Annotated in this window: 46 protein-coding genes (1 of these 46 only partly in view); 25 read left to right on the top strand and 21 right to left on the bottom strand. The window is 69.9% G+C overall.

The window, feature by feature from the left end; genetic code table 11:
- The 3 genes from WMF19_RS39500 to WMF19_RS39490 all read left to right on the top strand — a co-directional run.
- A protein-coding gene (locus WMF19_RS39500; RefSeq protein ID WP_272102881.1) for a Fur family transcriptional regulator crosses the window boundary here: on the top strand, positions 1–399 show its 3' portion. Its footprint begins 54 nt before the window's first position; only the last 399 of its 453 coding nucleotides appear in the window; its start codon lies off the left edge, out of view; it ends in the stop codon at positions 397–399.
- 164 nt (positions 400–563) lie between these two features.
- Positions 564–2,420 (top strand): permease, encoded by a 1,857-nt coding sequence (locus tag WMF19_RS39495; RefSeq protein ID WP_437895064.1) that lies wholly within the window; start codon positions 564–566, stop codon positions 2,418–2,420.
- Between the two features lie 158 nt (positions 2,421–2,578).
- Positions 2,579–2,962 (top strand): hypothetical protein, encoded by a 384-nt coding sequence (locus WMF19_RS39490; protein WP_437895063.1) that lies wholly within the window; start codon positions 2,579–2,581, stop codon positions 2,960–2,962.
- 101 nt (positions 2,963–3,063) lie between these two features.
- Here WMF19_RS39490 and WMF19_RS39485 read toward each other — a convergent pair whose 3' ends face one another.
- The 3 genes from WMF19_RS39485 to WMF19_RS39475 all read right to left on the bottom strand — a co-directional run bounded on the left by WMF19_RS39485 (position 3,064) and on the right by WMF19_RS39475 (position 6,459).
- Positions 3,064–4,146: a serine/threonine-protein kinase gene (locus WMF19_RS39485; RefSeq protein WP_437895062.1), complete on the bottom strand. Its 1,083-nt coding sequence runs from the start codon at positions 4,144–4,146 to the stop codon at positions 3,064–3,066.
- A gap of 405 nt (positions 4,147–4,551) precedes the next feature.
- A complete protein-coding gene (gene glnA, locus WMF19_RS39480; RefSeq protein WP_437276926.1) occupies positions 4,552–5,964 on the bottom strand; it encodes a type I glutamate--ammonia ligase in 1,413 nt (470 codons plus the stop codon).
- A gap of 156 nt (positions 5,965–6,120) precedes the next feature.
- Positions 6,121–6,459: a P-II family nitrogen regulator gene (locus WMF19_RS39475; RefSeq protein WP_012239819.1), complete on the bottom strand. Its 339-nt coding sequence runs from the start codon at positions 6,457–6,459 to the stop codon at positions 6,121–6,123.
- A 659-nt stretch (positions 6,460–7,118) separates the two neighbouring features.
- Here WMF19_RS39475 and WMF19_RS39470 point away from each other — a divergent pair.
- The 7 genes from WMF19_RS39470 to WMF19_RS39440 all read left to right on the top strand — a co-directional run bounded on the left by WMF19_RS39470 (position 7,119) and on the right by WMF19_RS39440 (position 18,436).
- Entirely contained in the window at positions 7,119–9,842 is a 2,724-nt protein-coding gene (locus WMF19_RS39470; RefSeq protein ID WP_437895061.1) for a protein kinase domain-containing protein, read from the top strand.
- Positions 9,843–9,846: 4 nt separating this feature from the next.
- Positions 9,847–10,422, top strand: coding sequence for a GNAT family N-acetyltransferase (locus WMF19_RS39465; RefSeq protein ID WP_437276928.1), 576 nt, complete (start codon positions 9,847–9,849; stop codon positions 10,420–10,422).
- A 94-nt stretch (positions 10,423–10,516) separates the two neighbouring features.
- A complete protein-coding gene (locus WMF19_RS39460; protein ID WP_437895060.1) occupies positions 10,517–12,079 on the top strand; it encodes a sensor histidine kinase in 1,563 nt (520 codons plus the stop codon).
- On the top strand, positions 12,076–13,995 hold the full coding sequence (locus tag WMF19_RS39455) for a sensor histidine kinase (RefSeq protein ID WP_437895059.1): 1,920 nt from the start codon (positions 12,076–12,078) through the stop codon (positions 13,993–13,995). Before WMF19_RS39460 ends, WMF19_RS39455 begins: the two co-directional genes overlap by 4 nt.
- A gap of 82 nt (positions 13,996–14,077) precedes the next feature.
- On the top strand, positions 14,078–15,100 hold the full coding sequence (gene ruvB, locus WMF19_RS39450; RefSeq protein ID WP_437895058.1) for a Holliday junction branch migration DNA helicase RuvB: 1,023 nt from the start codon (positions 14,078–14,080) through the stop codon (positions 15,098–15,100).
- A 118-nt stretch (positions 15,101–15,218) separates the two neighbouring features.
- The gene (locus WMF19_RS39445; protein WP_272102871.1) at positions 15,219–17,240 is read left to right on the top strand and encodes a PAS domain S-box protein; all 2,022 of its coding nucleotides are present in this window, start codon (positions 15,219–15,221) and stop codon (positions 17,238–17,240) included.
- Positions 17,237–18,436: a sensor histidine kinase gene (locus WMF19_RS39440; RefSeq protein WP_437895057.1), complete on the top strand. Its 1,200-nt coding sequence runs from the start codon at positions 17,237–17,239 to the stop codon at positions 18,434–18,436. The genes WMF19_RS39445 and WMF19_RS39440 overlap by 4 nt, the downstream gene beginning before the upstream one ends.
- 21 nt (positions 18,437–18,457) lie before the next feature.
- Here the strand turns inward: WMF19_RS39440 and WMF19_RS39435 are convergent, their stop codons facing one another.
- The 7 genes from WMF19_RS39435 to WMF19_RS39405 form a co-directional block, all read right to left on the bottom strand.
- Entirely contained in the window at positions 18,458–18,976 is a 519-nt protein-coding gene (locus WMF19_RS39435; protein WP_437895056.1) for a hypothetical protein, read from the bottom strand.
- Positions 18,976–19,701 (bottom strand): anti-sigma factor family protein, encoded by a 726-nt coding sequence (locus WMF19_RS39430; RefSeq protein ID WP_437895055.1) that lies wholly within the window; start codon positions 19,699–19,701, stop codon positions 18,976–18,978. Before WMF19_RS39430 ends, WMF19_RS39435 begins: the two co-directional genes overlap by 1 nt.
- A complete protein-coding gene (locus WMF19_RS39425; protein ID WP_437895054.1) occupies positions 19,698–20,498 on the bottom strand; it encodes a sigma-70 family RNA polymerase sigma factor in 801 nt (266 codons plus the stop codon). Before WMF19_RS39425 ends, WMF19_RS39430 begins: the two co-directional genes overlap by 4 nt.
- A 113-nt stretch (positions 20,499–20,611) precedes the next feature.
- Positions 20,612–21,763, bottom strand: coding sequence for a S1C family serine protease (locus WMF19_RS39420; RefSeq protein ID WP_437895053.1), 1,152 nt, complete (start codon positions 21,761–21,763; stop codon positions 20,612–20,614).
- The gene (locus WMF19_RS39415; RefSeq protein WP_272102865.1) at positions 21,760–22,062 is read right to left on the bottom strand and encodes a DUF1844 domain-containing protein; all 303 of its coding nucleotides are present in this window, start codon (positions 22,060–22,062) and stop codon (positions 21,760–21,762) included. Before WMF19_RS39415 ends, WMF19_RS39420 begins: the two co-directional genes overlap by 4 nt.
- Positions 22,059–22,289, bottom strand: coding sequence for a hypothetical protein (locus WMF19_RS39410; RefSeq protein ID WP_437895051.1), 231 nt, complete (start codon positions 22,287–22,289; stop codon positions 22,059–22,061). Before WMF19_RS39410 ends, WMF19_RS39415 begins: the two co-directional genes overlap by 4 nt.
- A 40-nt stretch (positions 22,290–22,329) precedes the next feature.
- On the bottom strand, positions 22,330–22,938 hold the full coding sequence (locus WMF19_RS39405) for an FKBP-type peptidyl-prolyl cis-trans isomerase (protein WP_437895050.1): 609 nt from the start codon (positions 22,936–22,938) through the stop codon (positions 22,330–22,332).
- 316 nt (positions 22,939–23,254) lie between these two features.
- Here WMF19_RS39405 and WMF19_RS39400 point away from each other — a divergent pair, with 316 nt between their 5' ends.
- Genes WMF19_RS39400 through WMF19_RS39385 form a run of 4 tightly spaced genes read left to right on the top strand, consistent with a single transcriptional unit; the run spans position 23,255 to position 27,725 of the window.
- Positions 23,255–24,475, top strand: a complete 1,221-nt coding sequence (locus WMF19_RS39400; protein ID WP_437895049.1) for an efflux RND transporter periplasmic adaptor subunit — start codon at positions 23,255–23,257, stop codon at positions 24,473–24,475.
- A gap of 6 nt (positions 24,476–24,481) precedes the next feature.
- Positions 24,482–25,279, top strand: a complete 798-nt coding sequence (locus WMF19_RS39395) for an ABC transporter ATP-binding protein (RefSeq protein WP_272102861.1) — start codon at positions 24,482–24,484, stop codon at positions 25,277–25,279.
- Positions 25,276–26,496: an ABC transporter permease gene (locus tag WMF19_RS39390; RefSeq protein ID WP_437325066.1), complete on the top strand. Its 1,221-nt coding sequence runs from the start codon at positions 25,276–25,278 to the stop codon at positions 26,494–26,496. Before WMF19_RS39395 ends, WMF19_RS39390 begins: the two co-directional genes overlap by 4 nt.
- A complete protein-coding gene (locus WMF19_RS39385; RefSeq protein WP_437895048.1) occupies positions 26,493–27,725 on the top strand; it encodes an ABC transporter permease in 1,233 nt (410 codons plus the stop codon). The genes WMF19_RS39390 and WMF19_RS39385 overlap by 4 nt, the downstream gene beginning before the upstream one ends.
- Positions 27,726–27,809: 84 nt before the next feature.
- On the opposite strand, the gene WMF19_RS39380 is transcribed toward WMF19_RS39385, so the two are convergent.
- The 3 genes from WMF19_RS39380 to WMF19_RS39370 form a co-directional block, all read right to left on the bottom strand.
- Positions 27,810–29,849 carry a S1 RNA-binding domain-containing protein gene (locus tag WMF19_RS39380; RefSeq protein ID WP_437895047.1) on the bottom strand — a complete coding sequence of 680 codons (2,040 nt, stop codon included), beginning with the start codon at positions 29,847–29,849 and terminating at the stop codon, positions 27,810–27,812.
- 126 nt (positions 29,850–29,975) lie between these two features.
- Positions 29,976–31,076 (bottom strand): Mrp/NBP35 family ATP-binding protein, encoded by a 1,101-nt coding sequence (locus WMF19_RS39375; protein WP_437794799.1) that lies wholly within the window; start codon positions 31,074–31,076, stop codon positions 29,976–29,978.
- Between the two features lie 128 nt (positions 31,077–31,204).
- Entirely contained in the window at positions 31,205–32,434 is a 1,230-nt protein-coding gene (locus WMF19_RS39370) for a hypothetical protein (RefSeq protein ID WP_437895046.1), read from the bottom strand.
- A 407-nt stretch (positions 32,435–32,841) separates the two neighbouring features.
- Here WMF19_RS39370 and WMF19_RS39365 point away from each other — a divergent pair, with 407 nt between their 5' ends.
- The 3 genes from WMF19_RS39365 (at position 32,842) to WMF19_RS39355 (ending at position 36,139) form a co-directional block, all read left to right on the top strand.
- The gene (locus WMF19_RS39365) at positions 32,842–33,369 is read left to right on the top strand and encodes a TlpA disulfide reductase family protein (RefSeq protein ID WP_437325071.1); all 528 of its coding nucleotides are present in this window, start codon (positions 32,842–32,844) and stop codon (positions 33,367–33,369) included.
- Positions 33,370–33,514: 145 nt separating this feature from the next.
- Positions 33,515–34,039 (top strand): peroxiredoxin family protein, encoded by a 525-nt coding sequence (locus WMF19_RS39360; RefSeq protein WP_437325072.1) that lies wholly within the window; start codon positions 33,515–33,517, stop codon positions 34,037–34,039.
- Between the two features lie 87 nt (positions 34,040–34,126).
- A complete protein-coding gene (locus WMF19_RS39355) occupies positions 34,127–36,139 on the top strand; it encodes a DUF6029 family protein (RefSeq protein ID WP_437895044.1) in 2,013 nt (670 codons plus the stop codon).
- 36 nt (positions 36,140–36,175) lie between these two features.
- On the opposite strand, the gene WMF19_RS39350 is transcribed toward WMF19_RS39355, so the two are convergent.
- Positions 36,176–37,498 (bottom strand): hypothetical protein, encoded by a 1,323-nt coding sequence (locus WMF19_RS39350; RefSeq protein ID WP_437895042.1) that lies wholly within the window; start codon positions 37,496–37,498, stop codon positions 36,176–36,178.
- 95 nt (positions 37,499–37,593) lie between these two features.
- On the opposite strand from WMF19_RS39350, the gene WMF19_RS39345 reads away from it, so the two are divergent.
- Together WMF19_RS39345 and WMF19_RS39340 are read left to right on the top strand one after the other, a co-directional pair.
- Positions 37,594–38,583, top strand: coding sequence for a diacylglycerol kinase family protein (locus tag WMF19_RS39345; protein ID WP_437895041.1), 990 nt, complete (start codon positions 37,594–37,596; stop codon positions 38,581–38,583).
- Positions 38,584–38,791: 208 nt separating this feature from the next.
- Positions 38,792–39,676, top strand: a complete 885-nt coding sequence (locus WMF19_RS39340) for an acyl-CoA desaturase (protein ID WP_437895040.1) — start codon at positions 38,792–38,794, stop codon at positions 39,674–39,676.
- A gap of 271 nt (positions 39,677–39,947) precedes the next feature.
- Here the strand turns inward: WMF19_RS39340 and WMF19_RS39335 are convergent, their stop codons facing one another.
- Complete coding sequence (locus tag WMF19_RS39335) at positions 39,948–41,633, bottom strand: CTP synthase (protein ID WP_272102849.1); 1,686 nt, start codon at positions 41,631–41,633, stop codon at positions 39,948–39,950.
- Between the two features lie 459 nt (positions 41,634–42,092).
- On the opposite strand from WMF19_RS39335, the gene WMF19_RS39330 reads away from it, so the two are divergent.
- The gene (locus WMF19_RS39330) at positions 42,093–42,992 is read left to right on the top strand and encodes a fumarylacetoacetate hydrolase family protein (RefSeq protein WP_437895039.1); all 900 of its coding nucleotides are present in this window, start codon (positions 42,093–42,095) and stop codon (positions 42,990–42,992) included.
- A gap of 46 nt (positions 42,993–43,038) precedes the next feature.
- On the opposite strand, the gene WMF19_RS39325 is transcribed toward WMF19_RS39330, so the two are convergent.
- Together WMF19_RS39325 and WMF19_RS39320 are read right to left on the bottom strand one after the other, a co-directional pair.
- Complete coding sequence (locus WMF19_RS39325; RefSeq protein ID WP_437895038.1) at positions 43,039–43,521, bottom strand: hypothetical protein; 483 nt, start codon at positions 43,519–43,521, stop codon at positions 43,039–43,041.
- Complete coding sequence (locus tag WMF19_RS39320; protein ID WP_272102846.1) at positions 43,518–44,051, bottom strand: hypothetical protein; 534 nt, start codon at positions 44,049–44,051, stop codon at positions 43,518–43,520. Before WMF19_RS39320 ends, WMF19_RS39325 begins: the two co-directional genes overlap by 4 nt.
- A 178-nt stretch (positions 44,052–44,229) precedes the next feature.
- Between WMF19_RS39320 and dacB the strand changes: the two genes are divergently transcribed.
- Positions 44,230–45,804, top strand: coding sequence for a D-alanyl-D-alanine carboxypeptidase/D-alanyl-D-alanine endopeptidase (gene dacB / locus WMF19_RS39315; protein ID WP_437895037.1), 1,575 nt, complete (start codon positions 44,230–44,232; stop codon positions 45,802–45,804).
- Between the two features lie 163 nt (positions 45,805–45,967).
- Here dacB and WMF19_RS39310 read toward each other — a convergent pair whose 3' ends face one another.
- The 4 genes from WMF19_RS39310 to WMF19_RS39295 all read right to left on the bottom strand — a co-directional run bounded on the left by WMF19_RS39310 (position 45,968) and on the right by WMF19_RS39295 (position 53,453).
- Positions 45,968–47,452: a sigma-70 family RNA polymerase sigma factor gene (locus WMF19_RS39310; RefSeq protein WP_437895036.1), complete on the bottom strand. Its 1,485-nt coding sequence runs from the start codon at positions 47,450–47,452 to the stop codon at positions 45,968–45,970.
- A 1,422-nt stretch (positions 47,453–48,874) separates the two neighbouring features.
- Entirely contained in the window at positions 48,875–49,234 is a 360-nt protein-coding gene (rplT, locus tag WMF19_RS39305) for a 50S ribosomal protein L20 (protein ID WP_272102843.1), read from the bottom strand.
- A 26-nt stretch (positions 49,235–49,260) separates the two neighbouring features.
- A complete protein-coding gene (gene rpmI / locus WMF19_RS39300) occupies positions 49,261–49,458 on the bottom strand; it encodes a 50S ribosomal protein L35 (RefSeq protein ID WP_012239854.1) in 198 nt (65 codons plus the stop codon).
- 185 nt (positions 49,459–49,643) lie between these two features.
- Positions 49,644–53,453, bottom strand: coding sequence for a DUF3857 domain-containing protein (locus tag WMF19_RS39295; RefSeq protein ID WP_437895035.1), 3,810 nt, complete (start codon positions 53,451–53,453; stop codon positions 49,644–49,646).
- A 768-nt stretch (positions 53,454–54,221) separates the two neighbouring features.
- Here WMF19_RS39295 and WMF19_RS39290 point away from each other — a divergent pair.
- From WMF19_RS39290 to alr, 4 genes are all read left to right on the top strand, one after another.
- Positions 54,222–54,704, top strand: a complete 483-nt coding sequence (locus WMF19_RS39290; RefSeq protein ID WP_012239856.1) for a roadblock/LC7 domain-containing protein — start codon at positions 54,222–54,224, stop codon at positions 54,702–54,704.
- 11 nt (positions 54,705–54,715) lie between these two features.
- On the top strand, positions 54,716–55,306 hold the full coding sequence (locus tag WMF19_RS39285; protein ID WP_012239857.1) for a GTP-binding protein: 591 nt from the start codon (positions 54,716–54,718) through the stop codon (positions 55,304–55,306).
- 386 nt (positions 55,307–55,692) lie between these two features.
- Complete coding sequence (locus tag WMF19_RS39280) at positions 55,693–56,277, top strand: hypothetical protein (RefSeq protein ID WP_437895034.1); 585 nt, start codon at positions 55,693–55,695, stop codon at positions 56,275–56,277.
- Between the two features lie 99 nt (positions 56,278–56,376).
- Positions 56,377–57,657, top strand: coding sequence for an alanine racemase (alr, locus tag WMF19_RS39275; protein ID WP_437895033.1), 1,281 nt, complete (start codon positions 56,377–56,379; stop codon positions 57,655–57,657).
- Positions 57,658–57,671: the final 14 nt, after the last annotated feature.

Here is a 57,671-nt window from a genome sequence, read left to right as displayed (position 1 = left end):
GCGGCCGGCTTGCGAGCCACCTCGCCGCGCATCGCGGTGCTCCAGAGCCTCGGCCGCTCGCGGACGCCCGTCAGCCATGCGGAGCTCGCTGCTGAGCTCGCCCCGAAAGGGTGGGATCGCGCCACCATCTACCGGAACCTGATCGATTTGACCAACGCCGGGCTCGTGCGCCGCACCGACATGGGCGACCACCTCTGGCGGTTCGAGTTGCGGGAGGCCACCGGCGCCCACGCGGCGGACGAGCACCCGCACTTCATGTGCGACACGTGCGGCGATGTGCTCTGCCTCCCTGACGAGAGCATCGAAATCAAGGCGGCGCGCGGCGCGCCGCGCGCGTTGCGGCGCAAGGGACTCCAGATCCAGATCAAGGGTCGCTGCGATCGGTGCGTGCAGGCCTGAGCGGCGGAGCAGCCCCCGGGCATCGGCGACCCCGGGCCACCGGCGGCCCCGGGCCGCGTGAATGACGCGGCGCTCAGCGGCCGCAGACGGCTGTCCGCATCTTGGTTGCAACACCAATTTGATATTGATTAGGCCACGTGGCTCGGGCATAGCCCACCGCGCCCATGCTCGCGCTCGCCGTCGCCCTGTCGATCGCCGGCCTCGCCGCGGGGCCGCTCCTCGTGGCGCTCGGCCGGCGCCAGGCGCTGCCGACGTCGGCGCTCGACGGGCTGACGCTCGGCCTCGTGCCCGCGCTCGTGCTCACGCGCCACCTGCCGCACGTGGTCGAGGAGATCGGGGCGCAGGCGGTCCTCTGGGCGGCGCTCGGGTACGCGGCGCTCGGGCTCACGGAGCACAGGAGGCGTGACACCGGCGAGGTGCTGGGGCGAGAGATCGCGTTCTCGGCGCTCGCCGTGCACGGGTTGCTCGACGGCGCCGGGCTCGCGCTCGCCGTGGCCGCGGCCGACAGCGGCGCGGACGGGGTGCTCTTCGCGAGCGCCGTCCTCGTGCACCGGCTGCCCGAGGGGCTGTCGCTCGCGGCGCGCTTTCTGCCCGCCTGGGGGTGGCGGCAGCTCGCCGCGCGCCTCGGGCTCCTCGGGCTGCTCACGGTGCTCGGCGCCCTCCTCGGCCAGCGCGCCGTGGCGAGCCTCCCTCACGAGTCGTTCGAGGTGTTCATCGCGTTCGGCCTCGGTGTCCTCCTGCGGCTCGTGGTCCACACGCACGAGGCGCCGCCTCGGAGCGCGCGCGCGCGGACCACGAGCGCGATCGCCTTCACCTCGGGGCTCTGCGTCGCGCTCGCGCTCCCCAGCCCGGAGAGCTCCTTCACGAGCGCGCACGCGTCCGAGCTGTCGATCGCGGAGTCGCTCGGCTCGCTGTTCGTCGAGACGGCGCCCGCCATGCTCGCCGGGCTCGCCATGGCGGGGCTCCTGCGCGCGTTCTCTCCGAGCGTCCTGCGTCGCTCGACCGGCTGGCTGCGCGGCGGTGCGGCGCTGCCCCGGGCCGCCCGCAGCCTGGCGTCTGAGCTGCCGCTGCCCCTCTGCGCCTGTGGCGTTGCGCCGCGCATGCAGCGGCTCCCGCGCGCGAGCGCGCCGGTCGCCGCGGTCGTCGCCGTCGTCCTCTGCGCCCCGGCGCTCGACCCCGCCGGCGCGCTGCTCTCGCTGCGGGTGCTCGGCCTGCCGTTCACCGCGGCGCGCGTCGCGGGCGGCGCGCTCCTCGCCGTGCTGGTCGCGCTCCTCGTCGCCAGGGTGGCCGGGACGAAAGGCTCGACCGCTGCGCCTCCCTGCGGCGCGCCGCCCGTCATGGCAGGGGCCGTGGCGTCGCCGGGCGCGCGGCTCCGCGCCGCCGTCGCCGAAGCCGTAGGTCCAGCGCTCGATCACGTGGCCGCCTGGTACGTCGTGGGCCTGGCGCTCGCCGCCGTCCTCGAGGCGTCCATCGCGCCGGCCGCAGCGCGCGTGCTCGACGCGCCGGCCGACGTCCTCGTGAGCGCGCTCCTCGCGGTGCCCGCTCACGTGTGCGCGCAAGGCGCGGCGCCGCTCGCCGCGGCGATGATCCACAAGGGGCTCCCGGTCGGCGCGGCGCTCGCGTTCCTCGTGGCGGGGCCCGCGACCCACATCGCGGCGCTCGGCGCGCTGCATCGGGCGTTCGGAGCGCGCGCCGCCGCCGTCTCCGCTCTCTTCAGCGTCGCCTTCGCCGTCGCGCTCGGCCTCGTCGCGAACGCCTTCGTCCCCCTCTCGGCGGTCCCGGACCTCCACGATCTCGCGCCCCAGGAGCACTCCACCATCGCGTGGGTCTGCGCGGCCGCGCTCGGCGCGCTCCTGCTCTCGAGCTTCATGAGGCTCGGCCCTCGCGCATGGTTCGGCGGCATGCGCGGCGCCGGCGACGCCGGTGCGCCCGGGTCAGAGGAACCGCATGCGCCCTGCGCACACGCGCATCGCTGCAGCGCGAGCGGCGCACCGGACGACCAGGGCGCGCCGCCCGCCTGACGCCGGGCTCCCCGAAACGTCGTTCCAGGAGATCCCCTCGCCGGTCTCCCTCATGCGCCGCTCGCCGGTCTCCTTCGCGTGTCGTCCCGCGGCCTCCACCTAGCGCGCCCGAGCTCCGGCGCGGGGCGGCGCGGCGATCACCCTAGCTGGACCGCGCCGTGGTGATCGCAGTGATCGCCGTGCGGATGGTGCAGGTGCGCGCCGACGAGGTAATCGAAATGATCGCCGTGGGGCACGGCCTGATGGCCGCAGCCTGCCCCGTGCGTGTGCGCCTTCTCGTGGTCGGCGCATGCATGGCCCGACGTGCACGCGTCAGGGTTCTCCTTGCCGACCGAGAGCACGTGCTCATCGAAGTGATCGCCGTGCGGATGATGCAGGTGTCCATCGTGCAGGTAATCGACGTGGTCCTCATGACGCAACGCCTGATGTCCACATCCCTGCCCATGAACATGGGCGTGCGCTTCATGTGTCTGGTGGTCGTCCATCGACTTGCATCCTTTCCATCAATGCTCGCTTCGAGCTCAGGTGACGGCTCGAAGTGAGGGCAACATGGGGCCCCGACGCGCACTGCCGCAAGGAGCAACCTGACGCGCATGCCGTGGACGAGCGGGCCGCGCTCGCTCGCCCTGCGGCGCCGCGACGCTCAGCGGATCCAGTACCTGCCGATGAGCACGAGCGCCATCGCCCAGAGCACCACCCCGATGCCCGCCGCGACGAGCATGGCCTTTGGCAGGCGCCTGCCGTGCTGCACGAGCCGTCCCAGCGTCCCGGCGGAGCCGCCGCCGCGCGCCGCGCTCTCCGGCGCGAGGCCGACGTCGCCGCCGAGGCCGATGTCCGAGGCGCGCCGCCCCTTCTGTCCCCGGAAGCGCTCGGCGCGCAGCTCGCGGAGGACGGCCTCGAGCTCCTTCGCGAGCGCGCCCGCCGAGGCGATCCGTTCGTCGCGCTCGCGGCGGAGGCACGCTTCGACGAGCTGGCAGAGGCGTGGCGGGAGCCCTGGCCTGCGCGCGGCGATCGGATCGCAATCCTTGCTCAGGATCCGGACCATCAGCGCGTTGTAGTTCGGCGCCTGATGCGGGGTCGTCCCGGTCAACGCCTCGTACATGACGACGCCCAGCGACCAGATGTCGGCGCGGGCGTCCACGTCCTCGCGCCCCGCGGCCTGCTCGGGCGACATGTAGGCCGGCGAGCCGACGACGCAACCCGTGCGGGTCAGCGAGAAGTTGTGCTCCTTCTCCAGCACCTTGCTGATCCCGAAGTCAAGGATCTTCCCCACGAGCTCGCCCAGGTGGTTGCGGTGCACATAGATGTTCGCGGGCTTCAGATCGCGGTGGATGATCCCTTGCTGATGGGCCATGTCGAGCGCCCGCGCGAGGCCGAGGAAGAGCTCGACCAGCACCTCCGGAGCGATCGTGCTCTCGCGCCGCAGCCACTCGTCGAGCCCCTCGCCGACGAGCAGCTCGAACACGAGGAACGGAGAGCCGTCCTCGGCCTGACCGAGGTCGAGGATCTCGACGATGCTCGGGCTCCGCAGGCGTCCGCTCGCCTTCGCCTCGTTGAAGAAGCGCTGGAGCGCGACGGCATCCCCGGCCACCTCGGGGCTCATCACCTTGAGCGCCACGTCGCGGTCGATGAGCACGTTCTTCGCGGCCCACACCGACCCGCTGGCGCCTTGGCCCAGGAGCTTCACGAGCCGATAGCGAGACTGGATGAGATCGCCGGGGTTCACTGCTGCGCCGAGGTGTCGCTGGGGAGCTGAGGGAACTGAAGGAACCGAGGAAACAGACGAACCGGAGGACCGGAGGATCGCGGGACCGGCGGCCGAGGAGGAGCTGGCTTGACGCCGCCCCCACCGGAGCCGGACCGGAGGATAACCCGAGCCATGGACGAGCGGTACCGCGGTGCGGCGCGCTCCAGCAGGAAGCAAAAGTTCGCGGTGCGAGGGGGCGATAGCCCACCTCGTCGCCTCCGCGGGCGCAGAGATCCGTGGATTTTGCGATACCGCGACGCTTCGACTCGACGTCACCGGCGCGCGCCGAACACGACGGCGAGCGATGAAGAGTCCGGACAGCGAGGGGCACAGCGCAATTTTCTTGTGCGCCGGCCCCTGCTCTGTCCTCGGAGGTGGGGGCGATCAGACGTCGTAGTAGAGGAAGAACTCGTGCGGGACCGGGCGGAGCCGGACCGCGTCGACCTCGCGCTCGCGCTTGTAATCGAGCCAGGTCTTGAGGATGTCGCGGGTGAAGACGTCGCCGCGGAGCAGGAACTCGTGGTCGCGCTCGAGGGCGCCGAGGGCCTCGTCGAGCGAGCCCGGCATGTGCGGCACTTCCTTGAGCTCCTCGGGCGAGAGCGCGTAGATGTCCTTGTCGAGCGGGTCGCCCGGATCGATCCGGTTCTGGACGCCGTCGAGGCCGGCCATCATCATGGCGGCGAAGGCGAGGTACGGATTGCAGCTCGCGTCCGGGAAGCGGACCTCGATGCGGCGGCCCTTCGGGCTGTTGCCGGGGGCCAGCGGGATGCGGATTGACGCCGAGCGGTTGCGGCTCGAGTACGCGAGGTTCACGGGAGCCTCGTAGCCCGGGACGAGCCGGCGGTAGCTGTTCGTCGTCGGGTTGGTGAGCGCCGCGAGCGCCTTTGCGTGCTTCAGGATGCCGCCGATGTACCAGAGGCCCGTGTCGGACATCCCGGCGTAGCCGTCGCCGGCGAAGAGCGGCTTGCCCTCCTTCCAGAGCGACTGGTGGCAGTGCATGCCGCTGCCGTTGTCGCCGTAGAGCGGCTTCGGCATGAACGTCACCGACTTGCCGTTCTTGCGGCCGACGTTCTTGATGACGTACTTGAACCACATGAGGTTGTCGGCCATCGCCGTCAGCGTCGAGAACTTGATGCCGATCTCGCACTGGCCGGCCGACGCCACCTCGTGGTGGCCGACCTCGACCGCGATGCCGGTCTCGATCAGCGTGGACATCATCTCCCCGCGCAGATCGCCGAGCGTGTCGGTCGGCGCGACGGGGAAGTAGCCCTCCTTCGACCGGATCTTGTGCCCGAGGTTCGGGCCGGCCTTGCCGGCGTTCCAGACCGCTTCGTCGCTGTCGATCTCGTAGAAGGCGCCGCGCTGCGAGCTCTCGTAACGGACCGAGTCGAAGACGAAGAACTCGGCCTCGGGTCCGAAGTAGGACGTGTCGGCGATGCCGCTCGCGCGGAGGTGGTTCTCGGCCTTCTGGGCGATGTAGCGCGGGTCGCGGCCGTAGGGCTGGCCGGTCACCGGATCGCTGATCTTACAGATCATGCTCAGCGTCTTCTGGGCATGGAACGGGTCGAGCTTCGCCGTCGACGGGTCGGGCGTCATCAGCATGTCGCTCGCGTTGATCGGCTGCCATCCGCGCACCGACGAGCCGTCGAAGCCGATCCCCTCCTCGAAGAGATCCTCGTTCAGGCGGGACGCCGGGATGGTCGTGTGCTGCCAGATGCCGGGCAGATCGATGAACTTGAGATCGACAAATTTTACGTCGTTTTCCTTCGCAAACGCGACGACATCTTTCGCCTTCATGATCTTCTCTACCTCGCTGACTCGCTGCTCTCGCTGTATGTGACTCGACGGTGCGCGGGCTCGTGCTCGCTGTTCGCTTCTCGGTTGTCGGTCGTCGATCCTCGAGCCTGTGACCCGCCGCGAATGCCCTGTGACGCTCTGCCGGCGGCGCGCCTCCTAGATGGCGTCCTCGCCGCGCTCCCCCGTGCGGATCCGCACGGCCTCCTCGACGGGGACGACGAAGATCTTGCCGTCGCCGATCCGACCCGTCTTGGCGCTCTTCTCGATCGCGTCGATCACGTCGCTGACCATGCTGTCCGGCACGACGATGTCGACCTTCACCTTCGGCACGAAGTCGACGACATACGCCGACCCTCGATAGACCTCTTTCTTGCCGCCGGTCCGACCGAAGCCCTTTACCTCGGTCACCGTCATGCCCTGAATCCCGACCTCGGCGAGGGCGTCCTTGACCTCGTCGAGCTTGAACGGCTTGATGATCGCCTCGACCTTTTTCATTGCGCACGCCTGTGGTGACCGGGTGCCCGCCAGGGTGGAAGACCCGGGCGCTCACCCGAAAGGCCCCGCCGGAGCAGAGCTGGTAAAGGGGGGACACCTCCGCCGGCGGCCTCCCATCGATGTGCCGGGCGCCGCCCGGCTTCCGATCCGTGACGGGGGCGGCCCGGTCCACCGAGCCTTGCCCGACACTGTCAACGACTCAGGGACCCATCCAGCGGAGCCGGATCGGCGCCCCTTCACCCCGGACGCTGGCGCGCGACCGAAGGTCCAGGCTGGTGTACCCAAGCTCATGTTTCCGGAATGTTTCGCGCACCCTGCGAGCGTGAGAAAAGTGCATCGGACGTCAGAAAATCGGAGCCCGCTTACTTTTTTCACAGCTCCACCTGAGCAAGGCAGAGCCCGCTTGCGCGGCGGCGGCGCCGGGGGTGAGAATCCGCTTACGCACCGCTGCGCCGGAGGTGGGCACCGCGTTGTTCCATGGCCAGCCCGGCATGGAATCCGCTTTCACGGCGCCGTCCTGGAACCGCTGAGCTCGCTCGTGCGGCGCCCGGGAAGGGATCGGCCCCTCCCTGACGGGTCATGCTGCGCTCGCCATTGTTCTTGCGACGCGGCTCGAATAGGCTGCGCTGGCGAATCCAGTCGCGGGACAGCCCTGCCTGATGGCTTTGCCGAACAAAGCGAAGATCCCGGTAGGCACGGTCCTCGCCGGAAAATACCGCATCACACGCGAGATCGGGCGCGGTGGCATGGCTGCCGTGTACGAGGCCGAGCACATCGACATCGGCAAACGCGTGGCGATCAAGGTGCTCGCCCAGGAGCTGACGACCTCAGCCGTCGTGGTCGAGCGCTTTCTCCGAGAGGCCCGGGCCGCCGCGTCGATCCGCAGCCCCTTCATCTGCGACGTCTACGACTCCGGCAAGCTCGAGGACGGGCGGCCCTTCCTGGTGCTCGAGCTCCTCGAAGGCGAGTCGCTGTACGAGCGGATGACCGTCATCAGGTACCTCGACCCCGAGACCACCGTGACGGTGGTCTCCCAGGTGTGTCGAGGCCTCACCAAGGCGCACGCCGCCTCCATCGTCCACCGCGACCTCAAGCCGGAGAACATCTTCCTCACGAAGGATGAGGAGGGCCGGCTCTGCGCGAAGATCCTCGATTTCGGCCTCGCGAAGTTCTACGCGCCGGTCGACGGAGGCGACGCGCAGGCGCGCCTCACCCGCGAGGGCGCGGTCTTCGGAACACCGGCTTACATGAGCCCGGAGCAGGTGCGCGGCCAGGGAGCGGTCGACCACCGCGCGGATCTCTGGGCGCTCGGCTGCATCACCTACGAGTGCCTCACCGGCCGCACCGTCTGGCAGACCGAGCAGGGCGTCGCGATGACGTTCGCGCAGATCGCCAACGCGCCCCTGCCGCAGCCCGCGGCGCTCCGCCCCGACCTCCCGGCGAGCTTCACCACGTGGTTCGAGAAGGCGCTCGACCGCTCGATCGATCGCCGGTTCCAGACCGCGAGGGAGTTCGCCGACGAGCTGTCGGTCGCGCTCGGCGTCGCGCAGCCGACGCCGCCGCGCGGCGCGGAGCCGTCGCAGGCGGGGCTCGTCATGCCGGGCGGCGACGCGCCGGCCGACCTGTCGTTCGATCCGCCGGGGGTCGTCCGTGTGACCCCCAACGAATCGCGGCGGACCGTACCGTCGGGTCCGGCGGAGCGCGGGGGAGATCCGTTCGCCGGGCTGGACGGTTCGGGCGCGCCCGGCGCCGCGATCGCCGGGCGCGTGAGCCAGGGCGCGGGGCAGCAGATCACCTTCTCCGGGGGCTCGGGCGAGACATCGGTCCCCGATCCGCTGGCGCATGCGTCGCCGCCGAAGCGGGGCGGCGCCGGGCGCGCGCTCGTCGTGTTCGGCGTGCTCGCGCTCGTCGCGGGCGGCGCCTACGCGGGTTACCGCCAGTTCCTCAAGCCGACGTCCCTGCCGCCCGTCTCGTCGACCACCGCGGCGCCGTCGGCCACCAGCGCCCCCTCGGCCTCCGCCGGGGCCAACGTGCCGGCGCGCGCCGACGCCCGCGTCGAGCCGCCTGGCCTGGCGTGGCCGCCGCTCGTCGCGCAGGCGCAGGAGGCGGTCGCCGCCGGCGATCTCAAGGCGGCGCTCAGGCTGCTGAAGGACGCTCAGGACAAGGGCAACCACCCTGTGCCGCGGACGCTGAGCGAGAACGTGCAGATCGCCCTGAAGGACGCGAGCGGCAAGGCGCCATGCGCGCTCACCGGCCTCGCGAGGCCGCGCACGCACGATCTGGTGCGCGAGGGCGGCCGCGCCGTCGGAGCCAGCCGGCCTTCGATCGCGCTCGGCCCGCGCGGCGCGGTGGTCACCTGGACGGACTCGCACGAGGGCACCGAGCACGCCTACACGACGACGCTGGACGGCGCGATGCGGCCGTCGTCGCCGGCGCTCGACGTGACGCCCGAGGGCCGCGCCATCGGGCGCCCCGAGCTGACCTCGGCAGGCGATCGGCTGGTGCTCACGTACTGGGACGGCAAGGGACCGGAGGCCGGCGTGCACGTGCGCTGGCTCGACGCCAACGGGCGGATCGACGGCCCCGCCGTGATGGTCGCGCCGTTCCCTCGCGGAGGGAACTCGTGGCCCTCGCTCGCGCGCGCCGCCGAGGGGTTCCTGATCGCGTGGTCGGACGACGGCGACAACGCCTCCGAGGACCTCTTCATGCGCCGCCTCTCGCCGAACCTCGATCCGGCGGGCGACATCATCCGGCTGACCGACGTCACCCCGACGGGCCCCTCGAAGCCGCGCGTCCGCTTCCCCTCGGTGGCGGTGACGAACGACGTGATGCACCTCGCCTTCCGCTTCGATCGCGAGCCGACGCGGGTCATCCAGTACATGCGCCTCCCGCTCGCGAACGCCAGCAAGGGCCTCCCGCCGGCCAGCCCCGGCAAGCGCGCCGACCGCGCGCTCGGCGACCTGTCGCTCGTGAACAGCGATCGGGTCCGGAGCGACAGCCCCTCGCTCGCGTGCGGCGCGAGCGGCTGCTTCGTCGTCTGGCACGGCGAGGCCCCGCTCGGGGGCGCGTCGGCCGCCTACATCGATCCGGCCAAGGGCCAGCCGATCTGGCGCAAGCGGTTCTCGAAGTCGGGCGCGCGCCCGTCGATCGCGATCGCGCCGAGCGGGCAGGCGCAGCTCGTCTGGTTGGAGGGGGGCCGCCTGCTCACCGCATCGATCAACCGCGACGGCGTCGGCGCGCCCACGAAATTCGCCCGCGTCAGCGGGGATCAGCCGGCGCCCTCGATCAGCCCCGGCGCGAAGCCCGGAGAGTGGTATGTCGCCTGGCTTGACTACGAGGCGGGTCATCTCGAGCCCTACGCCGCCCGCATCCAGTGCCGGTGACCCCATGCTCATCCTCCCACCTCGAAGCGAGGTCCGCGCCCGTCCCATCGAGACCGAGCGGCTGATCCTCGTGCCGATCGACCCGTCCGACGGGCCTGAGCTCTGGCTCGCCGTCAACGGCTCGCGCGCCTACCTCCAGCGCTGGCTGCCCTGGGTGCAGTTCCACACGGATCCGGCCGCGAGCGTGCGCTTCGCCGAGGCGTGCGCCGCCGACTGGGATCACGGCAGGGCGCTGCGCTTCGTGATCCGCGAGCGCGCGCACCGCTCGCTCGCCGGGGTGGTCGGGCTCGAGGCGTGCGTCCACCTGCACCGCTCCTGCGAGCTCGGCTACTGGCTCCGCAAGGAGGCGACCGGGCGCGGGCTCATGACCGAGGCCGCGAGGGCCGCGCTCGGGTTCGCGTTCGGCCACATGGGCGCGCACCGCGTTCGGGTTGCGGCCGCGACGGACAACCATCCTTCCCTCGCTGTCATCGGCCGGCTCGGCTTCCGCTTCGAGGGCATCGCCCGGCAGGCCGAGTGGTGCGACGGCCGCTGGCTCGACCACTCCGTCTTCGCGCTCCTGGCGACCGATCCCAGGTGAAGCCCGCTCACGAGGGCGCTCGCTCGCTAGTTCCCTCCGCGCGCCCGAGGTAGCCCGTGCGCCGCCCGAAGCGCGCTAGCATCCTGACTCCGCCGTGGCCCGCCGTCGTCGCCTCATCCGCTGGCCCCGCGGCACGACGCCGCTCGTGCCGCTCGCGCCCGCGATCGTGATCGTCGTGGGGATCGCCACGGCTGTGGCGATCGCGCTGATCGGCATCGGCCAGCTCGCGAAGATGAGCGATCAGGCCGCGAGCCTGCGCGCTGAGGTGCTGGCCGCGACGCTCTCGGCGCGGCTCCGCGGGACCATCGAGGGGGAGCGGACGGCGTTCCTGAGAGAGGCGGCGCGGCGGGCCGGGTCGGAGATCCTGCTCGTCGATCAGGGCGGTCACGTGCTGATCAACGAGAGCTTCAGCGCGCCGGCCAGGGCCGGCATCGTCCAGATGCTCACCCAGGGCAAGGGCGAGACGACGACCTCGCTCGGCCGCGTCCGGTACGCGGCGCGCCCGCTGCACCCGCCGCTCTCTCACCTCTCGGTGCTCACCTTCGTCTCGGCGCCGAGCCCGCCGCCCGACTCGATCGCGCTCGGCAACGCCGTCGCGGCGCTCACGGTGCTGCTGCTCGGCGTGGCCGTCGCGGTCGCGCTCTCGTTCACCAAGTCGGCGCGCGACGACGTCGACTACCTGCGCGAGCGCATCACGGCGATGGCGCGCGGACAGGGCCAGAGCGCGCTGCCCACGGACGTGATCCAGGCCGAGCCCGTGCCGATCAGGTCGCTCGACCAGGTCGGCCTCCTGACGGCGGCCTTCAACCTCCTGATCACCCGCTTCGCCGCGGCGGAGCGCACCTACCGGGCGGACCTCCAGCAGGCCTCCGCGATGGACCGCGAGCGCTCGGCGTTCCTCGCAGGGCTGAGCCACGAGCTGCGCACGCCGCTCAACGCCATCCTCGGGTTCGCGCACGTGCTGGAGAGCGAGGTCGACGGGCCGCTCAGCCAGGACGCGCGCGAGGCGCTGTCGGTCATCCGGCAGAGCGGCGAGCACCTGCGCACGCTCATCGACGACATCCTCGACCTCTCGGCGCTCGAGACGGGCAAGCTCCAGCTCTCCCGCCGCGCCGTCAACCTCCGCGCCCTCGTCGACCAGGTGATGCGGGAGGCGTCCGCGGCGGCGCGCGACAAGCCCCTCCAGCTGCGCGTCACCGGGGACCACGCCCTGGTCGCGCACGCCGATCCGCGGAGGGTGCGGCAGATCCTGACGAACCTCGTCTCGAACGCCGTCAAGTTCACGGCGCGCGGCTCGGTGACGGTCAGCATCACGGGGCGCGGCCGCTACGCGGCGATCGTCGTCCAGGACACCGGCCCCGGCATCCCGCCGGAGGAGACGTCGGCGGTCTTCGAGGAGTACCGGCAGACCGGCGACGTGCGCTCCCGCCGGGCCGGGACGGGGCTCGGGCTCTCGATCGCGCGGCGCCTCGTGCTGATGCACGGCGGGACGATCCAGCTGGAGAGCGAGCTCGGGCGGGGCTCCACCTTCACGATCACCCTGCCGATGTGGATCGTGCAGCAGCCCCTGTTCGCGCCGACCCCGCCCACGCCCGACGCGGCGGCGTCGCCGGGGAACGACCCCGGCGCCGGCGGCCCCCAGGGGAGGATCGCATGACCGAGGAGCGCATGAGGGACGACGCGATCCACTTCGCGAGGCGCGTGCTCGTCCGCCAGGCGCTGGTCGGCGTCGCCGCGTTCGGGGCGATCGCGGCGCTCGCGCCGAAGCTGCTCATCCTGGAGCAGCGCGTCGCCGCCAGCGTGCTCTCGGTCGGCGCCAAGATCGCGCTCGCCGCGATCTGCGCGACCACGCTGCTGACGCTGCTCCGGCTGCGCACCCACCAGAACCTGCTGCGCTCGCTCGTGATCGGCTCGCGCGACATCGATCACGAGGAGCTCGAGCGGTTCGCCGGGCTCCCGACCTCGCTGGCGCTGCGCTTCGTGCTGGCGAGCTCGACGATCTCGAGCCTCATGATGATCCCCGGGATCAGGCCGGAGAAGCTCGACGACGGCCGCGCGGTCAGCCTGCTCATCCTCGCGATCACGATCCTCAGCGCGTCCGCGATCCCGCACTACGTGCTGACGCGCGCCGCGGCGTTCAGCCTCTTCGAGATCAGCCCGGCCGAGGCGATCGGGGCCTTGCTCGAGACCGCCGAGCTCTACCAGACGCCGCGCCGACGGGTCACCTCGAAGCTGCTCCTGGCCGTCGCCACGCCGGTGCTGCTCGTCGGCGTCGGGGCGGTGCTCATCGCGAACGCGCACCTCCAGACGTTCATCGAGCGCAGCCGGCGCTCGACCGCGGGGCTCATCGCGCGCACGGCGCTCGACCCGTCGCTCGGGGCCATCGACGCGGCCGGCCGCAACGACGTCGTGTCCTCCGCGGCGGAGTTCGGGTTCCTCGCGCGCCTGGAGCACGACTGCGTGGGCGCGGAGCCCTCCTTCGGCCGCGAAGCCGACGGGCAGATCGCCGTGATCACGCCGCTCGACTACGGCTGCGTCAACACCCGGTTCTCCGCCGACCTCGAGCCCTCGGCCGCGATCTGGGGCGCGCTCGTCGCGCTGCTCGCGGTGCTGGTCGCCGGCGCGCTCGGCAACCTGTTCGGCCGCGTCCTCGCTGCCGATCTCGTGCACGCCACGAAGCAGGTGCGCTTGCTCGGCACGGACAGCGTGCTCCGTGGCGCCACCCAGATCGCGCGCCCCGCCCGGTTCGCCGTCGTCGCCCGGCTCGGGCACGCCATCGAGGACCTCGCCGAGCGCTTCCGCGTCTTCGCCGCGGCGCAGGAGCGCGCGCTCGAGGCCCGCGAGGCGGCGCAGCGCATGCGCGGCCTCCTGTTCGCGAGCGTGAGCCACGACCTCAAGAGCCCGCTGAACGCCATCCTCGGGTTCGCCGAGCTCGTGGGCCAGGAGGATCTGACCCCCGCGCAGCGCGAGAGCCTGGAGCTCATCGCGACGCGCGGCCGGGAGCTCCTCGGCCTCATCGAGTCGATCCTCGACGCCGCCCGCGTCGAGGCCGGGCAGCTCACGCTGGAGCCTCAGCCGACGTCCGTCGGCTGGCTCATCGCGGGCGCGCTCCGCAAGGCGCGCGAGCTCGCGAGCGACGCCGGCGGCGAGGTCGTCATCGAGGTCGGCGACACGTTGCCGCTGATCCCCGTCGATCAAGCGTACGCGACGCGCGCGATCGCGGTCATCGTCGCGCACGCGCTCCGGACCGGCGCGGCCGATCCGTCGGCGCGCCTCGTGCGCCTCACGGCGACGATGGCCGGCGAGTTCAACAACGAGGTCCGCATCGACATCGAGTACGGCAGCCGCGACGTGCCGCCGGACGAGCTCGAGGCCCTGTTCAGCAGGCAGACCACGGCGCGCGGGCGCGGCCTGACGCTGGGCCTGAGCCACGCGCGATCGGTGATCGAGCTCCATGGCGGCTCTCTCGAGGTGGACGGCGCCCCCGACGGCCGGCCGCTCTGCCGCGCTCGTCTGCCGCGCATCCCGCCCCCCCGCCGTCCCCGCCTGTCCTCTGTCCCTGCGCTCGGCTGACCTCGCCCAACACCCGCGGCGACCCGCGTCGCCGCCGCGCGGATCGCTTCCCTTCGCTGCTTGCACGCGGTACTCCCGTGGCATGCCTGAACGGGCGCTCTCTCCTGCCGAGACAGGCGACGACGATCGCTTCGACCGCCTCTTCCGGCCTGCCTCGCTCGCCGAGTACGTCGGCCAGGCCAAGCACACGGAGAACCTCAAGGTCTTCGTCGAGGCCGCGCGCCGGCGGCGCGAGCCGCTGGACCACATGCTGTTCTGTGGCCCGCCCGGCCTGGGCAAGACCACGCTCGCCCACATCATCGCCCGCGAGATGGGCGTCGCCCTCCACGTCACGAGCGGGCCGGCGATCGAGCACAAGGGCGCGCTGGCCGGCTTGCTGACGAAGCTGGAGCGCAATGACGTGCTGTTCATCGACGAGATCCACCGGCTCACGCCGGCGGTCGAGGAGAGCCTCTACCCCGCGATCGAGTCGTTCAACATCGACATCATGACCGGTGACGGCCCGTACGCGACGACGATCCAGCTCGCGCTGAAGCCCTTCACGCTCGTGGGCGCGACGACCCGCACCGGGCTGCTCACCGCGCCGCTCCTGTCGCGCTTCGGCCACGTCGTCCGCCTCGACTTCTACCCCGTCGAGGAGCTCGAGCGCATCGTGCAGCGCAGCGCCGGCCTGCTCGACGTGCCGATCGACGCCGGCGGAGCGCGCGAGATCGCGGCGCGCGCGCGGGGGACGCCGCGCGTCGCCAACCGCCTCCTGCGCCGCGTCCGCGACTTCGCCGAGGTGCTGGGCGACGGCGCGATCACGATGGATATCGCGCGGAAGACCGCGGAGCGGCTCGAGATCGACGCGGCCGGCCTCGACGAGATGGATCGCCGGCTGCTGCGCGTCATCGTCGATCACTACGACGGCGGGCCTGTGGGCATCGACACCCTGGCCGCGGCGCTCAGTGAGCCGCGCGACACGATCGAGGACGTGTACGAGCCGTTCCTGCTCCAGCAGGGCTTCGTCGGCCGCACGCCGCGCGGAAGGGTCGCGACCCGCCGCGCCTACGAGCACCTGGGCATCGCGGCTCCAGCGGCGAAGCAGGGGGATCTCTTCTCCTGATCCCAGCGCCGCGCGGGCCGCGCAATGCGTTGCGCAACGCCGCGCAACGCCGCGCCAACGCCAGGCCGATGCCCGGAATTCTCTCATCGCTCCAGCCTGGAGTCGCTAAGCTTGGCGTGTGCCTCGCCGTGATCCTGTGCTCGTCGTGGACGACGACGCCGTCAGCCGGCAGATGCTCCTGCACGCGCTGGCCGACGCGGGCATCGAGGCCGTCGCGGTCACCTCGGGCGCGGACGCGCTCGCCTGGCTCAAGGCGAGCGTGCCCGCGCTCGTGCTGCTCGACCTCGTGATGCCGCCCCCTGACGGCTACGTGGTCCTCAGCGCCGTGCGGGACGCCCCTCGGACGCAGGACGTCCCCGTCGTCGTGCTGACCGCGCTCGACGCGGACGAGGAGGTCGCCCGCGCCTTCGAGCTCGGCGCGGACGATTTCATCCGCAAGCCGTTCCGCCCTGCCGAGCTCATCGCGCGCATCCGTGGGCAGCTCCGGATCCGGGACTACGTCGACGCGCTCGCGCGCAAAGAGCACGACGCGAAGGTGGTCCTCGAGCTCACGCAGGCGCTCTCCTCGACGCTCGACTTCCGGAACATCCTCTTCACCGTCGTGCGGCGCATCGCCGAGGTGGCGCGCGTCGACCGCTGCAGCATCGTCCTCGTGCGCGACGCGGGCGACGTCGGCTACGTGGTCGCCGCGAGCGACGACAAGGAGCTGCGGGATCTGCCGATCGATCTCGGCAAGTACCCGGAGATCCAGCGCGTCATGCGCACGGGCGACGTGCTCGTGATCGACGACGCGAAGGCGCACCCGCTGTTCGACATCGTGCGCGCGGAGCTCCCGGAGAACGCGTTCCGCTCGCTGGCGCTCCTGCCGATCCTGTTCGAAGACAAGCCGCTCGGCGTGCTCTTCTTGCGCGGCCGGCAGCCGGTGGCCCCCCACGCGCACGAGCTCTCGCTGGCCCGCACGGTCGCGAGCGCCACCGCGATCGCCCTGCGCAACGCGCGCATCCTGCAGTCGCTCCGCGATCAGACGCAGCAGAGCACCTTCGCCCGGTTCGAGGCGGAGCGCCGGCTGAAGGCGCTCCAGCGCTACGCCGACTTCTTCTACTCGACGGCCGACGGCATCGTCGTCGTCGATCCTGACGGCCACATCCTCTTCTCCAACCCGCGCGCGCAGGCGATCACCGGGCGCACGGCGGAGGACCTCGAGCGCGCGAACCTGGCCGATCTCGTCGACGCGCGCGAGCACCCTCTCCTCGAGGAGATCCGGGCCGGCTTCGCCAAGGGATCGTTCCCGCACATGGTGGACTTCACCGTGCGGCGGGGCGAGCACGAGCGGCTCATCCTGAGCTTCAGCTTCAGCAGCGTCCTTCGCGAGGAGAGCGGCGCCGTCCTGGTCAGCTTCCGCGACGTCACCACGGAGCGCGCCACCGAGGCGGAGCTCACCAAGACCAAGGAGTTCCTGGAGCGCGTCATCGACAGCTCGGTCGACGCGATCGTCTCGGCCGACATGGAGGGCGTCGTCCTGCTCTTCAACCGCGCCGCCGAGCGGATCTACGGGTATGACGCGAAGGAGGTCGTCGGCGTGATGAACGCCCGCGCGCTCTACCCCGACCACAACGCCGAGCACATCATGAGGCTCATCCATGCGAAGGAGCACGGCGGTCCCGGCCGGCTCGAGGGCTACCGGACCGAGGTCCTGGCCAGGGACGGGTCGCGGATCCCGGTGCACCTCTCCGCGGCGCTGATCTTCGAGAACGGCGTCCCGGTCGGCTCCGTCGGCATCTTCACGGACCTGCGGGAGCGGATGCGGATGGAGGCCCGCCTCACCGAGGCGCAGGAGGAGCTCCGCGCTCGCGAGAAGCAGGCCATCATCGCCGAGCTCGCGGGCGCGGCCGCGCACGAGCTGAACCAGCCGCTCACCAGCGTGCTCGGCTACGCCGAGCTGATCTGCCGTCGGATCGACGACGCGTCCCCCATCAAGGGGGCCGCGGCCACGATCCGCAGCGAAGCCGAGCGGATGGCGGAGATCGTCCGCAAGATCGGCAAGATCACCCGCTATGAGACGAAATCCTATGTCGGCGCCGCGAAGATCATCGATCTCGACCGGTCGAGCGGCGACGACCCGAACAGGGTGATCGGGTGAGCGGAAAGACCGCGGAGCGCCTGGGGGAGCAGCCATTGTCCGACGCTCCCGTCACGCTCCGGAAGCCCCTCACCCGGGACATCCCGCTCGAGTGGGTGGACAGCCTGCTGATCGCGTCGAGCGAGCTGGATCCGTCGGCCTCCATCGAGCAGCGCGCCTCGACGCTGCTCGGCGCGGCCGCGAAGGTGCTCACGGCCTGCGGGCTCGGCGTCTACATCCCCGGCGCGACGGGGGCGCAGGTGGCCGTCCGGGTCTCGCCGCGCGCTCGCCGCGACGACGTCCGCGATCCGGCGCGGCTCCTCCCGGAGTTCGCCTTCGAGCGCGTCGTGGCCATCGAGCCCGGAGGTCGCTCGACGATGCACATCGCGGCCGACGACGCCGCGTACCTCGACAGCGCGCCGGTAGAAGCGCTGGTCGATCGGCTCGTGCTCACCCTGGGCGCGTCGCTCCGCGAGGCGCGCGCGCACGAGTCGCTGCGCGCTCAGGTCATCCAGGCCGAGAAGCTGGCCTCGCTCGGGAAGATGGCCGCAGGCGTCGTGCACGAGCTCAACAACCCGCTCACCTCGATCCTCGCCTACTCCGAGTACCTGCGCCGCAAGGGCGAGCGCGGCGGCTTCGACCCCTCGGACATCGAGCGGCTCGCGAGGATCAACGACGCGGCGGATCGCATCCGCCGGTTCTCGCGCGACCTCATCGCCTACGCGCGGCCGTCCACGGAGAAGCCGGGCGCCGTCTCGCTCCACGACATCATCGAGCGCGCGCTCGTCTTCTGCGAGCACCTCCTCGACCAGACGGGCGTCACCGTCGAGAGATGCTTCGACGAGATCCCTCCGGTTTGCGGCGTCATCGACCCGCTGACGCAGGTGTTCGTGAACCTGTTCACGAACGCCGCGCACGCGATGCACGAGCGCGGCGGCTGCCTCGGCATCGCCACCGCGATGTCGCCGGAGGACGGCTACATCACGGTGACGATCCGCGACGACGGACACGGGATCGAGCCCGAGCACCTGCCGAGGATCTTCGACCCCTTCTTCACGACGAAGACCGATGGAACCGGCACCGGGCTAGGCCTGAGCATCGTAAGGAACATCGTTGCCTCGCACGGCGGCAGCATCCGCGCGGATGCGCGCGCCCCGCGCGGGACGGTCTTCTCTCTGGATCTGCCGATCGCGCTGCCGTCCTCGGCCCGCCGCTGAGCAGGGGCGAGCTCCCTCGGCTCAGGGCGCGACCTTGATGCCGATCACGAGCACGCCGCCCATGTGCTGCTGACCCGCCACGAAGAAGTTCTCGCCGGCCTTGGCGTTCACCTCGAGCAGCGGCAGGAACGTGGTGCCACCCGGCTTCTGGATGCTCGCGCTGACGACGAAGCGCTTCGGCTCGTCCTTCTTCTTCGCGGCCACCACGTCCTTCAGCGACACCATGAGGACGCTGCCGTTCGGCAGCTTCGTCGTGGTCGGCTTCCCCTTCTGCAGGCTGACCTTCAGCCGTTCGAGGAGCTTGTAGCTGTTGTACGCCGAGAACGGCGGCTTCCCGAGCTCGGGCATCTTGCCGATCTTCGGGTCGATGCCTTTCCCATCGTTCGTCGCGTGGAGGATCACGATCTCGGACGTGATCTCGGCGTCCGACGGCGCCGCTTGCGGGGGGGCCGGCGCCTGCTCTTGCGCGACGGCAGGGGAAGGGCTCACGCCGAGCGCCAGGACCATGGTCGCGGTGATCGCACTCGCAAGAAATCTCATCACTGTCCTCCCGGACCGTCATCGGAGAGCCAGACCACCGTGGTCGTCGGGCCTGAAGCCACGGCCTCCTGCGGGACGTAAAAGATGGTGCCCATGCGTGCCCCGAAGTCGACCGCGGCGATCTCGACGCCGGGCTCGACCTCCCCCTCCAAGCTCGGCGCGGCGTCCGGCTCCTTCGCCGGCGCCGCGAGCAACGCGGAGGGCGCCTCGGGCGGCGGGGCGAGCAACGCGGAGGGCGCCGATGTCGTCAGCTCCGCGGTGGGTGCCTCCACGCCCATCTTGCCCCACACCATCAAGGCGGCGGCCGCCGCCACGGCGAGCGCCGTCAGCGCGAAGATCCCGCGCGAGTTGTCGTTCGCCGGCGCTCCCTGGAGCCGCGCCCGAGCGCGGGGCGGCTCGCCCGACGGCGACGCCGCGAGCGGCGGCGCGACGGCGCCCCCGTCCACCCGCGCGGCGCCCCCCTGCCCTTCGAGGATCTTCGCCATCACCCCGTCGGCGATGCCGTCGGCCGCGCTGGAGGCCAGCGCGCTCTCCTGGACCATGTCGGCCGCGGTGACGAGCGCTGCGACCTTCGCTCGGCAGCGCGGGTCGTGGAGCACGTACTCCTCCACCTGCCGGTGGCGAGCCTCATCGAGCTCACCGTCGACATAGAGCATCAGCTCCAGGTCCGTCGGCGGGGCGCTCGCTTCCCCGTGATTCGCCTTGCTGCTGTTGGCGGTGCTCACGCGATCTCCTCCGGGTCCTCTGCTGGGGCCTTGCCCTCTTCCTCCGCGTAACAGTCAGCGAGGGCGCGCTGAAGCTTCTGACGGGCGTGGAACAGGCGGCTCATGATCGTCCCCTTCGAGACCCCCATGGCCTGAGCCATTTCCTCGTACGACATGCCCTCCACCTCCCGCATCAGGATCACGCCTCGGTGGTAGGGCGGCAGCGCGTCGAGCGCGGCCTGGATGCGCCCGGCGATCTCCCGGCGCCGGACGACGTTGAGGGGGTCCGCGCCGTCGATCCGAGCGACGAGCGGAAAGTCGGACTGCTCGTCCGCCGCCTGGTTCTCCTGGAGCTCGAGGTCGCGGCGTCCCGGCTTCCGCATGAGGTCGATCGCCAGGTTCGTGACGATCCTGTAGAGCCAGGTGAAGAACGAAGAGCCCCCCTGAAAGGAGCCGAGGCCCTTGTAGACCCGGAGGAAGGCGTCCTGCACCAGCTCGCGCGCGTCGTTCTCGTCGCGGACGAGCCCCATCGCGATCGCGAACGCCCTGCGCTGGTGCCGTTCGACGAGCGAGCGGAAAGCCGCCTGGTCCCCCTTCTGCGCCCGCTCGATGAGCTCACGATCTTCCTCCGCTTCCCGCCGCCGCGCCTCGCGATTGGACGCACGGGCGGAAGCGCTATTCAGGCGCGGGTGGAGCTGCTTCGTTTCGGGGTGGTCGCCCTCCGCGGACAGGTCGTCGCCTTCCGCATCGCCCTCGCCGGGATCACCGGGAGGTGCGACCGGCTCGATCTCGTCCGGGTGAGAAGGTGCAATGGCCACGGGGTCAGCTTACCTGAGGAGGCTGGGGGACGAGGAAGGTCGCGGAGCAGGCGGCCACGCACGCCGCGCGGCAGCCGGCGGACGTGCCGGGCGGCAGACAGCGGACGTCCGGCTCACGGCTCATCGGGCTCGTCGCTGAGCTCGGGTAGCTCGCCCAACGTGAGGCGGACATCGAAGACCCGCTCCAGCCGCGCGACGCGGAGCGTAACGACCTTGTTCACCCCGGCGATGCTCGCCATCCACCGGAGCTCGTTCGGGTCGGAAATCGTCTTTCCCTCGAAGCCGAGGATCACGTCGTCCGGCGCGATGCCAGCCCGGTCCGCGGGTCCGCCCGCCACCACGGTCTTCACCCACGCCCCCTTTCGATCGGGGCGCTTGAGCCGCCCCGCCTCGATCGAGTTGAGGACGTCGACGATCACCCCGACCTGGCTCCGCCGGATCTTACCGTCACGCAGCAGCATCGGGAGCAGCTGCCGGACCATGTTGATCGGGATCGCAAACCCGATGTTGTTCGCGTTGGCGCGCACGGCCGCGTTGATGCCGACCACCTCGCCCTTGAGGTTCAGGAGCGGGCCGCCGGAGTTGCCGGGGTTGATGCTCGCGTCCGTCTGGAGGAAGTTGAAGTAGCCGCTCGGATCGAGCCCCTTCACGTCGTCCCGGGTGCGGCCCTTGGCGGAGAGGATGCCCGCCGAGACCGTGTGGGAGAGGCCGAAGGGGTTGCCGATCGCGACCACCCAGTCGCCGACCTCGATGGTGTCCGAATCGCCCAGGGGGAGCGACGGGAGCCCCTTCTCCTCGACCTTCAGCACGGCGACGTCCGTGTGTTTGTCGCGGCCGATGACGGTCGCCTTGATGTCACGGCCGTCGACGAAGCTCACGAGGATGTCGGTCGCGCCCTCGATGACGTGGTTGTTCGTCAGCAGGAAGCCCTCTGGATCATAGACGAAGGCGGTCCCGAGCCCCTCGGCGACCGTGCGGCGGCGGCCGCCCGGTTGCTGCTGCCGCTCGACGCGCGCCTTGACCGTCGCGACCGCGGGATCGGCCCTGCGCGCGAGCGGCGCGAAGGAGCCGGGCATGCCCTCGGAGCGGACGATCGGAGGAGGAGGCGGCGCCGACGGAGGCGGCGGCGCGGTCGCCACCGGCACGGCGCCCGAGGGGACGGTGGAGCTGCTTGCGCTGGAAGAGTGGCCAGGAGAGGCCTTGCTGCATGAGGCGACCAGCCAGGCGAGGAGGACCCACGAGAGAGCCCTGGCGCCAACGGTCACGATCGTTTCGAGACCTCGAGGTAGCGCATCCGCAGATCGTAGAGCGCCTGCTCGAGCAACCTTTCCTCGTCGCCCGAGAGGTTCCCCTTCGTCTTCTCCTGGAGGAGCGACAGCAGATCGATGTCCTGATGCGCGAGGACCAAGTTCTGCTCTTCCCTGCCGTCAGGGCTGGGCGCGTCGCCGAGGTGCACGTACGCGGAGCCGATGATCGACAGCACGAAGGTCGAGAAGTCGAGCGTCGGCAGCTCCGGGGGGCTCCCGAACGGCGGAAGCTCTTCCCGATTCTTCGCGTCGCTCACTCTGCCCCGTCGTCGTCGAGATCGGGCTCGACCCGCGACCCCTGCGCCGACGCGCCGAGCGCCGGCTGATCGACGGCGATCCCCTCGGCTTGCTCCTCCAGGTCCGGCAAGCCCGCGAGGTGCGCCTCGATGGTCCCGGCGCTGAGCGTCCCGCTCGCCAGCAGGCGCTCGCGCACCCGGCGATCGAGCTGCAGCTCCGTCAGCTTGCCCTTCTCACCTACGGTCATGATGTGATCTCCTCGGACAACCCGCCAGTTCGCGGCGGGCTTATGACGACTTCTTCGAGAGCGTCACGAGCACCCCATCCCCGTGCTCGTGATGGTGGCCGTGATCATGGTCGTGGTCGTGGTCGTGGTCATGACCGCAGCACCCCTCGCTCTCGGACTCCTCGATGCGCTCCTCCAGCTCGGCCTGAGCCTGCGCGATCTCCTCCTCGCTGGCGGCGCGCACGTCCTTGACCTGAACCTGGAAGCGCACCTTCTGGCCTGCCAGGGGGTGATTCGTGTCCACCCGGAAGCCTTCGGGGAGGATCTCGATGACCCGGAGCGCGATCGGTGAGCCGTCCGGGCCCTGGGCGACGAACTCGTCGCCCACCTCGACAGCGCCGCCATCGGGGAAATCCGCCTTGTCGACCTCGAAGACGCCGGCATCATCGCGCTCGCCGAACGCATCCTCCGCCTCGACGGTGATCTCGCGATGCTCGCCCGCCCGCAGCCCTTCCAGGGCACGCTCCAGCCCGGGCACGATCTGGGCATAGCCGTGCGTGTAAACGAGCGGCTCCGTGGTCGATGCCTCGTCCACCGTCTCGCCGTTTTCGTTGAAGAGGACGTAGGACAGCGTGACGACCGTATCCGTTGCGATGGGCAGCGACTCCATGGGGCGGCGGTTGGTCTGCCACGGCGGTTCCGCGGTTTCAAGCGAGGCGCGCTTGCGCGGCAGCGTGCTATGAGGACGTCCGATGGCCGACTCCATGGCTCGGGCGACCGGTCGCGACCCCCTCGACGCGTCGCCCCCTGCTGAGCAGGCAGCCACGGAAACCGAGCGCCTCCGTCCCGGAGAGGCGCCGCCGGGCGAGATGCGACCGGCCTCGGCCGCGCCGGTTCCCCCCGGCGGCGCGGCAACCCGGGGCCGCCGCGAGGGCGGACCGCATCCTCGACGCGGGGGAGAGAGCCTGGAGCAGGAGCTCTCCCGGGTGGGCACGAAGCGCTGGCTCGCTCGGCTCGGCGTCCTCGCGACAATCGCGGCGCTCGTCGCGGGGATCGTCGTCTGGAGGATCCGGACGAGGCCCCCGCCGCCGCCGCGCTACGTCACGGGCGACATCACCACGGGCGACGTGCTCGAAGTGGTCCAGTCGACGGGGCAGGTCAAGCCGCTCACCGAGGTGCAGATCGGCGCCCAGGTCTCGGGGCGAATCACCAAGGTCTACGTTGACTTCAACAGCATCGTGAAGGCCGGCGACGTGCTGGCCGAGATCGATCCGACGCTCTTCGGGGCGCAGATCGACTCGAACCAGGCGCAGATCGCGGCGGCGAACGCGAGCGTCGTGCGCTCGGAGGCCTCGCTGGGGACCGCCAAGCAGCGGCTCGACCGCGCGAGGAAGATGGTCGCGGAGGGGGTGGGCTCGCAGGCCGATCTGGACACCGCGCAGGGCGCCTATGACGTCGCGCTCGCCGACGTCGCGGCCTCCAAGGCGCAGGTGGCGCAGCTCAGGGCGGTGCTCCGCTCCTCCACGACGAACCTCCAGTACACGCGCATCTTCTCGCCCATCGACGGGGTCGTCATCAGCCGCGCGATCGACCCCGGGCAGACCGTGGCGGCGAGCTTCCAGGCGCCGACCCTCTTCGTGATCGCCCAGGATCTCCGCAAGATGCGCGTGCTCGCCGACATCGACGAGGCGGACGTCGGGCGGCTCCGCGAGGGCATGGCGGCGGACGTGAGCGTCGATGCGTTCCCGGGCGAGACGTTCCGAGGGACCGTGAGCCAGGTGCGCTACAGCCCGTTGAGCCAGTCCGGCGTCGTTACGTACGCGGCGGTCGTCGAGGTCGACAACCCCGACGTCAAGCTCCGGCCGGGGATGACGGCGACGGTGAGCGTCCGGTCCGCCGAGGCCAGGGGGGTGCGGCGGCTGCCGAACGCGGCGCTCCGGTTCAAGCCGGCCCCGGCGCGGGACAAGGACGGCAAGGAGATCAAGGCGCCGCCCCTCGAGCCGCTCCCGCCGAAGAAGGGCCGGATCTACGTGCTAACCGACGCGACGCCGGGGGCGGAGAAGATCGAGCCGCGCGTCGTCGACGTGGGGATCACCGACGGCATCTTCACCGCGCTGGCGTCCGATCTCGGGCCGCTCAAGGTCGTCACCGACGAGAACGACGATCCGTCAGCGAGCGGCAAGGGGCGCGGCCCTCGGCTGTTCTGAGGCGTGATGCTGCCCCAGAGCCAAGACGTCGCCGCGGCGCCCCGGGACGAGCCGCTCATCGAGCTCTCGAGCGTCGGCAAGGACTACACGACCGAGGCCGTCATCGTGAGGGCGCTTCGGCACGTGGATCTGACCATCCAGCACGGCGATTTCGTCGCGATCGTCGGGCAGAGCGGCTCGGGCAAGAGCACCCTGATGAACATCATCGGGTGTCTGGACCGGCCGACGCAGGGCACGTACCGGCTCGACGGCCTCGACGTCACCCGGCGCAGCAACGACGCGCGCGCGATCGTCAGGAACCGCCTTATCGGGTTCGTCTTCCAGGGCTTCAACCTGCTGCCGCGCACCACGGCGCTCGAGAACGTGGAGCTGCCGCTGGTCTATCGGGGCGTCGGCGCGGCGGAGCGGCGCAAGCGGGCGCTCGAGGCGCTCGGCGCGGTGGGGCTGGCCGAGCGCCTGCACCACACGCCGAACCAGCTCTCGGGCGGACAGCAGCAGCGCGTCGCCATCGCTCGGGCGCTCGTCACCTCACCGCCGCTGCTCCTCGCCGACGAGCCCACGGGCAACCTCGACACGCGCACGAGCTACGAGGTGCTCGGGCTGCTGCAGCGGCTCAACCGGGGCGGGATCACGATCGTCCTCGTGACGCACGAGCCGGACATCGCCGCCTGCGCGAGCCGCGTGATCACGATGCGCGACGGCGAGATCCGCAGCGATCTCAGGGACGACCGCCCCGTCGACGCGGCGGCGGCGCTGGCCGCGCTGCCCCTCTCCGAGGCGGAGCGCGACGAGCTCTCGCCATGAGCGGCTACCTCGCCGCCGTCCGGATCGCGCTGCGCGCCATCGTCCGCTCGAAGCTCCGCGCCGCCCTGACGGTGCTCGGCATTCTCATCGGGGTCTCGGCCGTGGTGATCGTCGTGGCGCTCGGGACGGGCGTGCGCAACCGCGTCCTTGGCGAGATCTCGGGCATGGGGGCGAGCTCGATCTACATCTTCCCGCAGTCGACGCAGGCGTCGGGGCTGAGGCGCCGCGAGAACGCGAGGATGTCGGAGGCCGACGGGATCGCGATCCTGAAGGAGTCCACGAGCGTGGCCGCGCTGAGCCCGTTCAGCTCGACGTCGACGCAGGTCGTGGCCGGAGAGGCCAACGTCGCGACCCAGGTCATGGGCGTGACCCGGAGCTACCTCTCGATCCTCTCGTACAGCGTCGGGGTGGGCGAGGGCTGGACCGAGGCCGACGAGCAGCTCAAGGCGAAGGTCTGCCTGATCGGCGAGACGGTCCGGGAGAACCTGTTCGGCTCGGGCGAGGCGGTGGGGCGGTACATCCGGATCGGCAAGCACCCGTTCCGGGTGATCGGGGTGCTCGCGAAGAAGGGGCAATCGCCCTTCGGCGAGGACCAGGATGATCGGCTGCTCATGCCGATCGGCAGCTTCCGGTCGCGGATCGTGCCGAGCGCGCCGGGCAGGGTGCAGATGCTCGTCGCCGCCGCTACGAGCGAGCGGACCGTCGATCGCGCGGTGGAGCAGATCGACAGGATCCTCCGGCAGCGTCACGAGATCGCGCCGGACGACGAGCCGAATTTCGTGATCCGCACGCAGGCGGAGTTCCGCGCCTCCCAGGAGCGGATCCTGGACACCTTGACGATGCTCCTGTCCTCGATCGCCGCGGTGTCGCTCCTCGTCGGCGGGATCGGCGTCATGAACATCATGCTGGTCAGCGTCACCGAGCGGACGCGCGAGATCGGCATCCGCATGGCGATCGGCGCCTCCGAGGGCGACATCCTGGTCCAGTTCCTCGTCGAGGCCATCACCCTCTCGCTCATCGGCGGCGTGCTGGGGCTCGGCGCGGGGCTCGGCGTCATCAAGGCCCTCGCCGCGACGCTCGGCTGGAGCATGACGTTGCCGGCCAGCGCGGTCGTCGTCGCGGTGGGGACGAGCGCGACGATCGGGATCGTCTTCGGGTTCTTCCCGGCCCGCCGCGCGGCCCGTCAGGATCCCATCGCCGCCCTGAGGCACGAATGAGCGCCACGCTCACCCGCGTCTTCTCGGCGGTCGTGATCGCGCTGCGCGCCGTCCGCCGGAACAAGCTCCGCGCCGGGCTCACGATCCTGGGGATCACGATCGGCGTCGCGGCCGTCGTCACCGTCACGGCGCTGGCGAGCGGCGCGCGCGCCAACGTCAACGCGCAGATCTCGAACCTCGGCTCCAACTCGCTCATCGTCTTCGCCCGCTCCGCCCGCGCCTCGGGCGTCCGCAGCACCGCGGGCGCCAAGCTCTCGGAGCTCGATGGCCAGGCGCTCGCGCGCGAGTCGACGAGCATCCGGCTCGTGGCGCCGTTCCTCAGGTCGAGCGCCCAGGTCATCCACGAGGGCCAGAACGCGAGCCCGACGCTCGTCGGGACGCGCCTGAACTACTTCGAGATCCGGAGCTGGAAGGTCGCGCAGGGAGAGCCGTGGAGCCCCGCCTCGGAGAACCTCTCCGAGAAGGTCGTCGTGATCGGGGCCCAGACCGCGCGCGATCTGTTCGGATCGCTCGATCCGGTCGGCCGGATGGTGCGGATCGGCCGCCAGATGTACCGCGTGCTCGGCGTGCTGGAAGAGAAGGGGGCGTCGCCCTTCGGGCAGAGCCAGGACGAGATCGTGCTGATGCCCATCACCACGATGCGGTCGCACGTCATCGCCACGCGGCCCGGGGAGGTTCACGCCATCTTGCTGAGCTCGACGTCGGCCGAGACGTCGGAGCGCGCCAGGCTGCAGGCCGAGGCGATCCTCCGCCAGCGGCACCACATCGGGGAGAACGACGAGGACGACTTCGCCGTCCGCAGCCAGGCGGAGTTCCAGGCCATGCAGGACGCGATCTTCGCGGCGCTCTCGGCGCTGCTCGTCAGCATCGCGGCGGTGTCGCTCGTCGTGGGCGGCATCGGCGTCATGAACATCATGCTGGTCAGCGTCACCGAGCGCACCCGGGAGATCGGCATCCGGATGGCCATCGGCGCCCGGGAGATCGACATCCTGCTGCAGTTCCTGCTCGAGGCGCTCGTGCTCGCCACGCTGGGCGGCGTCGTCGGCAGCGCGCTCGGGTACGGCGTCATCTTCGGCTTCTCGCGCGCGTTCGGCTGGCCGATGAGGCTCGAGCCGACCGCGCTCGCGGTCGCGCTCGGGGTGAGCACGGCGATCGGGATCGTCTTCGGGTTCTTCCCGGCGCGGCGGGCCGCGCGCATGGATCCCGTGAACGCGCTAGGGCGCGAGTAGCGCGAAGCCCGCCGAACCGCGGCGGTGGCTGGTGGAGGATGGAGGCGGAGGCGCCGCTGCGTGGGCAGCGCGCGCCTCCAGGGATCAGCTCTTCTTCATCAGGTCGGCGAACGTGCCGAACTTGGCCTCGCGCGCGACCCCCGCGCGGTACTGCTGGTACGCCTGCTTCTCGGCGTCCTCCTTGAGGGCGCGGATCGACAGCTTGGCCTCGCCCCGGCGCGGATCCACCTCGATGACCTTCGCGTCGAGCTGGGTCCCGATGGGGAACTCCTTCCGGAGGTCGGTGCCGCGCTGCGTGCCGGTGTGCCCGGCCGGGATGAAGCCGCGGGCCGCTCGCCCCGTGGTGCCGAGCACCCGGACGACGAGCCCCCCTTCGGTCACCTGCGTGACGGACACCTTCACCGCCTTCCCCTGCTGAACGCGCTGGCGCGGCTCGCTCTCCTCGCCCTCGGGCGGAGCAGGGTGGAGCCCGATGCGCCGGCCCGCAGCGTCGCAGGTCGCGACGACAACGTCGACGTCGTCGCCGACCGTCACGACCTCGTTCGGGTGCTGGATCGGCTTCATCGAGAGGTCGGCCGTGTGGATGAGCCCATCGATGCCCGGCTCGAGCTCGATGAACGCGCCGAACGGCTGCAGGCGAGCGACCTTGCCCTTGTGGCGCGTGCCGACCGCGTACTTCTCCTTCACCGCGTCCCACGGATCGACGGTGGCGGCCTTGCGGCTCAGCCAGAGCTTGCCCTTGTCGTCGACGCGGAGGACCTTCACGTCGATCTCCGCGCCCGGCTTGAACAGGTCGGCCAGCTTGGCGCCGCGGTCGTGGCTCGCCTCGCTCATGTGGACCAGCCCCTCGACGCCGCCGGCGTCGGGGAGCGCGACGAACACGCCCCAGGCGACGACCTTGCGCACGATGCCCTTGTGCAGCGAGCCGGGCTCGATCGACGTGAGCGCCTCGGTGCGCGCCTTCCGGCTCTCCTCCTCGAGCATCTTGCGGCGGGACACGACGATGTCGCGCCCCTTCTTCGCGAACTGGGTCACGCCGAAGTCGAGCCGCTGGCCCACGAGGTAGTTGAGATCGGCGCCGTGGCGCAGATCGACGTGCGACGCCGGCGCGAAGGCGCGGAGGCCGCCGAGATCGACCTCGAGCCCGCCCTTCACCGCCCCGGTCACGAACCCCTCGATCGACTCGCCGCTCTGGAGCGCAGCCTCGGCGCGCGTGCGCGCCTGATCGAGCTGCACCGGCGCCCTCGACAGGAGGAGCATGCCTCCGCGCACGCCGGTGCTCGCCACCGTCGCGATGAACTGATCACCCTCGATGGGCGGCTCCTCATCGAGGATCTCTCGACGGTCGAACAGCCCCGTCGCCTTCCCGGCGATGTCGATCCAGATGGCATGGTCGGTGATCTTGCTGACCTTGCCGAACACTTCCTCGCCGATGCTGAAGGCCGGGCGCTCGCGCGGTGGCGGCGCGCCCTGCCCCTTGCGTCGCTTGCGCTTCTCGCCACCGGGCTGCGGCTGCCCGCCCGCCTCGTCGGCCGCCTGCTCCTCCTCGCCCTCATCTTCTGCCGCGTCGGCCGCGTCGGCCCCCTCAGCGCCGCTGGCCTCGGCCGCCTCAGCAGCCTCGGCCCCGGGTTGGCCGGCCTCCTCCGCGCCCTTGCGGCGACGGCGGCGGCGGCGCTTCTTTCCAGCGCCCCCCTCGGTCTGCGCGGCCGCACCGGCCTCTCCAGCCGGCGCGGGCTTCGCGGCCGGCGCGGGCTTCGCAGCCGCCGGAGGGGTCCGCTTGCCAGGCGAGAACCCGGGCTTGCGGTTGCCGATATCGTCCCGCGGCAGGCCTGGAACGCGGTTGCCGATGTTGTCGCCCGGCTGCTCTTCCCACTCGTCGTCGTCAGCGCTCGCCGGGGCGGCGGCTGCCGCCGCGGCCGGTGTCGCCTCGGACTGGGTCGAGCTCGCCTGCGGCGACGCTTCTCCGCCGGGCTCGTGGCTCGCTTCGGTCGGGGGGGTGGACCCCGCTTCGTGGGCTTGGGCTGCCTGCTCGGGCGCAGCGTTCGACGACTCGAGCGGGCCGCCCTGGTCGGCCGGAGCTCCCGGCGCGTCCGCCGGCGTGGTGGTATTTTCGTGGGTATTCATCCGCGCCTCGCGCGACAACGCATGCCGATGGGGGCGAAACGTGCTCGCGTTCTCTCCAGCGGCCCCCTCGGTTGAATGGGGGAAGGGGCCGGAACCATATCGTACCCGGGACGTTTACGCGAGAGCCTACCGCATGATGGGCAGGTGCTTGTTGGTCCCCCCGCTCCGATCGATGCGGAGGCCGCCCCCGCTCGCGAGGTTGTGGGCGCTGACCTGGCCGGCCAGCCGCTCCGCCACATCCACAAACGCGCGCGCGATCGGGCTGCTCGGGGCAGCCTGAACGACCGGCGTGCCGGCGTCGCCCCACTCCCGGATGGCCGGATCCATCGGGATCTGGCCGAGCAGCGGCGCCTCGGCGAACTCGGCGATCTTCTGCCCGCCGCCGGCCCCGAAGAGCTCGTGCCGCTTGCTGCACCCGTCGCACACGAAGTAGCTCTCGTTCTCGACCACGCCGAGCAGGGCGATCCCGACTTTCTGGGCCATCGAGACCGATTTGTACACGTCCTGGAGGGCCACCTCCTGCGGTGTGGTCACGACGATCGCGCCCGTGGTCCTCATCTTCTGGGAAATCGTCAGCGCGATGTCGCCGGTGCCGGGCGGAAGATCCAGCACGAGGTAGTCGAGCTCACCCCACTCCACGTCGCGCATGAACTGGATCAGGGCGTTCTGGAGCATCGGCCCGCGCCAGACGACCGCCGACCTCGGATCTTCCAGCAGGAAGCCGATCGACATGAGCTTCACGCCAAAGCGCTCGAGCGGCAGGAACTTCTGCCCGTCGGACGACGTCGGGCGGCCCATCACGCCGAGCATGGTCGGGACGCTCGGCCCGTACATGTCCGCGTCGAGCAGGCCGACCTTGGCCCCCTCGCGGCTGAGCGCCAGGGTGAGGTTCGCGGCGACCGTGCTCTTGCCGACGCCGCCCTTGCCGCTCATCACGAGGATGATGTTCCGCACGCCCGGGGACGGGTCGTCCTGAAGGATGGTGCGCGTGGGGATGCCGACGTCCCACGCGATCCGGACGCCCTTCGCGCCGGCGCCCTTCAGGGCTGCCTCGATGTCCGCCGCGAGCCGCTGCTTGAAGTAGCTGGTCAGCTCGACGGTGAGCGAGACGGCCTCGCCCTCGACCGAGAGCTCCCGGACGCGACCGAGGTCGGTGATGGGGCGCTGGAGGTCCGGCGCGATGACCGTTGCCAGCGCAGCGAGCGCGGCGTCCTTCGTGATGGGCATGGGGCGAAGCAGTTAGGACTGCTCGGGATTCCCGTCAACCGGCGAGCGCTGCGTCGCCGCGGGCGCTCGTTCCCGTTCCGGCCGGGCGCGGGCGCGACAGCGGCCGTTCCTGCGCCCGGTCGGCGTCGTCACCAGCAGGTGGTGACCTTGGAATCGGGGTCGCCGGCATCGAGCCGGCGCGACGGCAGGTAGCACCGCGAGTCCACGCAGTCCCCGCTCGTGTTCTGCTTGACGCACACGCACTCGCCGACGAGCCCGCTGGGCGACTTCGGGCAGACCTCGGCCGCGTTCTCCGCGGTGCACTGGATGGGGAGCGCCGCGTCCAGGCACGCCCGCTCGCCGCGCAGCGTGGTGGTGCACTCCATCGTGGAGTCCGCGTCGCCGCAGTCGATGTCGTTGCGGCACGGCTCGCAGAAGTTGCCCTTGCCGGTGCAGGCGCCGAACCGCGGGACGCACGCGCCGTCGTCGCACCGGTAGTCCAGGTCGCAGTCGGAGTCCGCGCTGCAGGACCTGGCGCACCGGCGCTCGCCGTCGATCGCGACGCAGCGCTGCTCTGCGACGAACGAGCAGTCGAAATCGGTGCTGCACGGCGCGCACTGGGTGCGCTTGACGCAGGTGCTGCGCAGCAGGCACACCGGGCCCTCGACATAGGTGTTGCCGTCCCCGAACGTGGACGGGTCGATGCACTCCTCGTCCGTCTCACCGCAGAAGCTGTCATCCCCCTTGTCCGTGCCGCAGATCGCGTGAGGATCGCGCGACACGGCGCACTCGAAGCCGCCGGGGCAGTCCGCATCGCCCGTGCAGTGCGGCATCGTGCAGTAGGCCTCGGCGTCGCCCTGTCCCTTGCCGAGGCACTCCAGGCCGAGCGAGGCGCACTGGTCGGGAGGGCAGGCGGGGACGACGCAGGAGCTGCCGTCGCTGCACTTGCCGGCGGAGCACGCGGGGTCGTCGCCGCACCGCTCCGCGTCGCGCTGGCACTCGCCGGGGTTCCCGTTGCATTGGATCGGGTTGCACGGCGTCTCGTCGGGGCAGCGCCCGAACTGGCCGCACTCGGTGCCGAATGGACAGGGCGCACCGAAGCCCACCATCTTCTCCTTCTGCGTGCAGACCAGGATCTCGGCCTTCGTGTCGTCCTCCTCGGCCGGCGCACAGTCCTGGAGGCCTGGAATACATTCGCCGTGGCTGCTGCACCTGAGCACGCAGCGGTTGCCGACGCAGGTGTTGCCCTCCAGGCAGAGCTCTGGCTTGCATTTGCCCTCGCAGACGCCGTCGACGATGACCCCCCCGAAGCATTCGTCCTGCGCGCCCGACGAGCATGCGCCGCCCGCGATGGCCGCCCCGCTCGCCAGGCAGCACAAGATCAGGAAGGCGTGGATACTACGGAGACGGGGCCGACGGGCGCTGTGAGAAGCGACAACCTGCTGCATAGGACCTCAGCGCGGGAAACACCCGCGGATCGGGGCAGGCACGGCGGGCCTGGCCGGAGATTGCGGAAACGTGCTCCCGAGCGAAGCGGCGACGCCAAGGTTGCCCTTGACGCCCCCCGTGCCGCCCAGAAGAATGAGCACTCCTACACCATACTTCAGGCGGTGGCATCATGCGAATCGACGCGGTTCTCGGTGGGATGGGCCTTTTCGTCGTGGCGGCTCTAGGGCTCGTCGGCTGCGCTGAGGATCCCATTCCTGCTCCTCCTTTTCCCGAGGGGACGGGTCAAGCTGCGAACGCTCGATATCCGGCTGGGCCGTATGGGGTGAGCCTCCACCGGGTGATCGCGAACTATCAGTTCGTCGGGTACGCCAACGCCGCCGAACACAACGACACGATGCAGCCGATTCAGCTCGCCGATTTCTACAACCCGACCGGGACGGAGGTCTTTCCGGAAGGCTCGCTTTACGGCGCGGGAGAGCCGAAGCCGAAGGTGCTGCTGATCGACGTCTCGTCCGTATGGTGCGGCCCCTGCAAAATCGAGGCAGAGTCCGTCCTGCCCGAGCTCTACAAGAAGTATCAACCCCAGGGCGGCGAGTTCCTTGTTCAGCTCGCAGACGGAAGGACCCCGGGCGAGGCGGCGGTCCCGAACGACCTGTACCGCTGGACGACCCGGTACGACGTGCAGTACCCGTCGGCGATCGACCCTTCGTACAAGCTCGGCGCGCTTTTTCAGGCCGACGCGTTCCCGGCGAACATGATCGTCAGGACGCAGGACATGACGATCATGGAAGTCGTCGCTGGCGTGCCCGAGGAGAACAGCAATTTCTGGCGGACCTATGAGAAGATCATGAACGGCGAGCTCTGAACGAGCTTCGCCGTGGGCGCGTCGTCGAGCCACCGGTCGGCGCGCGCTGCAGGGAGAATCTGCCAGGGCGCCGCAGAGGGCGCCCGCGACGTTGAGCCCTCATGCCGGTCGGCCGCTCAGGCCGGCCCTTCGCGACGGAAACCCAATGAACCGAAACACCCGCTGCGCGCTCTCGCTGGCGTTGATTGTCCTCAGCCTCGCTGCCGCCTCGTGCGGAGCGGCCTCCGGCGGCTCATCGGCGAGCCCGGCGCCGGATTTCTCGCTCCCCGCCCTCGACGGCAAGACGGTCAGGCTCTCGGACTACGCCGGCAAGAGCGTGGTGCTCATCGACTTCTGGTCGACCACCTGCGATCCGTGCCTGGCGGAGATGCCCCACCTCGTCGAGCTCTACAAGAAGCACAAGGACAAGGGGTTCGTCGTGCTCGCCGTGTCGCTCGACGGACCGGAGTCGCGGGCGCAGGTGAGCAGCACGGTCCACGACAGAGAGATGATCTTCCCTGTCCTCCTCGACGAGGAGACGACCGTGGCCGCCAGGTACAATCCGAAGCGCGAGCTCCCGTTCTCGGTGCTCATCGGCCGAGACGGCTCGATTCTTCACAAGCGGGGCGGGTACCAGCCCGGCGACGAGGCAGCGCTCACCGAGCAGGTCGAGAAGGCGCTTGGCCAGTAGCGCCTGGGCGGCCGTCTTCGCGCGCTCTCGGCTCGATCGGCGGCTCGCTGGCTCCACGGCGCCGAGGTCCGTGGTAGAGATCGGGCGGTGCGCAGCCCGCTCCGCCTCGTCCGTTCCTGCCTGACAGCGACGTTCGTCCTCCTCGCGGCCTCTCCGGCGGCGGCGGTCGATCTCCCGAGCGTCGGCGGCGAACCGCTCTCGCTCGATGTCGTGAACACCGCGGCCGCCAGCTATCACTTCGACAATCGCAACGACGATCGCCGCTATCCCTCACGATATCTCGACGACAACTACGGAGAGATCGTCGATCGGGTCGACGCTCAGCTCAACTGGTGGCGCATCCAGCTCGGGACGCGGCTCAACGCCTCTTTCTACCTGGCCAGGCCCTCGGCGACCAGCTTCGAGCTACAAGAGAAGGTCCTGAACGACGAGGTATCGTTCGATCTGAACGACGCCGCGCGGGAGGTTCACTCCCGCTATTTGACGACGATCTATCCAGCGAAGCTCTGGCTCACCTACACGCAGCCGGGTATCGAGGCAACAGCGGGCGACTTTTACGCCCAGCTCGGACGCGGCCTCGTTTTCAGCGTGCGGAAGATGGACGAGCTCGCCATCGACACGACCCTGAGGGGCGGCAGGCTCGTTCTCGACAAGGATTTCCAGCTGTTCAGGCTCGAGGCCACCGCCTTTGCCGGGCAGATGAACCCGCTGCGCGTCGATGAGGCGAGCGGCAGGCGACTCCATGGCGACGGGTCGCCGCTCTTCTTCGGCTTCCCTGGCGCCGATGACCTGGTCACGCGCGAAACGACCGTGGATGCGCAGGGGAACCCTCGCACCCGCAACGTCATCGAACGGGCGCGGCCGAACTACCTGGAAGACACGGTGCTCGGCGGACGCCTGGAGGCGACCCTGAAGGGCGTGGAGCTCGCGGCGAACGGCGCGCTGCTGCTGCGCAAGACATACACCGAAGAGTTCAACCGATGCCTGGAAGAGGGCGGCGCGGATCCTCAGGCCGCGCTGCGCCTGTGCGGCGGTAGATTCCCGGAGTTCAACGTCGTCAGCGCCCCCCCTGCGCGGCAGCACAACACGATCCGCACCTTCAGCGGCTCGGTGAGCATTCCGTCCATCGCAGAGCGCGGTGACGTCTACGTCGAGGTGGCGGGTCAGCAGCTCCGTGGCGGTCATCTCGACCGTGATGGCGTGCCTGCAAAGGACATGTCCGGCTATGCGGTCTATCTGGCGGCGAACGGGCGTGGAGGTCCGCTCGCCGTCGCCCTGGAAGGGAAGCACTACCGGCGATTCTTCCCGCTGTCGGCCAACATCGACGTCTCTTCGCTGTCGAACCCGGGGTTCAATGCGCCGGAGTTCGAGGGCGTGGCATACAACCAGCCTCCTACGGCGGAGCCCATCTACGTCGAGCCGATCGGAGCGCCCAACGTCTGCGTGACCGGCGGGCGCGGGCGCGTCGACTACCGCTTCACCCGGAGCGCGGCCATCTATGCCTGGCTCGGTCGCTATGTGAGCTTCTCCGAGCGCCAGGCGAACTATGACTGCAAGACGGACGACACGAGCAGGACCGACACCTGGGATACCGCAGCAGGCACCGAGATCGATTTCGACGGCAGCCGCTCGCACGTGCGCGCGTGGGCTGGAGTCCGGCAATCCGATGAGGCCGACACTGGCCATGTCTTCTACAGCGAGGGCTATGTCCGCTACGACGTCGTGAAGCACCTCGCCGGCGCGTTCTCGATCCAGGCGCAAGGCAACAGCCGTCGCCGTTACAGGCCGGAGAACTTCGAATCTTCCTGGGTCGAAGGGGACAACTACCTCGCGCTCCAGTGGTCGCCCCACCTCGCAGCGATGTTCGGCTACGAGTACACCTCACAGCCTGGGTGTGCACCTGGCAAGGACACCTGCCACTTCTTCAACGGGGGTCTGCAGTGGAAGGCCGGGTCGACGAGGACGGCGCTCGATCGGATCATCGACACCGCGCAGCTCTTCGTCGGCCAGCGGCGCGGGGGCCTGCGTTGCGTCTCGGGCGTGTGCCGATTCTTCCCGCCGTTCGAGGGCGCGCGGCTCGAGCTCGTCTCGAAGTTCTGAACGACCGGACCACCTCGGGCGCCACCCCGGCAACGCTCAGAACGCCCCGAGGATCTCGCAGGCCACCGAGGTCCTGACCTGGGGCTCGGCGTCGGCGAGGAGCGATGCGGCGCGCGGGATCTCGCCGAGCGCGACCAAGCCCGCCCCCGCCGCCTCGCGCACCGGGATCTCGCGGGATCGGACATCGCGCTCCAGCAGCGGCACGATCGCGCGGATGCCTGCACGTGCGAGGACTCCCCGCGCGAGCACCGCGCGCGTCGACGTCCCCGCGGCGAGCTTCATGAGCCAAGCGACCGCCGCGGAGCGCTCGCGCGCCGCGACGTCCCGCGGCGCGGCGTCGACGTGGCGGCTATGGACGGCGAAGACCACGGCCTCATCCGGATCGCCCTGCGCCTCGATGAGCGCGGATCGCACCGCCGCGTCCTGGAGCGGCGCGGAGAGGATGGCGTAGACGCGATCGCGGCTCTGGCTGGAGCGGATGGCGCCGATGAGGACGGAAACCGCTTCGCCGGCGCCCTCGCCTCCCGCGCGGACCAGCGCGCGCGCCGCGGCGATCGCAGGCGCGCCGCGCTGGGTGGAGATCGCCCAGAGCAGCTGCGCGCGCCCGCCGCCGCCCATCGCGCGCGGCGTCGCCCACGCTTCGGCGATCGCCTCGCGCCCGGGTTCATCCGAGAGGGTCCAGATATCGCGCAGCGCCAGCACGACCTCCTGATCGCCGAGCGCCCCGGCGGCGCGGATCGCCAGCGTCCGCGCGAGCGGGTAAGGATCGAGCCGCGCCGCCTCGAGCAGCGCTCCCCGGTCGCTCGGATCCGCTGCCGCGGCGGCGGCGCGGAGCGCCGAGACGCGGACCTCCTGATCTCCGTCGAGCATCCGCGAGCGGCGCACCGCGCCGTCCTCGGCTGTGACGAGCGCCCGCGTCTCCAGCGCGCGGAGCGCCGCGTCCTTGCCGGGGTGTCGCCCCGCCGCCGCGTCGCTCGCGTACCGCTTCACGCTCTCCGGGTCGGTGAGCCCCGCCTCGAGGAGGAGCATCTCCGCGGCGGTCGCGATCGCGTCCGAGCCCGCGGCGCGCTCGGCCAGCGCGTCCTCCAGCGCGCGCGCGCACGTCCGGAGCTCGCGCAGCCGATCGACCCCCGATGGCGGCGTCGCGCGCGCGATCTCCCCCTGCGCGATCGTGCGGGCAATCGCTCGTACGTCGTCGCTGTCCAGCGCGCCGCGACGAAGCTCGTCGCCCAACGTGCGGCGCAGCTCGTCGAACCTGCCCGCCTCGGCTGCGCGTAGGGAGGCCGAGCTCGCGCAGCCGGTGACGGCGACGATCGAGAGGAGGCCGGCGAGGATCGACCCGGAGAGCACGCGGCGCATGACGCGCGTCTTACCGCGCCGAAGTTCGCGTTCGAAGCCCCTTCGGCTCGACCACCCGGGGAATCCGTTCTATAGGGCGCTCACGTTCCGGCACCATGCGTATCGACGTCATCGTCAACACCACGGCGCGCCGGTACCGGGCGAAGCCGTCGCTCATCGACCGCATGGCGGTCGCGTGCGCTGGCGCGGCGGAGCTCCACCCGACCTCGAACGTCGCGGAGCTCGCGGAAGTCTGCGAGCGGCTCGCCCGGCGAGGCACGGATCTCGTCGCGCTCTCGGGCGGCGACGGCAGCTTCATGGCCGGCGTCACGGCCCTCACGCGCGCCTTCGGCGAGCGCTCGCTGCCGCCTCTTGTCCTGCTGCCAGGCGGAACCGTGGCGACCGTCGCGCGGAACTGGGGCATGACCGGCGATCCGGCTGTGCTCCTCGCGCGGATGGTCAGCCAGGTTCGCGGCCTCCCGAGCGGCGCGGCCATCCAGGGCGCCGTCCGCCGGCCGACCTTGCGCGTGCGCGCGACGACCCGCGGCGGTGTCGAGGAGCGCATCGGCTTCATCTTCGGCACCGGGCTCGTGGCCAGCTTCTTCGATGTCTATTACGAGCGCGGAGGCGACGGCTACGGCGCCGCTGCACGCATCGTGGCGCGGGTGTTCATCGAGTCCTTCTACGGCGGCGCCTACGCGCGCCGCGTCCTCGACCCGCTGCCGTGCACGATCGACGTGGAGGGGAGGCAGCTCGCCCCACGCGCCTGGTCGCTCATCTGCTCGTCTGCAGTGCGTGACCTCGGGATCCACATGCTGGTCACCTACCGGGCAGGGGAGGATCTCGATCGCCCTCACCTCGTCGCCAGCGCCCTGCCCCCTCGAGAGCTCGGGCCGCGCGCGCCGCTCGTCCTCGCGGGCCGCCGGATCGGCGGCAGGGACCACTTCGACGACCTCGTCCAGGATTTCACGGTCCGGTTCGGCGCGGAGCCCAGCGCGGCCTCGCTCGGCGACGGACCCTACATCCTCGACGGCGATCCCCTCCGAGCGAGCGAGATCCGGGTCTCCGCCGGGCCAGCCATCGACGTCCTCTCCCTGCGCCCCTGAGAGCGCGCGCTCGCCGACGCCCTGCGCCGATCCGTCGGCGCGCCGGCAGCTGCATCGCATGACGGAATCATGACCGGCGTCGTGAGCCCCAGTGACGGGCGTGCTCGATGCTCCATCCACCTTGGAACCCATGACGCAAGCGCCTGCATCGAGCCCTACACGAGTCGTCGTACCGAAGCCTGGCCCCAGCCTCGGCCAGATCTTCAACGTGTTGGGGATCGCTGCGATCCACGTAGGCACCGTGGTCGCCATCCTTCGAGGTGCCACGTGGAAGCTCGCGGCGCTCGCCGTGGCCACGTACTTCGTCCGGATGTTCGCGATCACGGCGGTCTACCACCGGTACTTCTCGCACCGCAGCTACAAGACGAGCCGCGGCCTGCAATTCCTGCTCGCGCTGCTCGGCACCACGGCGACGCAGAAGGGCCCGCTGTGGTGGGGGGGGACGCACCGCGTCCACCACAAGTACTCGGACACCGAGCGCGACGTCCACAGCCCGCTCCGCAAGGGGTTCTGGTACGCGCACATGGGTTGGTGGCTCGGCCGCGAGCACGAGGAGCTCGATCTGAAGCGCATCCCTGACTTCGCGGGTTTCCCTGAGCTCCGCTGGCTGGAGCGCTACCACGTGGTCGGTCCGCTCGGCATGATGGCGCTGCTCTTCGCGGTGGGCGGCTACGACGCGTTCCTGTGGGGCTATGTCGTGTCGACGTGCGCGCTCATGCACGGCACGTTCACGATCAACTCCCTCGCGCACGTGTTTGGTTCGCGGCGCTACGCAACGACCGACACGAGCCGCAACAACTTCTGGCTCGCGCTGATCACCCTCGGCGAGGGCTGGCACAACAACCACCACCACTACATGAGCAGCGCGAACCAGGGCTTCTTCTGGTGGGAGATCGACGTCAGCTTCTACATCCTGCGCGCGATGGAGAAGCTCGGCCTGATCTGGGAGCTCAGGACCGCGCCGGCGCACGTGCTGCAGCGGAACCTGATCAAGGAGGTCGGCGAGCGTTCGCCGCTGCTCGCGCCTCAGGCCACGAAGGCCGAGCCCCTTGACGCCCCGCCGCTCGGTCAGCCGAGCCTCGGCGACGTCTGATCGCGCGCGGCGTTCGTCATCGATGATCTGCGGACGGAGGCTGCAGAACCGCCTTCGTCCGCGAGCGCTCGCGACGACCCCCCTCGACAACCATCGCAGCGCCGCGCGTCTCGCTGTCGACGCGGCGGGCCAGAGCCCCTCGGGAGCTCTGGCGCGGGGCGCATCTTCATGCGCTACAGGCTCGTCCGTGTCGTTCGGCTCGTCGCGGCTTTCGTACGCCTCACTCGCCTGCCTAGCGGCTGAGCCCGTAGCGCACGACCTGCACCCCGCCCTAGTTGACGGACGAGGCAGCTTGCTGGGTGTGGGCGGAGGCAGAATCGCCGGGCTTCGGCTTCTCGGCCTTGTTGCGCTCGCGTTGGCGCTCCAGACCGGCGCGCACGAAGCGCGCGAAGAGCGGGTGCGCGCTATGGGGGCGGCTCTTGAACTCGGGGTGGAACTGACAGCCCACGAAGTACGGGTGCTCGCGCAGCTCGATCATCTCGACGAGGCGCTGGTCGGGCGACGTCCCGGAGAGCACGAGCCCCTTCTGCGCCATCGCCTCGCGGTACTTGTTCGACACCTCGTACCGATGCCGGTGCCGCTCGCTGATGCTCGTCTGCCCGTACGCCTCCGCGGCGACGGAGCCCTTGTCCAGGACGCACGGGTACGCGCCGAGGCGCATCGTCCCGCCCTTCTCGACGACCCCCTTCTGGTCGGGCATCAGATCGATCACCGGGTAGGCGGCGTTGCGATCGAACTCCACGGAGTTGGCTCCCGTCATGCCGCAGACGTGGCGCGCGTACTCGACGACCGCGAGCTGCATGCCGAGACAGATCCCGAAGAACGGGATCTTCTCCTCGCGCGCGTAGCGGATGGCCTCGATCTTCCCCTCGGTCCCGCGATCGCCGAAACCGCCGGGCACGAGGATGGCGTCCAGGTTCGACAGCAGGTCGGCCGCACCGCGCGCCTCGATCTGCTCGGAGTCGATGTACTCGAGCTCGACCCGCACGTCGTTGTGGAGCCCGCCGTGGACGAGCGCCTCGTGCAGCGACTTGTAGGAGTCGCGCAGGTGCACGTACTTGCCCACGACGCCGATCTTCACGATGCCGCGGGACGGCTTCTTGAATCGCTCGACGATGCGCTGCCACGGCGACAGGTCCGGCTGCCTCGCCCAGATGTTGAGCAGCTCCGTGATCTTCTCGTCGATCCCCTCGGCATGGAGGACGAGGGGGAGCTCGTAGATGCAGTCGACGTCGACGGCCGCGATCACGCAGTCGACGGCGACGTTCGAGAAGAGGGAGATCTTCTCCTTCATGCTGCGCGGGAGCGGCCGATCGCAGCGACAGAGGAGGATGTCCGGCTGAATGCCGATCTCGCGCATCTCCTTCACCGAGTGCTGGGTGGGCTTCGTCTTCAGCTCGCCCGCCGTCGCGATGAACGGCACCAGCGTGACGTGCACCGAGATCGCGTTCTGCGCGCCCGACTCCACCTTGAGCTGGCGGATCGCCTCGATGAACGGAAGCGACTCGATGTCACCCACGGTACCGCCGACCTCGACAATCGCGACGTCAGCCCCGTCCGCAGCAGAACGGATGCGCAGCTTGATCTCGTCCGTGACGTGCGGGATCACCTGCACCGTCGCGCCAAGGTACTCGCCGCGGCGCTCCTTCGAGATGACCGCCTCGTAGACGCGGCCGGTGGTGAAGTTGTTCTGGCGGCTCATCCGCGCGAGCGTGAAGCGCTCGTAGTGCCCGAGATCGAGGTCGGTCTCTGCTCCATCGTCTGTGACGAAGACCTCGCCGTGCTGGTAGGGGGACATCGTGCCGGGATCGACATTGATGTACGGGTCCAGCTTGAGGTGGGTAACCTTCAACCCACGGGACTCCATCAGCGCCCCGATCGAGGCCGCAGCGAGTCCCTTGCCGATCGACGATACGACTCCGCCTGTGACGAAGACGAATTTGGTCCGCTTGCTCATGACCCATCGCTCCGCTGCGCCGTGTGCGCGCCTGTAACCAGTCCCTCGAGCGGCGCTCCAAGGTGAGCGCCGCCAAGGGTCGGCTGTCCACGGCAAATACCTTGCCCGGCTTACAAGCCGCACGGCCCCGTCAGCAGGACCGAAGCCGGAGGAAACCCCGCGACGGGGAACCCCGCGCCGGCAACAGAACCTGACCTGCCGTACGAGCCCATCTGCAACCGGCAGGGACCCACGGCAAGCCTGCGCGACGTGATGCCGCTCTGAATCCGCCGGCATTCTAGGCCGCTCTCCCAGCGCGTCAATGCAAAGGACAATCCGATGTCCCAAGAAGGGTCGAGTCCCTCGGGATCGCACGCCGACCGCCGGCCGCAGGCGTAGGCGCGGGGGGTTCCGCCGGCCTGAGAGCGTCGGCGGACCGGGATGGTACGCTCCGCCGGCTCCCGGCGGCCTGGTCACGCCATGAGAATCGCGCACGTGCTCCAGCTCGCGACGTCCACCCCGATCGTAGCGCTCGAACGGGACGGAGCGCTCTACGACGTCGCGGAGCTAGAGCGCCACTTCGGGACGAAGCTCGCGGACATCCGCGGCGTGTCGGACTTTCACACGCGCGTGGTGGCGCTCCGTTGCGCCGGCCTTCACGCGCTGGATGATCGGCTGCTCAACGGAGATCGTCCCGCGTCGACGCATCTGCATCCAGCCACGATCTTGTGGCTGCCTCCCTGCGCCACCGACCGCGCGGCGTACATCCAGCTCGGCCCCTACGCGCACGGCGCCGAGCGACCCTGGTATCGGTTCGGCAACAGCCGCGCGCTGCTTGGACACGCCGCTGAGATCCCCTTCCCCCCGCTCGAGGACAGGCCCGACTACGAGCTGAACCTCGCGGTGGTCCTCGGCGAGGACCTGCGGCGTGCCACCCCGGACGAGGTGGAGCGCGCGATCGCTGGCTACACCGTGCTGAACGACTGGACGGCGCGCAGCTTGGAGGCGCGGTCGCTCGCGCGCGGGCTCCCACCGTCGGAGGCGAAGGACTTTGCAACGCAGCTCGGCCCGGTGCTCGTCACGCCCGACGAGCTCGGCTCGGTCGAGGCGCTGCGGACTCAGGTCCGCGTCGATGCCGAGACGCGTTCCTGTTCGCGCGTCGGCGAGTGGACCTTCTCGCTGCCGGAATCCGTCGCGTACATCAGCAACCACATCGAGCTGCGCGCGGGCGACGTGATCGGAGCGGGCCGCGTCTTCGGTGGAAGCGCTGATCAGCGCGTACCGTACGGCGCCAGCGTCGAGCTGCTGATCGAGCGCATCGGACGGATGACCGGCAAGCCCGTCTACGGCCCCGCGCCGTTGCCATGGCGCCGCCTGTGAGCGGGCGCCGGCGCATCACCGCTCGACCCACATGGTTCTCGGTAGTTCAGAACGTACCGACGACGCCGAGGCCCATGCCGGTCGCGGTGATCACCGGGGCCGGCCGCACCGTCAGCGCCGCAGGGTTCGAAGGCTGCGCCGAGCGCGCCTCCGTGGTCATGAAGATCCCTTCGCCGACGAGACCCAGGCCGGCGAGCTGCGCGAGCCCACCGATGGCGGTGAGCGCCCCGCGAACGTACAGCGTCGCGCCGCAGTCCGGATCGTCCGCGGCGCAGCCGTTCTTGGCGAGCGCGAGCCATGGGCCAGCGATCGGGATCTTCAGCTCGCTCGCCCCAGGGACCTCCGGCCACGAGGATGCGGCAAGGAATGCTGCGCCGTAAGCGAGCGCCGTCACGGCCACCCCGCCGACGATGACCTTCACGCGTGCCGAGGACGGCGGGTACCGCGGAGGTGCCGCCGGCTCCTCCGCACCGGCGGAGGCAGTGGCCAACACCAGCGCGGCGACGACGGCGAGGGAGGCGCACTTCATGGCGTCTTCGTTCCGGAAGCTCCCGCGCCGGACTTCTTGGACGGCAGCTTCACGGTGTACGGGACCTCGAGCGGATCGCCATCGAACGGCAGCACGATCTCTCCGACGAAGGCGCGCTTCACGCAGGATTCGGCGGGCGTCCCTGCGAAGGGCGGCCCGACCAGCACGTCGGTCACGCGTCCCTTCTGGCCGTCGAACACGACCTTGACCTCTCCCTCGCCCGTCGGCGCGTTGGACACGACCTCGGCGCAGTTCGCCGCCTTGTCCCCTCCGCGTCGCAGGGCGATCTCCATCTGCTTCTTCTGATCGGGGTTGAGCCCGCCTCCGCTGTCCACCGACGCGCCCGCCTCGGCGCCGGAGCTGCCTGCCTCGGCGCCGGAGCTCTCCGTTTCAGCGGGTTCGGCCACATCGGACGAAGCCTTTTCGAAGTTGTAGTCTTCCCCTGCCTGCTTGGGCTTGGCGCCGGAGCATGCTGCAGCCGCGAGGAGGATGAGCGGCAAGAGCGCGCGGGTCGAATGCTGCTGGGACACGGTGTCCTCCGTTCGAACAGAGCGTGAAGGAGCGTCTGTGCGCACCCTAGCAAGCTCTCCTTTCCGAGGACAACCCCGAGCGCACACGCGCGCACCGATGAGCGCCGCCGGGGCTGCGACGACCGGTCGACCGGAGGAGGCGTCCGCTGTGGAGGCGTTGTAGAGGCAGACAGATCTCATGCCTCGACATCCCCGCCGTGCCGTCTCCGCGGTCGCGCTCGTGCTCTCGTCGATCCTGGCTCGCCCCGGCGGCTCGCAGCCGCTCGACGGCGGCACGGGTCCCGCTGACCGCTCGGCCCGCACAGCAACGCCGACCCAGGGAGCCCCCGTCACCCCGAACGCGCGCCCAGCCCCCCCCGCGTCGCACGGGCCTCAAAAAATCGACCCTGACCGCGCTCGAGCGGAGGTCGAGGCGCTCGTCACTGACGTGCGCCGGTTGGGGGGACGGGTCGGCGTGCTCGCCCTCGACGTCGCCAGCGGCGCGGCTCTCGCGGCCTTCGATCAGCGCGGCCTGTACAACCCTGCATCCAACGCGAAGCTCTTCACGGCAGCCGCCGCGCTTCGCCTGCTCGGGCCGAGCTACCGCTACCTGACCGGCCTCTACGGGGAGGTGTCGAACGGAACCGTCGCCGAGCTCGTGCTCCGGGGTTCGGGCGATCCCTCCCTCAAGACGCCCGATCTCTGGGAGATGGCGCGCGCCCTGAGGGCGTCCGGCGTCCGCAAGGTCGCGGCGATCTCGATCGACCAGGGCTACTTTGACGCGCGCTACGTGCCTCCCGCCTTCGAGCAGCAGCCGGAGGAGTGGGCGGCCTTTCGCGCCCCGGTCGCGGCAGCCTCGTTGAACGCGAACGCGTTGCTCTTCACGGTGCGCCCGTCGAAGGCAGGGCAGGCTGCCTCCGTCGCGATCGATCCCCCAGGCTTCGCGGTGCTCCAGGGCACGGTGACCACCGCGAGGCGCGGCACACCGGAGAAGCTCGGGGTCCGGCTCGAACCGAGCGGCGAGCGCCTCGTCGCGCACCTCAGCGGGCACATCCCAGAGGGCGGCCGCGCGGTGAGCCTGGCGAGGCGCGTCGACGATCCCCGCCTGGTCGTAGCGTATGCGCTCAAGGAGATGCTGCTGGAGGTGGGCGTCGACGTCTCCGGCGACGTGCAGCTCGGCGGTGAGCGCCAGAAGAGGCTCCTCGTCGCCCACCGCTCGGCACCTCTCGGCGAGCTCCTCTCCGCCCTCGGAAAGGACAGCGACAACTTCTACGCGGAGACGATCTTCAAGACGCTCGCCGCAGAGAAGCGTGGGCGCCCCGGCACAGCCGAGGGTGCGGCGGAGGTGGTCAGCGAGACCCTCAGGGAGCTCGATGCTTTCGGGCAAGGCGTCGTCCTGAGGAACGGCTCCGGCTTGTTCGACGCCGCTCGCGCATCTCCTGAGGCCATCGTCCGGCTGCTCCGCGTCGCGCTTCTCGATCCGGCGCTCGGCGCCGATTTCACCGCGCAGCTCGCGATCGGCGGTGTGGACGGCACCTTGCGCAGCCGCTTCCGCGGGTGGTCGAAGGAGCGCGCGATCCGCGCCAAAACGGGAACGCTCGCCTCGGTCGTGGCCCTGTCTGGCTACATCCTCGCGCCCCCTGGTCGTTCCCCGATCGCCTTCGCCGCGCTCGTCTCCGACGTGCCAGGGAAGATCGACCCCGCACGAAGGGCCATCGATCACTTCGTCGAGTCGCTCGCCGACGAGCTCTGGAAGGACGCACGCACGCCCTGAGAGCGCGGGTGGCCTCGTGTCGACCCGCTGGGCTGCGCTGGGCTCCGGCCCCTGCTCACCTCTGCGCGCCCCCACGCAGCCGCATGTTCGGGCGGCTCACGCAAAACGGCCGCGCAGCATGACGCAGCGCGGCCGCTTCACCGACTCGTGCTGAGCTCGTCGCTCAGTAGTCGCGCATCTGCTTGCGGATCTTCCCGAGCGCCTGCTCCTGGAGCTGACGGATGCGCTCGCGCGACAGGTTGTACTTGTCGCCGATCTCCTTGAGCGTGAGCTCGTCCTCGTCGTCGAGGCCGAAGCGCCAGCGGATGATCCGCGACTCGATCGGCGTGAGCGTGGTCAGGAGACGCCGGACCTCGTCGCTCCACTTCCTGTTGGCCAGGTGATCGAACGGCGACAGCGCGTTCTCCTCCTGGAGGAAGTCGATGAACTTGCGCCCGTCCTCGTCGCCGACGGGACGATCGAGCGAGAAAGGCGTCTCCGCGTAGAAGTCCTTCACCTTGTCGAGCTTCTCGCGCGGGACCCCCGTCTCCTTCTCGAGCTCCTCGATGGTCGGCTCATGCCCCGTGCGCGCGATGATCGCCTGCGTCGCCCGCGCCACGCGGTTGTACGTATCGAGCATGTGGACCGGGATGCGGACCGCGCGGCCCTTGTCGGCCAAGGCGCGGCTGATCGCATGCCTGATCCACCACGATGCATACGTCGAGAAGCGGTAGCCACGGCTGTGGTCGAAGCGCTCTACCGCCTTCATCAGGCCGATGTTGCCTTCCTGGATCAGATCGATGAGCGGCAGGCGCCCGCGGTTGTAGCGCCGCGCGATCGACACGACGAGCCGCAGGTTGGCCTTCACGAAGCGGTTCTTCGCGTCGTGCTGCGCCTGGAAGGATCGCTCGACCCGATCGAGGTAACGGCGGTAGGAGCCAGACATCGGGAGCCTCGGCCGCGTGGGGCGGGTCTCCTCGGGATCGCTCACGTCGTCCTCGAAGTCAGGCTCGCGCACGAGATCGCGCGCGATGCTGAAGGCGCGCGCCATCCAGAGGCGATCCGAGTCAGGCAGGCGGACGGCCGCTGCGAGCTCCTCGGAGAGCTGGGTCCACGGCTTCTCCTGCTCGGCGAGCAGCTTCCCCTTCTGCTTCTTCGCCAGGCGAACGAGCTTCTGCATCTCCGCGATCTGCGGAGCCTTCACCTCGTCCTCACCCGCCTTGGCGACATCCTCCTCGAGCGCGGTGAGGATGTACTCGGCCGCAGGCAGGTAGGAGAGCAGGGCCACCCAGTGCTCCACCTCCGTGCGCTCGACAGCCCGCGCGGTGTCGAGCTCCTCGTCCGGCCCCATGACAGGGTGGAGCGCCATGTCGCGGAAATAGCGGGCGAGCATCGAGTCACCGCCCCCGTCCTCGACATCCTTCAGCTCCCGATCCTGGTTCCTCGCGCGCTCGGGCTGAGGCAGCCGATCGAGCGGTCCAAGGTCCAGATCGATGAAGTCAGCCGTCCGCTCCTCATCGAGGATCTCGGCCGGGCGGGGTCGCACAACCGTCTCCTCCGTCTGGTCGTCATCCAGAACGCCGAGCGCTGCGATTTCCGGCGTGGCCGTCCCACCCTGAGCGAGCGGGTCGCCCTTCACTACAGTGGCGTTGCTCTTGGTCGACCTCATGGCGGCTCCCTCCACGGTGGTAGCTCCTTGAAAGTGCGAGCGCGGCGACTGGTTGTCCCCGAATTCTTCGACCTCGGAGACCTCCAACTCGGTGGTCTGCGATGCCCCCCGCCGGGGAGCCGATGCGGTCTCGGCTCCCTGCGAGCTCTTGGATGCCGCGAGCCGCGCAGAGGCACCTACAGCAGAGGACTTGGCGTTTCTCCGCGCAGTTTCTGGACGGCGGGCGGTCGACGTGCTCATCTTGGTCTTTGTGTCGGCGTTCACTTCTAAACGGCTGACCTTGCGAGATTGAAATGTCCCGCCACCTTTTGAGGGCAGGCGAGACGATTTCGTGCCAGACAGAGGAGAGGAGCTGACCGAAGGAGCCCCTGTTGAAACTGGCAACCGCTGGTGCTTTCTTTTGATTCCGGTCGAACTCTTCTCATCTGAGGCAGGTCTGCTCTTGCAGAATGATGCTCCTGCGCCAGTCCCCGGTAGCAGCCCAGCTTCAGAAGCAAAAACAGTGCCTTTTTTAGCGTGCGTTCCTGCTTCTCCCGTTTGAGAGCTCGGCCTGGGTGCGCTATGTAGAGCGGAAGGCGCTGTCCATGTCCTGTCGAGCGAGACATTTCGCTGCGACCGAACCGAACTGCATGGCTGGGTGCGCTTTCGGGGACGCAACAACATCGGCAACCTGTTCTCCTTGGGGACACCTCGAGCTCGCAAGCGTTCCGCGGGTCGGTGGGTCCGCCCTCGCAGCACAGGCAAGGGAATTTCGCTGCTTTCCAGCGTGTAGGAGTCCCGTACCTAGCCGCTGAGGCCGTTCTCTCAGTGAGCTTCGATGTTTCCTGAACCTGGGCCTCCCGATGGCAATGTCGAGCCCTCACCCGACGGACGAAGGCGGAGAAGGTTATTTTTCGCGACAGACCGCCTGGAAAGTCGGCAAATTCGGCAATTCGTTCAGGCTCAGCGGATTTTATAGCTAAGTCTGTCCCTGGGAACAGGACCTGGATCGCCCCTTAGGTTGGTCAGGCCTCGGCTGGGAACGCAGACCCCCGCGAAAGACAACGCTCAGTAGGCCAGCCGTCACCGGGCTGGGCTGGGTCAGAATTTACCCTGATCGCACGATCATACGGTGCCATCGGCGGTGCGTAGCGAGTGCGCACGGAATGCACGCTGCGCATTTGCTCGGTGCCTAATCGCCTCACACTGATGACTCTGATCAGCGTCAGCGACGGCAGCCGCACGTCCTCGCCCGAGGGTTGCGCCCGAGCTCTACGTTTGCGACGCAACCCGAAGGATCGCTCGCCATGGCGGCGAGTCAAATATAAGAAATGTTACGACAATCGGGCGCTTGCGAGGAAAGGACCGGGGCGGCCTAGGCCGATTTCGACCGTTCCGCATCGGAATGGTCGAACGACGGGCTGAAGACCGCCCGCGGAGCCGTCACTTCGCCGCTGAGGGCGAGGCGAGCTTCGCAACAGCACCGAACGACGCAGGATCGTGGATCGCGATCTCGGAGAGGATCTTCCGATCGAGGGCGATGCCTGCCTTCTTGAGCCCGCTGACGAGGCGGGAGTACGTCGTACCGTTGAGGCGCGCGGCAGCGTTGATCCTGGTGATCCAAAGACGACGGAAATCCCGCTTCTTGAGCTTACGGCTAATGTAGCCGTACTCCCAGGCGTGGCGGAGCACCTCGACCGCCTGGCGGAAGCGGTTCTTTCGGCCGAGGAAGTAGCCCTCGGTCTGGTTGAGGACACGGTTGCGACGGCGGCGGGCCTTGAAGCCTCTCTTTACACGCGGCATCGGTAATCTACCTCACTGCTCCAGGGTCAGCCGTAGGGAAGAAGCAGCTTGACGCGCTTCTCCATCGCCGAATCGACCATGTCGTTCTTGCGGAGACGACGCAGACGCTTCTTGCTCTTTTCCTGCATGCAGTGGTTGAGCCCGCCCTTGCTGCGGCGAATGCGGCCGGAGCCGGTCACCTTGAAGCGCTTGGCCGCGGCGCGGTTGGTCTTCATCTTCGGCATGATGCCCTCGATCCGAATGCCTATCGCTCCCGGCGGCCACCGCTCCGAACCACCGGAGAGGCTGTTCTGCGCCGCAGGGATGCGTAGAGGGGGCGCTTTATGGCGATCCAGCGTGGGGTTGTCAAGTGTCCCGGCAGCGGCTAGGGGCCCGTCGGCGCGCCGAGGGGCCGGGGGTCAGGCTGTCCTCACTTTCCGAACACCACCCGCTGACCGAAGACGCGGTCCGCCGTCTCGCAGAACGTTCGGAAGGCCATGTACTCGGACGGCTTGATCCGGGACTTCGTGAGGGAGATCTGACTGCGGACGACGATCTTCCCCGCGGACTGCTCGATCGAAAGCGAGAACTTGCCGAAGGGGGTGTCCACGTCCTCGGGCAGCGGCGCCCTGGTGACACGCCACCCGGCGGGGATCCGGAGGGTCCATTCATCCCGGCGCGTGGTGAGCGCGGGAATGATCACGTCGCGGGTGCGCGCCGAGAGGGATGCGAACTCGGTGGCGAGGCGCTGCGTGGGCACAGCCGGGACCGACAGGCTGTCGCCCTCCCTTCGAGCGAGCGCGACTGCTCTTCCTCGAGCCCGCAGCTTCGCTGGCTGCTCGATGTCCTCGAGATCGTTCACCTCGACCCCGGCCTTCCCAGGGGCCAGCTCGACCGCCCCAAAGTCCGTGGCGAGGTCACGAGCTGCGCGGTCGCGGCGCGTCCCCTCCGCCATGTAGCGGGTCCGCCACTCCGGCGCAGACGCGCCGGCCACCTGGATGTCGACCCCGAGCTGAGCTGACCCGTCAGCGCCGACCGCGATGTCGACGGTCCGGTGCACGACCGAGGCCTCCGGAGCAGGCTCCGGCAGGCGAACGAGCTTCGGCTTGCCCTCGTTGATCTGAAGCGCCATCGCGCCGCGATCCATGATGGGAAGCTCTGTCGAGCCCGAGTGCTCCGCCGTTCCGTCGAGGTAAAGGTCGAGCGACGGCACGTACGCGATCGCGTGGTCGAACGGCGCGAGGCTCGCGGGCTCCGGCTCGATGTCGCCTCGCATGCGGGTGCGCACCAGGACGATCGTCGCTGGGATGCCGATCTCGCGGAGCATCGTGACGATCAGCGTCGCCTTGTCCTTGCAGTCGCCCCAGCCGCGAGCGAGCGTCTGCGCGCACCTCCTCGGGCGAATCCCCTCGATGCCGAACTCGAGCGCCACGTAGCGCGTCTCGGTCGCGTACTTGTAAATCGCGCGGACCTTGCTCCGATCGTCGGCGAGGCCGTTCGTGATCTCGCGCACCCGCTTGCGCACCTCATCATCCACATCGAACTGCTCTCGCGCGAGGCCCCAGTACCAGGAGCCGACCTCGTCCCAGGTCTTGAAGGTCGAGACGTGGACGTGCGCGAGGATCTCGGACCAAGCGGGCATCGCCGGCTCGGGCGCAACCGGCGGCACAGAGGCGGCGGAGAAGCGGAAGATGCGCCGCTCGGCGTCCTCCTTGGTCTCGCGCACGAGGCCAGGCAGATTGGACGCGAAGACGTGGAACTGCCTCGTCTTCGGGGTGATCAGCACGTACTCGCTGCTGGCGATCGGCTCATCCCCCTGGAGGAACTCGATCTCGCCGAAGTGATCGGCGATCTCGTTGCGGGGGCTGACGTCATCGACGCGGTAGCGCAGCTCGACCACATCGCCGGCGTTGAGCCGCGGGAAGCTGACGTAGAACGTGCGCGCCGATGTGTACATCGCGAGCGCCGGGTTGTTCGCCCCGGATTCCCCGCTCTCGATCGCCCCGTCGACCTTGCCGTCTGCTCGGTAGACCTTCGCGGCACGGAGGCTCACGGTCTGGCGATCGGCCTGGTACTCGAACGCGTACTGCCGGGCGCTCGCTGCAGCCTCGTCCGTCAGCGGCTGGAAGACGACCTGCCGGAACCGGCTCGCCAGGCCGTTCGGGAAGACGGTGGTGACCGTCAGGTTGCGCAGCGTGCGCTTGGGATACTGCCGGTCAGCGTTGCGCCGCATCGGGAGGAAGCGGTCGGGCGCCCAGGCGTAAGCCTCGTCGGCGCGCGGCTTCGGCGGCTCGATGTGCTCGATGTACTCGCGCACATCCTTCGCCTGAGGGCTGATCGCCAGGATCTGCTGCAGCATCTCCAGCTGCGCCTCTCGGTTTCCCTCCTCGCCGTAGAGGTCCGAGAGAGCGCGCAGCGTTCCGATGTCTTCCGGCGCCATGGCGAGCGCGCGCTGATGGGCCGCGAGGGCGCGGTCCCCCTGGCCCAGCGCGCGGTACGTACGCGCCGCGACCGTGCGGGCCCAGACGGAGTCGGGCTCGCTGCGGAGGAAGCGCTCGATCCAGCGCTCCGCCCCGGCAGGATCGCGGCGCGCCACCGCGAGCTCGACCTGCTGGTGAAGGAAGCTCGAGTCGTCGAACCGCAGCGCGGCGTAGCGCGCCTCCATCTCGGCGGCCTCCGTGTCGCGCCCGAGCGCGCGCAGCTGCGCCGCCGAGGCGCGGAGGAGCGCGACGCTGCTCGGCTGGCGCGCGAGCGCCCGCTCCAGCGTGGCGAGCGCGGTGCGCTTCAGCCCAGCCTCCCCGTAGAGGTCCACGAGCCCGAGGACGGCCGTGACATGATCGGGATCGGACGCGAGGATGCGCTCGTAGATCGGAGCCGCCTCCCGCCAGTTCGGGCTCGTTTGCGCGAGCCGAGCCTGCGAGAGCAGGACGTCGATATCCTCACGACCGCCCGCGAGCGCGGCCGCGCGCTCGATCCACGCGCGCTGCTGGTTCCTGTCCTCCGAGAGCTGGCCCGCGAGCAGGTAGCGACGCACGCTCGGCTCGGCCTCGGCGGAGCGCCGCGCGAGGTCGCGCGCCCTGTGCTCCCCCTCGGCGTCACCGCCGGTGAGCATGAGGTACCGCGCGAACGCCTCCAGCATGGCGGGTGAAGGCCGAGCGGCGCTCGCGGCGCGCTCGAACGCCTGCATCGGCCCCTCAATGACAGCCGCACGCGCGGCGAGCTTCGCTCCTGAGGTTAGCCCTTCGGCCTGCGCCCGCGCCCCGCCCACGCGCCTCGCGCCATCGGCTTCGCCCTGAGGCGCCGTGACGTGGGTTCCGATGTCGGAGGTCACATCCAGATCAAGATCCGGCGCCCCCTTCTCGTTGCCGATGCGGAGCGCGAACTTGGGCGCCGACGCACCTCCGCAGACCTTGATCGTCAGGCGGTTGTAGCCGGGCCTCAGCGTCACCGGCGCGGCGAACCGATCGATGTCGAGCTCGCGGTACCCCGGATCGGTCAGGACCTTCGCGCCGTTCCAGAACAGCTTGAACGCGCCGTCTGCCCCGACCCAGATCGAGATCGGCCGAGGAGCGCGCGTCCCGGCCTTCGCGCGGACGAACGTCGTCGCGTAGCCGCAGACGCCCTCCACCGGACGAATGAAGTCGCCGAAGTCAAACCACCCGTACTGCGGCGCCTCGGGGGGCACGCGCCACCGGACCGCGCGCGCCTTGCCGTCGTACGTCCTGCCCGCGGCCATCGGCTGCTCGAGATCTTCCTCGGGCCCGAACGCCCGCTCGAAGCCCCCCTTGTTCTCGTTGTCGAACGGTCCGATCGTCGCCCAGCGGCCGATAAACCCGAGCTTTTGGATCCTCGCGACCGCTCCGTCGAGATCGCCTCGACGCCTCCGCGCATACGCCGAGAGGAGCTCCGCATAGACCTGGGTGGGCGCGCTGGTCGCGCCAGCCTCCGCGATGGACGCGATCGCCTCCTCGACCTGCGTCGGATCCGCGCGGTCCCACGTGCGCCAGAGCTCACGTAGCGCGCCGTAGACCTCGGGGCCCCTCGCCGCGCGGACAGCCGCGTGCGCGGAGAGCACCTCGGGGTGAACCGCGCCGAGCTCCGCGCGAACATCGGCGCCGAGCGACATGGCGCACGCCAAGGCCGCCGTCCCCACGGCGAGCGCGCAGAAGGACCGCCCCCTCGTCGTCCCCTGGTTGAGCTCGATCTCACGGGGCTCGGCCCGGCTGAGCACGTCACGCATCCGAGGCGCTATCCCGTGGCCGAAGCCATCGGTCAAGCACAAGGCATGGCTGCAGAGGCGCCGCACCGGCCGAGGTCAAGGGGGTGCTGCCGACGATCCGGCGGAACGCACGCCGGCAGGAGGTCGTCCCCCGGGCCGCGTTCATCGGGCGGCGCCTTCATGAGCCCGCCGCGCCGCCGGCGCCGATCCCGCGAATTTTGTCTATCTTTTGCCGGGTACAGAGCCGGGGACAGAGCGACGACACGCAGCGCGCCCCACAGCAGCGCCCCCGGAGGAAGGCGCAGCGCCGTCCGACCGCATTCAACTCATGAAACAGTAGCAATTTTAGATACTTACCGTGCAAACCTTCCGGGTGGCCGGGGCGGACAGGCGCCTGGAAAAGGTCCGGAACCAAGGCTCCCCTGGGGGCAGGGGGAGCGAGCTCCGTCGGGGTCCGGCAAGGCTCGGCGAGGTTCGGCCATACGATCCTCCAACTTCCAGAAAGGGCCGCCTTGCTCCGCCGCACCAGCTTCGGATAGAAACGTCCCAAGATGTACGGGAGCACGGTCGAGGAGCAGCGGCACTGCGCGCTGCGAACCGGCCATGCAAGTCCCCACGGCAGTGAGCGTCACGCCGCGAACGTGGTACCGGTGGTAAGGCAAGCCCGCGCAGCGGGAAGCCAGTTGGATGACGATGGTCGGGGACCGCACGTGCGGCGCCCGGTGATGACAAGGGCGACAGAGCCCGCAATGCCCAGGGCCCCATCGCGAGAGCGCTGGCGGAGGAACGATGGTCAACCCTCAGATGGTGATGTACGAGGAGGAATTCAATCAGATCCAGAGCGTGGTGGATCGCCTCGTCAAGGACGCCAATGCGAAGGTCGTCTTCATCGTTGACAAGAACGGGCAACTGATCGCCGCGAGCGGAGACGTCGACAACCTCGACACCACGTCGCTCGCCTCGCTGACGGCGGGGAACATCGCCGCCACGGGCGGGATGGCGAAGCTCCTCAAGGAGAACGAGTTCGCCACTCAGTTCCACGAGGGTGAAAAGGCGAACATCCACATCCAGCTGGTCGGGAACCGCGTCATCCTCGTGGTGATCTTCGACTCAAAGTCGAGCCTCGGGTTGGTGAGGCTCCGGGTGCGAAAGGCGAGCGAGGAGCTCAACCACATCTTCGAGGCGCTGCTCAAGAAGGTGCAGGAGCCGGGCGCCGACTCGCCGTTCGCCGAGATCACCGACGAGGACATCGACAACCTCTTCAACGACTAGGAGCGCGGTCGATGAGCTTCATCAATTACATGGCGCGCGAGATCAACTGCAAGATCGTCTATTACGGCCCGGGTCTCTGCGGCAAGACGACGAACCTGCAGTACATCTATGAGCGCACCAACCCGGACGCGAAGGGGAAGATGATCTCCCTCGCCACGGAGACCGACCGGACACTCTTCTTCGACTTCCTCCCGCTCGCACTGGGGGAGATCCGCGGCTTCAAGACGCGGTTCCACCTGTACACGGTGCCGGGGCAGGTCTTCTACGACGCGAGCCGCAAGCTCATCCTGAAAGGCGTCGACGGCGTGGTCTTCGTGGCAGACTCACAGCTCGGCCGCATCGAGGCGAACCAGGAGTCGGTGGAGAACCTCCGCACGAACCTGGCGGAGCAGGGCTACTCGCTGGACAAGATCCCGTACGTCATCCAGTACAACAAGCGGGACTTGCCAGAGATCGGCACCGTCGAAGAGCTCCGCTCGCTGCTCAACCCGACGAACGTCCCCGATTTCGAGGGGGTCGCGCGGACCGGCGTCGGGGTGTTCGACACGCTCAAGGCGGTCGCCAAGCTGGTGCTGACCGAGCTGAAGAAGGGCGGCCCCTAGGTTGCAGGGGCCGGCCCAGAAGATTCGAATCGAAGAACGGCGCCGCGAGCGAGGCCGTGGACTCGCTCGCGCTCGGTGCAGCGATCAGGCGCGCTGGTAGATGCGGTTGCGCCGGTTGCGGTTCTTCGCCTTCAGCTTGGACCGGTAGCGCTTCGACTTGGAGCGCGTGGTCTTCCGAGGACCTTTCGACAGCATGAGGAACATGAACAGGCTCCGTTGAGGCGCCCGGCGCGGAGGCGTCGTGCCGCCGCCGCCGGTGCGAAGGGGCGGCAACGTACGGCATCACAGGGCAAAGTTCAACCGGAGAGCACCTCGGCTGGGCGACCGGCAGGTCCCGCGGCGGATAGGACAGGCCCTGGCACCGGGGCCGAGCTTTTCTGCTATCGGTGTTCTACGACGTGCGGTTCAGGACCCTCCTCTGCCTAGCCGCCGCCTCGGTGACCGCGTGCGGCGCGAGCATCAACGCGGTCTACGAGGGGGACGTACGCTTCGAGCACTGCATGGCGCTTGACTCGCTGGCCGACGTCAAGCCGACCCTGCGGCGTGCGTGCTGGGACGAGTGGCTTCAGTTCTGTACGTTCGGTCAGACGCGCGACCGTGTGGAGTACGCCACGCTGCGGGCCAGGCAGCTCAGCCACGCGAGCGATTTCGACGAAGGCGAGTGGACTCCGCCGAGCAGCCGAGCCCCTGCCGTGCCTGAGCCGACCAGCGCGCTCGCTCCGCCGCCCAGGCTCCTGACCGCCGACGTGGCCGCGACGGCGGCAGCGGAAGAGGCTCGCGCAGACCCAGACGCGAACGACGGCGGCGCTGCGCCCTCGGCGTCGAACACCGCGGAGGTTGCACCGCCGGGAGCGAAGTGCAGCGCGTCGTGCCAGACGGACTGGAAGGAATGCCAGGACGACTGCAAATCCGCCGCCTGCGAAAAAGGATGCTCCGGCAAGTACACGCGGTGCATGCGTCGCTGCTTCTGATCGACGTGGTCTGCTCTCCGCGCAGATGCCTCACCTTGTCACACCAAGATGGCCTGGAATCTTGACCCGCGATCGAGCGTAGAGCTATCGGCGTACACGATGTCCGCTTCGCACGCGCCCAAAGAGCTCAGCAGCACGACTCCTGATCGCAACGGCACGGCGTCGCCCCTTGAGGGGCTCGGTGCGAGCGCAGGCCCCATGCGGGTGCTGCGGCCACGGCGAGCGGCGCCTGCGGACGCCGTGCGGCCGACCCGCGCCGAGGTGAACCTCGCGCACCTGCGGCACAACCTCCGCGTCCTCGAGCGAGGCCTGATCGGCGCGGAGAAGCCGCAGATCTGGGGCGTGCTCAAGGCGGACGCGTACGGCCACGGCGCGCCCGCCGTCGCACGGACGCTCGAGCGCGCCGGCATCCCCGGCCTGTGCGTCGCGTTGCTCGAGGAGGCCATCGAGCTGCGAGACGCCGGCATCCGGCTCCCTGTCCTCGTCATGGGCGGCTACTACGGCCCGCGCCGCGACGGCTTCGAGGAGATCATCGCGCGCGATCTCGTGCCCGTCGTCTACGACGCCGGCCAGATCGAGCGCCTCGCGAGCGTGGTGCGGCTCGAGCAGCGCGGTCGCGTGGGCGTCCATCTCAAGGTCGACACCGGCATGGGACGGCTCGGGGCCGCGAGTTCCGAGATCGAGGCGGTGTTCGCGACGCTCGGCAAGCACCCGGAGGTGAAGCTCGACGGGCTCATGACCCACCTCGCCTGCGCGGACGCCGACGATCTCGGCGTGACGATCGAGCAGATGCGCCTCTTCGGGGAGATCGAGCAGCGAGCGAAGAGCTTCGGCCTCACGCCGCGGGTGCGCCACGCATCGAACAGCGCGGCGATGCTGCGCCTCCCTGCGGCGTGGCTCGACATCGTCCGCCCGGGGGTCGCGCTCTTCGGCATATCGCCGTGCGCGGGGCTCGCGCCCGACCTCAAGCCGGTCATCCGGGTGCGCAGCGAGATCGTCGCGCTGCGCACGATCGCGAAGGGCGACAGGATCGGCTACGGCCACACCTGGCAAGCTTCCCGGGAGAGCGTCGTGGCCACCGTGCCGATGGGGTACGCCGACGGCCTGAGCCGCCAGCTGTCGAACCGCGGCGCCGCCCTCGTGCGCGGTCAACGCGCGCCGATCGCGGGCGCCGTGTCGATGGATCTCACGATGCTCGACGTGACGGATGTGCCGGGAGCACGCCTGGGGGATGAGGTGGTGTTCCTCGGAGCGCAGGACGGGCCGCTCGGGCGCGGCACGATCAGCGCTGAAGAGATCGCGGGGCTCACGGGGACGATCGCCTGGGAGGTGCTGACCAGCATCTCGCGCCGCGTGCCCAGGTTCTACCGCGAGCCCTGAGCGCGCGCGGCGGC

The organism is Sorangium sp. So ce124, assembly GCF_051525235.1.
Lineage (GTDB): Bacteria > Myxococcota_A > Polyangia > Polyangiales > Polyangiaceae > Sorangium > Sorangium atrum.
Note: the sequence above shows the minus strand (reverse complement) of the source record. Positions and strands in the feature narration are given on the sequence as shown.

Excerpts from the sequence above, each read along its gene's own strand:
- WMF19_RS39495 (WP_437895064.1), top strand. The coding sequence starts at position 564 with ATGCTCGCGCTCGCCGTCGCCCTGTCGATCGCCGGCCTCGCCGCGGGG.
- glnA (WP_437276926.1), bottom strand. The coding sequence starts at position 5,964 with ATGAAGGCGAAAGATGTCGTCGCGTTTGCGAAGGAAAACGACGTAAAA.
- WMF19_RS39475 (WP_012239819.1), bottom strand. The coding sequence starts at position 6,459 with ATGAAAAAGGTCGAGGCGATCATCAAGCCGTTCAAGCTCGACGAGGTC.
- WMF19_RS39470 (WP_437895061.1), top strand. The coding sequence starts at position 7,119 with ATGGCTTTGCCGAACAAAGCGAAGATCCCGGTAGGCACGGTCCTCGCC.
- WMF19_RS39465 (WP_437276928.1), top strand. The coding sequence starts at position 9,847 with ATGCTCATCCTCCCACCTCGAAGCGAGGTCCGCGCCCGTCCCATCGAG.
- WMF19_RS39455 (WP_437895059.1), top strand. The coding sequence starts at position 12,076 with ATGACCGAGGAGCGCATGAGGGACGACGCGATCCACTTCGCGAGGCGC.
- ruvB (WP_437895058.1), top strand. The coding sequence starts at position 14,078 with ATGCCTGAACGGGCGCTCTCTCCTGCCGAGACAGGCGACGACGATCGC.
- WMF19_RS39435 (WP_437895056.1), bottom strand. The coding sequence starts at position 18,976 with ATGAGATTTCTTGCGAGTGCGATCACCGCGACCATGGTCCTGGCGCTC.
- WMF19_RS39410 (WP_437895051.1), bottom strand. The coding sequence starts at position 22,289 with ATGACCGTAGGTGAGAAGGGCAAGCTGACGGAGCTGCAGCTCGATCGC.
- WMF19_RS39405 (WP_437895050.1), bottom strand. The coding sequence starts at position 22,938 with ATGGAGTCGCTGCCCATCGCAACGGATACGGTCGTCACGCTGTCCTAC.
- WMF19_RS39395 (WP_272102861.1), top strand. The coding sequence starts at position 24,482 with ATGCTGCCCCAGAGCCAAGACGTCGCCGCGGCGCCCCGGGACGAGCCG.
- WMF19_RS39390 (WP_437325066.1), top strand. The coding sequence starts at position 25,276 with ATGAGCGGCTACCTCGCCGCCGTCCGGATCGCGCTGCGCGCCATCGTC.
- WMF19_RS39385 (WP_437895048.1), top strand. The coding sequence starts at position 26,493 with ATGAGCGCCACGCTCACCCGCGTCTTCTCGGCGGTCGTGATCGCGCTG.
- WMF19_RS39380 (WP_437895047.1), bottom strand. The coding sequence starts at position 29,849 with ATGAATACCCACGAAAATACCACCACGCCGGCGGACGCGCCGGGAGCT.
- WMF19_RS39375 (WP_437794799.1), bottom strand. The coding sequence starts at position 31,076 with ATGCCCATCACGAAGGACGCCGCGCTCGCTGCGCTGGCAACGGTCATC.
- WMF19_RS39360 (WP_437325072.1), top strand. The coding sequence starts at position 33,515 with ATGAACCGAAACACCCGCTGCGCGCTCTCGCTGGCGTTGATTGTCCTC.
- WMF19_RS39350 (WP_437895042.1), bottom strand. The coding sequence starts at position 37,498 with ATGCGCCGCGTGCTCTCCGGGTCGATCCTCGCCGGCCTCCTCTCGATC.
- WMF19_RS39345 (WP_437895041.1), top strand. The coding sequence starts at position 37,594 with ATGCGTATCGACGTCATCGTCAACACCACGGCGCGCCGGTACCGGGCG.
- WMF19_RS39335 (WP_272102849.1), bottom strand. The coding sequence starts at position 41,633 with ATGAGCAAGCGGACCAAATTCGTCTTCGTCACAGGCGGAGTCGTATCG.
- WMF19_RS39330 (WP_437895039.1), top strand. The coding sequence starts at position 42,093 with ATGAGAATCGCGCACGTGCTCCAGCTCGCGACGTCCACCCCGATCGTA.
- WMF19_RS39325 (WP_437895038.1), bottom strand. The coding sequence starts at position 43,521 with ATGAAGTGCGCCTCCCTCGCCGTCGTCGCCGCGCTGGTGTTGGCCACT.
- dacB (WP_437895037.1), top strand. The coding sequence starts at position 44,230 with ATGCCTCGACATCCCCGCCGTGCCGTCTCCGCGGTCGCGCTCGTGCTC.
- WMF19_RS39310 (WP_437895036.1), bottom strand. The coding sequence starts at position 47,452 with ATGAGGTCGACCAAGAGCAACGCCACTGTAGTGAAGGGCGACCCGCTC.
- rplT (WP_272102843.1), bottom strand. The coding sequence starts at position 49,234 with ATGCCGCGTGTAAAGAGAGGCTTCAAGGCCCGCCGCCGTCGCAACCGT.
- rpmI (WP_012239854.1), bottom strand. The coding sequence starts at position 49,458 with ATGCCGAAGATGAAGACCAACCGCGCCGCGGCCAAGCGCTTCAAGGTG.
- WMF19_RS39295 (WP_437895035.1), bottom strand. The coding sequence starts at position 53,453 with ATGCGTGACGTGCTCAGCCGGGCCGAGCCCCGTGAGATCGAGCTCAAC.
- WMF19_RS39290 (WP_012239856.1), top strand. The coding sequence starts at position 54,222 with ATGGTCAACCCTCAGATGGTGATGTACGAGGAGGAATTCAATCAGATC.
- WMF19_RS39285 (WP_012239857.1), top strand. The coding sequence starts at position 54,716 with ATGAGCTTCATCAATTACATGGCGCGCGAGATCAACTGCAAGATCGTC.
- alr (WP_437895033.1), top strand. The coding sequence starts at position 56,377 with ATGTCCGCTTCGCACGCGCCCAAAGAGCTCAGCAGCACGACTCCTGAT.